This is a genomic window from Streptomyces sp. NPDC048606 (assembly GCF_040650855.1).
Taxonomy (GTDB): Bacteria; Actinomycetota; Actinomycetes; order Streptomycetales; family Streptomycetaceae; genus Streptomyces.
In genome coordinates this window covers 1-54,412 of the sequence record NZ_JBEZIB010000026.1, presented here as the reverse complement: position 1 = coordinate 54,412, position 54,412 = coordinate 1, and the positions used below count along the sequence as shown (strand labels likewise).

Annotated in this window: 58 protein-coding genes (1 of these 58 cut by a window edge); 30 read left to right on the top strand and 28 right to left on the bottom strand. The window is 72.5% G+C overall.

What is annotated here, in order from left to right; translation table 11 throughout:
* Positions 1-1,491, bottom strand: the 5' portion of a protein-coding gene (locus AB0D01_RS26040; protein ID WP_363059272.1) for a DUF4246 domain-containing protein. The gene continues 6 nt to the left of window position 1, outside the view; the window shows 1,491 of its 1,497 coding nt (coding positions 1-1,491); it begins with the start codon at positions 1,489-1,491; the stop codon falls past the left edge of the window.
* Between the two features lie 369 nt (positions 1,492-1,860).
* Between AB0D01_RS26040 and AB0D01_RS26035 the strand changes: the two genes are divergently transcribed.
* Complete coding sequence (locus AB0D01_RS26035; RefSeq protein ID WP_363059270.1) at positions 1,861-3,648, top strand: acyl-CoA dehydrogenase; 1,788 nt, start codon at positions 1,861-1,863, stop codon at positions 3,646-3,648.
* A 44-nt stretch (positions 3,649-3,692) separates the two neighbouring features.
* Here AB0D01_RS26035 and AB0D01_RS26030 read toward each other — a convergent pair whose 3' ends face one another.
* The 5 genes from AB0D01_RS26030 to AB0D01_RS26010 form a co-directional block, all read right to left on the bottom strand.
* Positions 3,693-4,589: a hypothetical protein gene (locus AB0D01_RS26030; RefSeq protein ID WP_363059268.1), complete on the bottom strand. Its 897-nt coding sequence runs from the start codon at positions 4,587-4,589 to the stop codon at positions 3,693-3,695.
* Entirely contained in the window at positions 4,586-5,599 is a 1,014-nt protein-coding gene (locus AB0D01_RS26025; protein WP_363059266.1) for an SPFH domain-containing protein, read from the bottom strand. Before AB0D01_RS26025 ends, AB0D01_RS26030 begins: the two co-directional genes overlap by 4 nt.
* A gap of 257 nt (positions 5,600-5,856) precedes the next feature.
* The gene (locus tag AB0D01_RS26020) at positions 5,857-6,036 is read right to left on the bottom strand and encodes a DUF6480 family protein (protein WP_363059264.1); all 180 of its coding nucleotides are present in this window, start codon (positions 6,034-6,036) and stop codon (positions 5,857-5,859) included.
* Positions 6,037-6,170: 134 nt separating this feature from the next.
* Complete coding sequence (locus AB0D01_RS26015; RefSeq protein ID WP_363059262.1) at positions 6,171-6,752, bottom strand: fasciclin domain-containing protein; 582 nt, start codon at positions 6,750-6,752, stop codon at positions 6,171-6,173.
* A gap of 174 nt (positions 6,753-6,926) precedes the next feature.
* A complete protein-coding gene (locus AB0D01_RS26010) occupies positions 6,927-7,838 on the bottom strand; it encodes an NAD(P)-dependent oxidoreductase (RefSeq protein WP_363059260.1) in 912 nt (303 codons plus the stop codon).
* Positions 7,839-7,989: 151 nt separating this feature from the next.
* Here AB0D01_RS26010 and AB0D01_RS26005 point away from each other — a divergent pair, with 151 nt between their 5' ends.
* A complete protein-coding gene (locus AB0D01_RS26005) occupies positions 7,990-8,193 on the top strand; it encodes a hypothetical protein (RefSeq protein ID WP_363059258.1) in 204 nt (67 codons plus the stop codon).
* A 45-nt stretch (positions 8,194-8,238) separates the two neighbouring features.
* Here the strand turns inward: AB0D01_RS26005 and AB0D01_RS26000 are convergent, their stop codons facing one another.
* Positions 8,239-8,919: a hypothetical protein gene (locus tag AB0D01_RS26000; RefSeq protein ID WP_363059256.1), complete on the bottom strand. Its 681-nt coding sequence runs from the start codon at positions 8,917-8,919 to the stop codon at positions 8,239-8,241.
* A gap of 146 nt (positions 8,920-9,065) precedes the next feature.
* Between AB0D01_RS26000 and AB0D01_RS25995 the strand changes: the two genes are divergently transcribed.
* The 11 genes from AB0D01_RS25995 (at position 9,066) to AB0D01_RS25945 (ending at position 18,695) form a co-directional block, all read left to right on the top strand.
* Positions 9,066-9,641 (top strand): GNAT family N-acetyltransferase, encoded by a 576-nt coding sequence (locus tag AB0D01_RS25995; RefSeq protein ID WP_363059254.1) that lies wholly within the window; start codon positions 9,066-9,068, stop codon positions 9,639-9,641.
* A gap of 46 nt (positions 9,642-9,687) precedes the next feature.
* On the top strand, positions 9,688-10,344 hold the full coding sequence (locus AB0D01_RS25990) for a hypothetical protein (protein ID WP_363059252.1): 657 nt from the start codon (positions 9,688-9,690) through the stop codon (positions 10,342-10,344).
* 105 nt (positions 10,345-10,449) lie between these two features.
* On the top strand, positions 10,450-10,974 hold the full coding sequence (locus AB0D01_RS25985; protein WP_363059250.1) for a hypothetical protein: 525 nt from the start codon (positions 10,450-10,452) through the stop codon (positions 10,972-10,974).
* A 104-nt stretch (positions 10,975-11,078) separates the two neighbouring features.
* Positions 11,079-11,306: a hypothetical protein gene (locus AB0D01_RS25980; RefSeq protein WP_363059248.1), complete on the top strand. Its 228-nt coding sequence runs from the start codon at positions 11,079-11,081 to the stop codon at positions 11,304-11,306.
* A gap of 103 nt (positions 11,307-11,409) precedes the next feature.
* Positions 11,410-11,916, top strand: coding sequence for an NUDIX domain-containing protein (locus AB0D01_RS25975; protein ID WP_363059246.1), 507 nt, complete (start codon positions 11,410-11,412; stop codon positions 11,914-11,916).
* Between the two features lie 120 nt (positions 11,917-12,036).
* The gene (locus AB0D01_RS25970; RefSeq protein ID WP_363059244.1) at positions 12,037-13,020 is read left to right on the top strand and encodes a BtrH N-terminal domain-containing protein; all 984 of its coding nucleotides are present in this window, start codon (positions 12,037-12,039) and stop codon (positions 13,018-13,020) included.
* 220 nt (positions 13,021-13,240) lie between these two features.
* Positions 13,241-13,747, top strand: coding sequence for a hypothetical protein (locus tag AB0D01_RS25965; RefSeq protein ID WP_363059242.1), 507 nt, complete (start codon positions 13,241-13,243; stop codon positions 13,745-13,747).
* Positions 13,744-14,667, top strand: coding sequence for a hypothetical protein (locus AB0D01_RS25960; RefSeq protein ID WP_363059240.1), 924 nt, complete (start codon positions 13,744-13,746; stop codon positions 14,665-14,667). The genes AB0D01_RS25965 and AB0D01_RS25960 overlap by 4 nt, the downstream gene beginning before the upstream one ends.
* A gap of 43 nt (positions 14,668-14,710) precedes the next feature.
* Positions 14,711-15,685 (top strand): hypothetical protein, encoded by a 975-nt coding sequence (locus AB0D01_RS25955; RefSeq protein ID WP_363059238.1) that lies wholly within the window; start codon positions 14,711-14,713, stop codon positions 15,683-15,685.
* Positions 15,682-18,384, top strand: a complete 2,703-nt coding sequence (locus AB0D01_RS25950) for a CHAT domain-containing protein (RefSeq protein ID WP_363059236.1) — start codon at positions 15,682-15,684, stop codon at positions 18,382-18,384. The genes AB0D01_RS25955 and AB0D01_RS25950 overlap by 4 nt, the downstream gene beginning before the upstream one ends.
* Positions 18,385-18,440: 56 nt before the next feature.
* Positions 18,441-18,695: a hypothetical protein gene (locus AB0D01_RS25945; RefSeq protein WP_363059234.1), complete on the top strand. Its 255-nt coding sequence runs from the start codon at positions 18,441-18,443 to the stop codon at positions 18,693-18,695.
* Between the two features lie 13 nt (positions 18,696-18,708).
* On the opposite strand, the gene AB0D01_RS25940 is transcribed toward AB0D01_RS25945, so the two are convergent.
* The 3 genes from AB0D01_RS25940 to AB0D01_RS25930 are packed head-to-tail and all read right to left on the bottom strand — an operon-like array spanning position 18,709 to position 21,303.
* The gene (locus tag AB0D01_RS25940) at positions 18,709-19,782 is read right to left on the bottom strand and encodes a hypothetical protein (protein WP_363059232.1); all 1,074 of its coding nucleotides are present in this window, start codon (positions 19,780-19,782) and stop codon (positions 18,709-18,711) included.
* A gap of 37 nt (positions 19,783-19,819) precedes the next feature.
* Entirely contained in the window at positions 19,820-20,677 is an 858-nt protein-coding gene (locus tag AB0D01_RS25935; RefSeq protein ID WP_363059231.1) for a chromosome condensation regulator, read from the bottom strand.
* A gap of 47 nt (positions 20,678-20,724) precedes the next feature.
* Positions 20,725-21,303 (bottom strand): TetR family transcriptional regulator, encoded by a 579-nt coding sequence (locus tag AB0D01_RS25930; protein ID WP_363059229.1) that lies wholly within the window; start codon positions 21,301-21,303, stop codon positions 20,725-20,727.
* A 72-nt stretch (positions 21,304-21,375) separates the two neighbouring features.
* Between AB0D01_RS25930 and AB0D01_RS25925 the strand changes: the two genes are divergently transcribed.
* The gene (locus AB0D01_RS25925) at positions 21,376-22,545 is read left to right on the top strand and encodes an FAD-dependent monooxygenase (protein ID WP_363059227.1); all 1,170 of its coding nucleotides are present in this window, start codon (positions 21,376-21,378) and stop codon (positions 22,543-22,545) included.
* Between the two features lie 194 nt (positions 22,546-22,739).
* Positions 22,740-23,609 (top strand): AraC family transcriptional regulator, encoded by an 870-nt coding sequence (locus AB0D01_RS25920; protein ID WP_363059225.1) that lies wholly within the window; start codon positions 22,740-22,742, stop codon positions 23,607-23,609.
* A 36-nt stretch (positions 23,610-23,645) separates the two neighbouring features.
* Here the strand turns inward: AB0D01_RS25920 and AB0D01_RS25915 are convergent, their stop codons facing one another.
* Positions 23,646-24,866, bottom strand: a complete 1,221-nt coding sequence (locus tag AB0D01_RS25915; protein WP_363059223.1) for an alpha/beta hydrolase — start codon at positions 24,864-24,866, stop codon at positions 23,646-23,648.
* An 844-nt stretch (positions 24,867-25,710) separates the two neighbouring features.
* Here AB0D01_RS25915 and AB0D01_RS25910 point away from each other — a divergent pair.
* On the top strand, positions 25,711-26,343 hold the full coding sequence (locus tag AB0D01_RS25910) for a hypothetical protein (RefSeq protein WP_363059221.1): 633 nt from the start codon (positions 25,711-25,713) through the stop codon (positions 26,341-26,343).
* Between the two features lie 45 nt (positions 26,344-26,388).
* On the opposite strand, the gene AB0D01_RS25905 is transcribed toward AB0D01_RS25910, so the two are convergent.
* The 5 genes from AB0D01_RS25905 to AB0D01_RS25885 form a co-directional block, all read right to left on the bottom strand.
* Entirely contained in the window at positions 26,389-26,901 is a 513-nt protein-coding gene (locus tag AB0D01_RS25905; protein ID WP_363059219.1) for a DUF4232 domain-containing protein, read from the bottom strand.
* Between the two features lie 147 nt (positions 26,902-27,048).
* Positions 27,049-27,714, bottom strand: a complete 666-nt coding sequence (locus AB0D01_RS25900; RefSeq protein ID WP_363059217.1) for a response regulator transcription factor — start codon at positions 27,712-27,714, stop codon at positions 27,049-27,051.
* Entirely contained in the window at positions 27,711-28,829 is a 1,119-nt protein-coding gene (locus tag AB0D01_RS25895; RefSeq protein ID WP_363059402.1) for a histidine kinase, read from the bottom strand. The genes AB0D01_RS25900 and AB0D01_RS25895 overlap by 4 nt, the downstream gene beginning before the upstream one ends.
* 107 nt (positions 28,830-28,936) lie before the next feature.
* Complete coding sequence (locus AB0D01_RS25890) at positions 28,937-29,461, bottom strand: hypothetical protein (protein WP_363059215.1); 525 nt, start codon at positions 29,459-29,461, stop codon at positions 28,937-28,939.
* Between the two features lie 143 nt (positions 29,462-29,604).
* Entirely contained in the window at positions 29,605-30,198 is a 594-nt protein-coding gene (locus AB0D01_RS25885; RefSeq protein WP_363059213.1) for a TetR/AcrR family transcriptional regulator C-terminal ligand-binding domain-containing protein, read from the bottom strand.
* A gap of 104 nt (positions 30,199-30,302) precedes the next feature.
* Here AB0D01_RS25885 and AB0D01_RS25880 point away from each other — a divergent pair, with 104 nt between their 5' ends.
* From AB0D01_RS25880 to AB0D01_RS25870, 3 genes are all read left to right on the top strand, one after another.
* The gene (locus AB0D01_RS25880) at positions 30,303-31,535 is read left to right on the top strand and encodes an alpha/beta fold hydrolase (protein ID WP_363059211.1); all 1,233 of its coding nucleotides are present in this window, start codon (positions 30,303-30,305) and stop codon (positions 31,533-31,535) included.
* Positions 31,536-31,587: 52 nt separating this feature from the next.
* Positions 31,588-31,980, top strand: coding sequence for a nuclear transport factor 2 family protein (locus tag AB0D01_RS25875; RefSeq protein ID WP_363059209.1), 393 nt, complete (start codon positions 31,588-31,590; stop codon positions 31,978-31,980).
* 136 nt (positions 31,981-32,116) lie between these two features.
* Complete coding sequence (locus AB0D01_RS25870; protein WP_363059207.1) at positions 32,117-33,670, top strand: serine/threonine-protein kinase; 1,554 nt, start codon at positions 32,117-32,119, stop codon at positions 33,668-33,670.
* Positions 33,671-33,702: 32 nt separating this feature from the next.
* On the opposite strand, the gene AB0D01_RS25865 is transcribed toward AB0D01_RS25870, so the two are convergent.
* Positions 33,703-34,446 carry a PhnD/SsuA/transferrin family substrate-binding protein gene (locus tag AB0D01_RS25865; RefSeq protein ID WP_363059205.1) on the bottom strand — a complete coding sequence of 248 codons (744 nt, stop codon included), beginning with the start codon at positions 34,444-34,446 and terminating at the stop codon, positions 33,703-33,705.
* 177 nt (positions 34,447-34,623) lie between these two features.
* Between AB0D01_RS25865 and AB0D01_RS25860 the strand changes: the two genes are divergently transcribed.
* A complete protein-coding gene (locus AB0D01_RS25860) occupies positions 34,624-34,812 on the top strand; it encodes a hypothetical protein (RefSeq protein ID WP_363059203.1) in 189 nt (62 codons plus the stop codon).
* A 102-nt stretch (positions 34,813-34,914) separates the two neighbouring features.
* On the opposite strand, the gene AB0D01_RS25855 is transcribed toward AB0D01_RS25860, so the two are convergent.
* The 3 genes from AB0D01_RS25855 to AB0D01_RS25845 all read right to left on the bottom strand — a co-directional run bounded on the left by AB0D01_RS25855 (position 34,915) and on the right by AB0D01_RS25845 (position 36,893).
* On the bottom strand, positions 34,915-35,613 hold the full coding sequence (locus AB0D01_RS25855; protein ID WP_363059201.1) for a hypothetical protein: 699 nt from the start codon (positions 35,611-35,613) through the stop codon (positions 34,915-34,917).
* Positions 35,614-35,783: 170 nt separating this feature from the next.
* Positions 35,784-36,191 carry a hypothetical protein gene (locus AB0D01_RS25850; RefSeq protein ID WP_363059199.1) on the bottom strand — a complete coding sequence of 136 codons (408 nt, stop codon included), beginning with the start codon at positions 36,189-36,191 and terminating at the stop codon, positions 35,784-35,786.
* A gap of 252 nt (positions 36,192-36,443) precedes the next feature.
* Positions 36,444-36,893 carry a spore-associated protein gene (locus AB0D01_RS25845; protein WP_363059197.1) on the bottom strand — a complete coding sequence of 150 codons (450 nt, stop codon included), beginning with the start codon at positions 36,891-36,893 and terminating at the stop codon, positions 36,444-36,446.
* Positions 36,894-37,099: 206 nt separating this feature from the next.
* Between AB0D01_RS25845 and AB0D01_RS25840 the strand changes: the two genes are divergently transcribed.
* A complete protein-coding gene (locus AB0D01_RS25840) occupies positions 37,100-37,246 on the top strand; it encodes a hypothetical protein (RefSeq protein ID WP_363059195.1) in 147 nt (48 codons plus the stop codon).
* 68 nt (positions 37,247-37,314) lie between these two features.
* Here the strand turns inward: AB0D01_RS25840 and AB0D01_RS25835 are convergent, their stop codons facing one another.
* Both AB0D01_RS25835 and AB0D01_RS25830 read right to left on the bottom strand, forming a co-directional pair.
* The gene (locus AB0D01_RS25835; RefSeq protein ID WP_363059193.1) at positions 37,315-37,716 is read right to left on the bottom strand and encodes a TIGR03618 family F420-dependent PPOX class oxidoreductase; all 402 of its coding nucleotides are present in this window, start codon (positions 37,714-37,716) and stop codon (positions 37,315-37,317) included.
* Positions 37,717-37,925: 209 nt separating this feature from the next.
* Entirely contained in the window at positions 37,926-38,570 is a 645-nt protein-coding gene (locus AB0D01_RS25830; protein ID WP_363059191.1) for a LysE family translocator, read from the bottom strand.
* Positions 38,571-38,920: 350 nt separating this feature from the next.
* Here AB0D01_RS25830 and AB0D01_RS25825 point away from each other — a divergent pair, with 350 nt between their 5' ends.
* The gene (locus AB0D01_RS25825) at positions 38,921-40,480 is read left to right on the top strand and encodes a multicopper oxidase family protein (protein WP_363059189.1); all 1,560 of its coding nucleotides are present in this window, start codon (positions 38,921-38,923) and stop codon (positions 40,478-40,480) included.
* A gap of 131 nt (positions 40,481-40,611) precedes the next feature.
* Here the strand turns inward: AB0D01_RS25825 and AB0D01_RS25820 are convergent, their stop codons facing one another.
* Together AB0D01_RS25820 and AB0D01_RS25815 are read right to left on the bottom strand one after the other, a co-directional pair.
* A complete protein-coding gene (locus tag AB0D01_RS25820; protein ID WP_363059187.1) occupies positions 40,612-41,034 on the bottom strand; it encodes a cupin domain-containing protein in 423 nt (140 codons plus the stop codon).
* 104 nt (positions 41,035-41,138) lie between these two features.
* Complete coding sequence (locus tag AB0D01_RS25815; RefSeq protein WP_363059185.1) at positions 41,139-42,398, bottom strand: NAD(P)/FAD-dependent oxidoreductase; 1,260 nt, start codon at positions 42,396-42,398, stop codon at positions 41,139-41,141.
* Positions 42,399-42,662: 264 nt separating this feature from the next.
* Between AB0D01_RS25815 and AB0D01_RS25810 the strand changes: the two genes are divergently transcribed.
* Positions 42,663-42,839, top strand: a complete 177-nt coding sequence (locus AB0D01_RS25810) for a VOC family protein (protein ID WP_363059183.1) — start codon at positions 42,663-42,665, stop codon at positions 42,837-42,839.
* 56 nt (positions 42,840-42,895) lie between these two features.
* Here AB0D01_RS25810 and AB0D01_RS25805 read toward each other — a convergent pair whose 3' ends face one another.
* A complete protein-coding gene (locus AB0D01_RS25805) occupies positions 42,896-43,276 on the bottom strand; it encodes a helix-turn-helix domain-containing protein (RefSeq protein WP_363059181.1) in 381 nt (126 codons plus the stop codon).
* A gap of 133 nt (positions 43,277-43,409) precedes the next feature.
* On the opposite strand from AB0D01_RS25805, the gene AB0D01_RS25800 reads away from it, so the two are divergent.
* The 3 genes from AB0D01_RS25800 (at position 43,410) to AB0D01_RS25790 (ending at position 46,222) form a co-directional block, all read left to right on the top strand.
* Entirely contained in the window at positions 43,410-43,820 is a 411-nt protein-coding gene (locus AB0D01_RS25800) for a RidA family protein (protein ID WP_363059179.1), read from the top strand.
* A gap of 209 nt (positions 43,821-44,029) precedes the next feature.
* The gene (locus AB0D01_RS25795) at positions 44,030-45,460 is read left to right on the top strand and encodes a lamin tail domain-containing protein (protein WP_363059177.1); all 1,431 of its coding nucleotides are present in this window, start codon (positions 44,030-44,032) and stop codon (positions 45,458-45,460) included.
* A 468-nt stretch (positions 45,461-45,928) separates the two neighbouring features.
* On the top strand, positions 45,929-46,222 hold the full coding sequence (locus AB0D01_RS25790) for a hypothetical protein (protein WP_363059175.1): 294 nt from the start codon (positions 45,929-45,931) through the stop codon (positions 46,220-46,222).
* Positions 46,223-46,282: 60 nt separating this feature from the next.
* Here AB0D01_RS25790 and AB0D01_RS25785 read toward each other — a convergent pair whose 3' ends face one another.
* Positions 46,283-47,344, bottom strand: coding sequence for a hypothetical protein (locus AB0D01_RS25785; RefSeq protein ID WP_363059173.1), 1,062 nt, complete (start codon positions 47,342-47,344; stop codon positions 46,283-46,285).
* A gap of 467 nt (positions 47,345-47,811) precedes the next feature.
* Between AB0D01_RS25785 and AB0D01_RS25780 the strand changes: the two genes are divergently transcribed.
* The 3 genes from AB0D01_RS25780 to AB0D01_RS25770 are packed head-to-tail and all read left to right on the top strand — an operon-like array spanning position 47,812 to position 50,658.
* Positions 47,812-48,345: a hypothetical protein gene (locus AB0D01_RS25780; protein ID WP_363059171.1), complete on the top strand. Its 534-nt coding sequence runs from the start codon at positions 47,812-47,814 to the stop codon at positions 48,343-48,345.
* Positions 48,342-49,280 carry a hypothetical protein gene (locus AB0D01_RS25775; protein ID WP_363059169.1) on the top strand — a complete coding sequence of 313 codons (939 nt, stop codon included), beginning with the start codon at positions 48,342-48,344 and terminating at the stop codon, positions 49,278-49,280. The genes AB0D01_RS25780 and AB0D01_RS25775 overlap by 4 nt, the downstream gene beginning before the upstream one ends.
* A 28-nt stretch (positions 49,281-49,308) precedes the next feature.
* Positions 49,309-50,658 (top strand): hypothetical protein, encoded by a 1,350-nt coding sequence (locus AB0D01_RS25770; RefSeq protein ID WP_363059167.1) that lies wholly within the window; start codon positions 49,309-49,311, stop codon positions 50,656-50,658.
* A 118-nt stretch (positions 50,659-50,776) separates the two neighbouring features.
* Here the strand turns inward: AB0D01_RS25770 and AB0D01_RS25765 are convergent, their stop codons facing one another.
* Positions 50,777-52,051, bottom strand: coding sequence for a chloride channel protein (locus AB0D01_RS25765; RefSeq protein WP_363059165.1), 1,275 nt, complete (start codon positions 52,049-52,051; stop codon positions 50,777-50,779).
* A gap of 213 nt (positions 52,052-52,264) precedes the next feature.
* Between AB0D01_RS25765 and AB0D01_RS25760 the strand changes: the two genes are divergently transcribed.
* On the top strand, positions 52,265-52,726 hold the full coding sequence (locus AB0D01_RS25760; RefSeq protein WP_363059163.1) for a hypothetical protein: 462 nt from the start codon (positions 52,265-52,267) through the stop codon (positions 52,724-52,726).
* An 80-nt stretch (positions 52,727-52,806) separates the two neighbouring features.
* Here AB0D01_RS25760 and AB0D01_RS25755 read toward each other — a convergent pair whose 3' ends face one another.
* Positions 52,807-54,306, bottom strand: coding sequence for an HEXXH motif-containing putative peptide modification protein (locus AB0D01_RS25755; RefSeq protein ID WP_363059161.1), 1,500 nt, complete (start codon positions 54,304-54,306; stop codon positions 52,807-52,809).
* Positions 54,307-54,412 lie beyond the last annotated feature (106 nt).

The window sequence follows — 54,412 nt, the reverse complement described above, 5'->3', positions numbered from 1 at the left end:
CTCGCAGAGGGAGAACTCCCGCTCGTAGAGCTGCTCGTTGTGTTCGTCGACGAAGAACTTCCGCTCCCGCATGAGCTCTTCGCGGAACTCCTTCGCCTGCGCGAGCGTCATCGTCGAGGTGTCGGACCACGGCTGCTGCGGCGGCACGTCGGAGGTCGAGACGATCCGCTCGGACGGGTCGACGAGGAAGAAGGCGAGGATCTTGCGGTGCCCCGGGCGGGTGGCGTCCGCGAGGCGGAACGGGCTGACGCGGTGTTGCAGGACGTTCGGGAACGCCAGGCAGCGGCCGGCCGGGGTCGACGCCGACCCCAGTTCCTGGTTCAGCGTGTCCTCGTCCTCCAGGCCGTACACCTCGCGCAGACCGTCGTCGTCGTTCTGCTCGTAGTCCGGATCATCGAGCGCGGTGCGGAACCCGAGCCTGCTCTCGGTGATGTTGTCGCTGTCCCAGTAGTAGATGCCGGTCGAGACGATCCGCTCGTTCAGCATCCCCTCCACGTGCCAGGAACCGCCCTGGTACTCGGGCTTGTCCGGGGTGAGGTGCAGGGTGGCGAGCTTGACGATGACCTGGAGCCGACGGCCGCGCAGGTCGACGCGGGCTGAGGCGTCCGGCGATGCGGGCGGGGTGAAGTCGGGGGCGTCGGGGACGACCGGGCTGCGGTTCTCCCACCAGTCGTCCCACGCGCGCCGGGCCTCCTCGTAGGCCTCGTCGTCACCGGAGGGGGACTTCCGCGGATACGGCGGCTCGCCCGGGTACCAGCCGTACGGATCGACCTCGACCCGGGGCGGTCGGGGGTGGCGCAGATCGGTGAGGACGTTCTCCAGCAGCGGGCGCATGCGGGCGAACAGGTCCGCCAGCACGGGCACCAGCTCGCGGTGCGTCTCGGGGTGGACGTTGTTGACGTAGGAGCGGAAGGCGACGGCGCCGTTCTCGCTGACGTCGACGTCCGTGGGCAGCCACTGGAACCGCTCCGAGAACTCGTACTTCGAGTAGCGGTCCGTCGGGTTGCGCCAAGCCTCCTCGTGCGCCCCGCTCACCTCTTTGACCAGGCAGAACAGCGAGGGGTGGACGAGGTCCAGCACCTGGCCGTCCGAGCCGGGGTGCCAGTCCCGTTCGGCCTCGGGGACCTCCTCCAGCACCTGGACCGCTTCGCGCAGCCGGGACCTGAGGTCGTCGTCGACCAGGCTGTCGGACTGCCACACCCCGTCCACGGCGGACACCTCGATGCCGGTCCTCGCGTCCCGCAGGGCGGCGTAGTGCGCGAGCTCGGCGAGTACGTAGCGCACCTGTGCCTCGGTCATGCCCTGGGCGACCGCCTCGCGCGTCCACCGGGCGACGATCTCGGGATCGTTCATCTTGTCGAACCAGCCCGGCTTCGCCCGAAGGTGCGCGCTGCACCGCATCATCTCGAGTTCGCGCAGGGTGCGGGGTTTCGCGAACGGTATGGAACGGGACGCGTGGAAGGGCAGGGGGAAGGCGGACAGGCCGGTCATGTTCCTCGGTTCTCCCGGTCGGTGTGCGATGGCCGGAAGGATACGACAGCCCACCGACACCGCCGACGCGGCCGCGACCCCGGTTCGGGGTCGCGGCTCGCCCCCTCGCCCCTCGCCCTTCGCCCCTCGGACCCCGGCGAATCGGTCGATCCGGGGTCGAGGCACGAGGCAGCCGACGGCCGGGCGCCCCGTCGGAGCTCCGGCGCCAGGGGCCGATCACGGGCGGGGCCGAGCCCTGTCACGAAGCCGTCCGGTGGCTCGAACCGCAGGTCGGAGACCCGGCGGCGAGGGGCGCAAGTCGGCCACGGCGGGTGCGCGGTCCGGATGCGCGAAGCCACTGTCCGCTCAGCGGACGCATACACTCGCGCCATGTCTTCCATGATCATCAACTCTGCCGAGCCGGAACCCGCCTTAGCCGGTGTGCTCACCCGCCACCTGTTCGCCGACGACCCGCACAAGGCCCACCGGCGCTGGCGGGAGCTCTTCGCGCGGCCCGCGTTCGCCCCGGACGCCACCGCGGGCCACACCGCGCCCGCCGAGCGGGCCTACACGCGACTGCGCCGGGTCAACGAGGCGGTGCCCGACCCCCTCGGCCTCGCCCGTGACATCCGTGAACTCGCCGCGCTGCACGAGTGGGCGGCCGTCGTCGACGGCGCCCTGACCACCGTCGCCGGCATCCACTACAACCTCTTCCTCGGAAGCCTCGCCGACCACGCCCCCGACCCGGGACGGGACCTCGACGACCTGTTGGCCATGCGGCGCGTCGGAACCTTCCTCTGCACCGAGGTCGACCACGGCAACGACGCCGCCGCCCTGGAGACGACCCTCGTCCACCGCCCCGCGAGCGACGACTTCGTCCTGCACACCCCGCACCCGGGCGCCCGCAAGTTCATGCCCAACACCTCCCTCACGGGCGGCCCCAAGAGCGCCGTCGTCGCGGCCCGCCTGCTCTCGGACGGCCGGGACCACGGGGTCTTCCTGACCCTGGTCCCGCTCTCCGACCGGGACGGACACCTTCCCGGCGTCACCGTCACCCCCCTGCCCGCCCGCACGGGATCACCCGTCGACCACTGCCTGACCTCCTTCGACCAGGTCGTGCTGCCCCGTACCGCCCTGCTCGAAGGCGCACAGGGAACCCTCCTGCGGGACGGGAGCCTGAAGTCGGACGTCGGCAACAAGAGGAAACGATTCCTCGCCGCGATCGGCCGGGTCACCGAAGGCAAGCTCTGCATGACCGGCGCGGCCGTCGGCGCCACCCGGGCCGCCCTCGCCATCGCCGTCGGGTACGCCGACCGGCGCCTGGTCGGCGGATTCAGGCCGGCGGGCGCCCAGGTGCCCCTCTCGGCGCTGCGCAGCCACCAGGACCGACTGACCCGCGCCGTCGCCACCGGCTACGGCCTGACCTTCCTGCACCGCTCCGCGGTCCGCGCCTGGGCCGGCCGGACCCCGCAGGACAGCGACGCGGCGGCACGACACGCCGCGGTCGCCAAGGCGTGGATCACCTGGCGCGCCCGGGAGGTCCTCGTCGAATGCCGCGAACGCTGCGGCGCCCAGGGCCTGCTGGCGGGCACCGCGCTCTCCGGCTACCCCCTCGACATCGAAGGCACCATCACCGCGGAGGGCGACAACCTCCCCATCTGGGTGAAGTCGGCCGCGGACCTCGTCTTCGACCGCGACCCCGAGCTGTACGACGCCCCGTGCGAGGACCCCCTCCACGACCTCCGCGCTCTGCGCGACGCCCTCGCCGCGGACGAGGTCCGACTGCGCCGGCGCGCCGCCCGGGCGCTGCGCTCGGGCCCCGCCCGCGACCCGCTGGCCCGCTGGAACGGCGCCACCCCGGCCGCCCTGGACCTCGTCGGCGCCCATGCCGAACGGCTGGCCGCCGACGCGTTCCTGGCCGCCGTGGAGGCCGCCGCCGAGGACCACGCCCCCACGGCCCGGCTGCTGCGCCGGCTCTGTCGGCTCTTCCTCCTCGAACTCCTCGCACCGCGCGCGGGCGCCCTCGTGGCCCTGGGGGTGTGGGACGCCGAGACCCTGTCGCGGCTGCCGGACGTCCGAGACCGGCTCACCGGTGAGCTGGGCCCCCATCTCGCGCTGCTCACCGAGGCGTTCGACGTACCGGAGTCCGTCCGCGCCGGAGTGCCGGTCACCCACTGACCGCGCACGCCTGTCCCGGCGCACCCGGAGCCGGTCCGGGGCGCTCACGTCAGCAGGCGCAGTGACGTCCCCGCGACGCCCAGCCGCACGCTCTGGCCCCAGGTCAGGTGCAGGGCGTCGGCCTCCATCCCGTCGCCGAAGACCACGATCCGGTCCGACTCGACGGTCAGCCGCAACCCCTGCCCCGCTTCCAGTCGGCCGGCGACCCGGGAGGTTCCGGTCGCCGGCGAGGGCCAGGCCTCGCGCACGAACCACAGGAGCCCCCGTTCGCACGGCGCGGGCAAGGAGGCGGTGGCGCCGCGCTCCAGCCACAGGGAGCGCAGCCAACCGGTGGCGCCGGTGCCGGTGCCGACGAGCACCCCGGAGGACGCCTGGGCCTCGCCCGCGCCCCGCTCCCCGTCGGGCCCCAGACGGTAGCGGGCCGTCTGGTGGCCGGGCGAGCCCAGGTAGATCTCGTTCAGGGCGAGCAGCCGCTGGGTGTCGTCGGCGACGGCCTCGACCATGGTCAGGTCGTCCGTACGGCCCCCCGCCGACGCGGCGCGCAGGAGGGCGGCCGTGTCGGCGGACCGGTGGCGGACCAGGACGCCCGGGTTGCGCCCCGGTTCGGTGTCGATGCCGACGACGGGCTGCCCGGACAGGTACTTCGCGGTGTTGGCGACCAGCCCGTCCTGTCCGACCACGACCACCACGTCCTCCGGGGCGAACAGGAAGCGGTCCAGGTCCGCCCTCTCCACCCGGGAGCTCCGCCAGGTCAGCGGTACCGCCGCGGCCACCTCCCGCAGCGCCTGTCGGGTCCGTTCGTGACGGGCGACGACCTCGTCGATCGAGCGGCCCCGACTGGAGAGGAAGAACGCGGCCTGCCCGTGCGTCCCGTGCCGGTCCATCAGTTCCTCGTACTCGGTCCTGCGGTGCACGAGCACCGCCCGGGGGGCCAGGCTCACGCGTCCGACCCGGGGTCCGGACGCCCGAGCCTGCCGAGGAGGCCGGTCAGGACGTCGGGGGAGAGCGTGATGCTGTCGACCCGCGGCAGGTTCTCCGCCAGCCGCGTGGCGGCCAGGGCGTACAGGGTGGCCGAGCCGGTCTCGCCGTGCACCCGCAGCCAGGCGGCCTGGGCCTCGGCCCGCGCCGAGCCGGTCTCGCGCGCCGCCTCGGCGTCGGCGCGGGCCAACCGGACCTTGCGCGCCGCCTCGGCCTCCGTGCGCACGCTGTCGGCCGCGGCCTTCTCCTCCGCCTCGCGCCGGGAGTTGATGCCGCGCTGCTCGACCAACTGCTCCTCGCGCCGGGCCAGTTCGATCTGACTCGCCAGCTCGTTCTCGGCGATCGCGCGCTCGCGCTCGACGGCCACGGCCCGCCGTTCGTACGTGGCCCGGTCCGCCTCCTGCTGGATCTGCTCGCGGGCCGGTGTCCGCAGGGCCCGTTCCACCTCCGCCTCGGGGCGGATGGCGACGACGCGTACGGTCACCACCTCGATGCCGGTGGCCGGGAGCCGGGGCTCGTCGGCGAGACCGCTCGCCACGCTCTGCCGTACGGAGGCGACGCCGTCCACCAGCGCGCCGGCCAGGGGGGTCCGGGCCAGCACGTCGAGGGTGTGCTGTTGCGCGGTCTCGGTGAGGAGCGTGGAGATCTGTTCCAGGGGCGCGCCGCGCCAGCTCCCGGTGTCCGGGTCGATGGAGAAGTCGAGCCGGCCCGCGGCCTCGGCCGGGTCGCTGATCCGGTAGGTGACGGTCGCCTGCACGGTGACGTCCTGGAAGTCGGCCGTACGGGCGTGGAAGGCCATGGCCAGTTCCCGGTCGTCGACGGGGACCTCGGACAGCGCCGCCGACAGCGATCGGTACCAGAAGCTGAGTCCGCGTCCGTCATGGGCGAGCCGTCCGCGCTTGTGGTGGCGGATGTGGGCGGTGGGCGCGGAGCGCAGGTGGCGCCAGCCGAAGCGCCGCGTGATGTCGGCCATGAGGAGGACCCCTTTCATTTCGTCAGCATGACGATAAGCGGAATCCCTCGATATCGTCAAGAGGACGAAAAGGGCGAGGTCCTCTCACCCGCCTCGCCTGACCGCGCCCACCGCCGGTGGTCGACCCCCGAGCCCTCGAAAACACCGGCCCGGCCGGGGCGGCTCCCGTGCCTGACGCACCTGCGACGTCCTGCGGGCCGCCGCGGAGAAGTAGCGGGCCGCCCCTTCCAGGAGGGGTCCCGCGGGGGCGGCGTTCCTCACCAGCCCCAGATCCGGGCGATGAAGAACGCCGCGATCATCAGTGATCCGAGCACGATGGGGACGAGGAACGCCCGGGGGTGTTCCCATATCCCTCCGTCCGCGCGTTCGCGGTGGGCCGATCCGATCGAGCCTTCCGCCGGCGGCGTCTCACCCGGAGGTACCTTCGGTGTCGACATGGCTTCTCCCGATGGGGACTTTTCCGATGTTCTCGGTGTTCTCGGTGTTCATGTTGTCCCCCGTGCACACCAGCTTGACCGGGGGAGGACCGATGCGGGAACGCGCGTCGTTCCCGCATCGATCGGGGCCGGGGTCACTTCGGCATCAGGACGGTGTCGATGAGGTGCACGGTGGCGTTGGACGTGGCCACGTCCCCGCAGACGATCGTGGCCGCGCCGTCGACCTTGTAGGAGTCGCCCGATCCGGCGGTGGTGAGCGTGCCGCCCTCCAGCGTCTTGAACGACCCGTCGGCGAGGTCTCCCTTGTCGACCGTCCGGTCCACCACGTGGTAGGTCAGGATCTTCGTGAGCTTGGCCTTGTCCGCCAGCACCTTGTCCAGGTCCGCCTTGGGGATCTTCGCGAACGCCTCGTTGGTCGGCGCGAAGAGCGTGATGTCCTTCGCGTTGTTGAGGGTGTCCACGAGTCCCGCCTGCCGGGCGGCGGACACCAGCGTGGACAGCGCGGGGTTGTGCGAGGCCGCGGTGGCGACCGGTTCCCCCGCCATGGCGGTGAAGCTGCCCGCGCCCTGCTTCGGGACGGCCGCACAACCGGAACCGAACGGCTCGTCGCCCTGCCCCGCCCAGGCCTGCGGGGCGAAGACCCCGAGGGACAGGGGAAGGGCCACGGCCGCGAACGCCGCCGCCGTGCGACGGCCGCACGTACGTGAGATGTTCATGATGCGCTCCTTCCGCGGAGCCGATCTCCACCGGCGTGGGGAGCGCGACTCGACGGTGCTCTCACCGAACCTTCGGCCCGGCCCGGGCCCGCGGATGAGGCGACCCCCACTCGCATCGTTCGCGCGTCGGTGTCCGGCACGGGCACAGGCGCAGGCATGGGCACGGGCACCGGCTCAGGCGACGCCCATGCCCGCCCGGTGGTCGCGGTGGCGCGGGGTCCAACCGAGTTCCCGGGCCGCCTTCGCCCCCGACACCCGCAGCCGGGTGTCCAGCATGAGCGCCCCCAGGTACGGGACCATCATCCGCAGCGCCCACCCGGGCAGCCGCACCGCGCGGCCACCGGTCGCCGCCGAACGCGCCGCGGCGAGCTCGCCCCACGTCGAGGGCCGGTCGTCGACGATGTTGTACGCCTCGCCCGCCCGCCCGTGTTCCAGTGCCGCGACGGTGGCCGAGGCGGCGTCCTCCACGTGGACCCACGGCACGACGCCGCCCCCACCCACCGGAACGGGGACGCCCCTGCTCCCCGGTGTCGGGTCGAACCAGGTCCCGGGGCCGTGGAACACCCCGTAGCGCAGGGCGCAGCCCGCCACGTGCCGGGCCTCGAAGAGTCGGCCCTCGGCCTCCGACAGGCCGGTGATCACATGGTCGGCGATGGTGCCGCCGCGCACCCCGAAGGGGTCCTCCTCGGTGAGGAAACGGTCGCCGTGGTCGCGGTATCCGTAGCCGAGCACGAGGGACTGCGTGAGGAAGCGGGCGGCGCCGACCGCGTCCGCCGCCTCCAGCAGGTTCGTGGTGCCGCGTTCGCGCAGCACGTTGCTCGGATCGTCCGCGGTCAGCTTGCGCTTGGGCGACTTGAGCGCGGTCAACTGGTGGATCACCGCGTCGGCCGAGACACCGTCAAGGGCGCGCAGCAGACCGTCCCGATCGAGCGCGTCCGCCCGGACGGGCTCGGCGCCGAGCCCGCGCACGATCGCCGCGGACCCGTCGCCGCGGGCGAGAGCCAGCACCTGGTGCCCGCCGTCGAGCAGCGCCCGGGTCAGCGGTCGGCCGATGGCACCGGTGGCGCCGGCGAGCAGGACTCTCATCGTCTTCCTCCTGGAATGGGGTACGAACAGGGGACAGCCGGGACGCCCCGAACGTGACAGGAGCGGGCCGGCCCCGCCCGTGATCCGCGTCACGTCGCCCCGTAGCCTGGTGTCCGTACTGCCGTTGCCGATGCCTTTCCCGGGGAGCCCGATGGACGAGTTCGAGAAGCGCGAGTGGCCCGAGTTGGACGGTGCGGTCGTGGACGAGGCGGTGCGTCGGATCACGGACGAGTGCCCGGGCGTCCGGGTGCAGGTCGTGCCCTCCGGCGCCATGGTGACGATGGAGTACGACGAGGGCCGCGTCAGGGTCCGCACGGCGGACGGGAGGGTCGAGGGCGTTCCGCGCCGGGGCTGAGCGCGGACCGCTGCGGGCCGCCGTACGGGGTCCGGCGGTGGGACGTCAGCACTGCCAGAGGAAGGCCGCCTCGCCACACGGGACGCACGCGAACGCGTAGGCGCGGCCCGTGCCGAAGTTCATGGCGGTGAGGGGGTCGGGCCCCTCCTGGAGTTGGACGACCGAGCGCATCGGCTCGGCGCAGTCCGGACACGCGGGGGTCCGGTCGCATTGGAGCCAGGCCGGCGGGCCGCCCAACCGCCCCAGGACGTCGTTGCGGGGCCGACCGGTCCGGGCCGCCCACGCGGCGCACGCGGCGTCGTAGTCCGCCTCGGCGGCCTCGTACGGCTCGACGGCGTGGGTCGCTCCGAGGAGCAGCTTCTCGACGTCGACCTCGCCGCCGACGGTCCCGCCCCGGGGCCGTGCGAGGCGGCGCAGCCCCCGCGCCGGCAGGAGCAGCGCGGTGTTGGCGCCGGAGTCGGCGCTCCAGTCCCGGCACACGCCGAGGCGGTTCTGGCAGGCGAACAACGCCAGCACGTACGCGTACGCCCGCCGTCGCCGCCGGCCGCCCCCGGCCAGGACCGAACCGGTCCCGTCCAGGCGGAACTGTGCGAGGAACCTCAGCGGGCCACCGCATTCGGCACACGTCGGCCACGCCGTCCCGGGCGGGGCCAGCGGCAGGCCGCCGATTCGGGTGACCGCGGCACCCGGTGCGCCCGGGCCGGCGTACGTGATCAGCGTCGTCATGCCGCCCGACCGTAGGGCACCGCTACGACAACGGACCCCCGGGTCACGGCTTCCGGCTCCCCGCTCACCGCTCCCGGCCCTCCGTCCGCTTCCGTCGGGCCCCTATTTCCGTTGCCGGCGCGGTGACCTCGTACGATCCTTCCGGCATGGACCTTCCCCACCCCGTCATCGACCTGGGCGACATGACGCTGCGCCGCTTCGACGTCGAGCGCGACCTCCCCGAACTCCTCCGGGTCATCGAGGAGTCGCTGGAGCACCTGCGCCCGTGGATGGCCTGGGTCGCCGAGCACACCCCGGCCAGAACCGCGGCGCTCCTCGCGCGGCGTGCGGAGGGCTGGGCGCGCGGTGAGGAGTTCACCTACGTGATCGTGCTGAACGGGGCGATCGTCGGACCCTGTTGGCTCCTGCGGCGCGAGGGCGCCCCGGACAACGGACGTGAGATCGGCTACTGGCTCCACCCCGCCGCCACCGGCCGCGGAGTCGCCACCCGCGCCGCGCGCGCCCTGGTGGATCAGGCCTTCCGCCTCGCGGGCGTCGACCACGTCGAGGTCGTCCACGACCGGGCCAACCACGCGAGCGGAGCCGTCCCGGCCCGCCTCGGGTTCACCGAGCACCTGCGCCGCCCCGCCGAGCGCCTCGCCCCGGCCGAGACCGGAGAGGACCAGGTCTGGCGACTGACGCGGCAGCAGGCGCAGCGATGCCCGCGCCTCTCGCCGCACTGATCGAAAAGACGACGGCGGATCGCTCCTCTCGGGGTACGGTCCTGCCATGCTCCGATCAACCGATAGCGCCGTCTCCCGACCGCCCGTCACCGCGGACGACCTCGACCTCGCCGTGGGACTCGCCGTGGCGGTCCTGCGCGAGGCGCCGCCGGCGGCATGGGAGGACAAGGCCGGCTCGCTGGAATGGGACTGCTGGGAAACCGTCGAGCACCTCAGCGACGACCTCTTCGCCTACGCCGCCCAACTGGGCCCCAAGTCACCGCCCCTGGACGGCGACGTGCCGTTCGTGTGGGAGCCCCGGCGGCCCGGCGGCCCGGCGAACGCCATCCACGCGAACCGAGCGGCCGGTCCCGCCGGCCTCCTCCAGGTCCTGGAGGCGAGCGGCGCGCTGCTCGTCGCCATGGTGCGCACGACGCCCGCCCGTACCCGCGCGCACCACGTCTTCGGCAACTCCGACCCCGAGGGATTCGCCGCGATGGGGATCGTGGAGACCCTGGTGCACACGTACGACCTGGCGCAGGGGCTCGGTCTCGCGTGGAACCCGCCGGCCGATCTGTGCGCGCGGACGCTCGCCCGGCTTTTCCCGCACGCGCCGACGTCGACGGATCCCTGGCCGACCCTCCTGTGGGCGACCGGACGCGGCGAACTTCCGGGCCACGCGCGTCTCACGACCTGGCGCTGGGACGGCACCCCGCCGCAGTAGCGGGCCCGGGCACCGGCGACACGTTTCAACGCGTTTCGACACGTTTTCGACGCGGCGACGAACGGCGGTCCGACCGCCGGCCGCGCACGGGCAGGGGAGGACGGAATGACCGGCGAGTCGTTGCACACCGACTGGGTGGAGACGGAGTCCGAGGACGGCGGACACCGGGCGCTGACGCCCGGCTCCACCGTCGTGGGATCAGCCCGGTCGGCGGCGAGCGCGCCGCCCGCCGTCCCGTCGGCCGAGCGCCCCACCACGGAGCTCCCCGACGTCGACTGGCGCGACCAAGACGCGGCCGAGGTGGCGTGGGACGCCTACCTGCGCGGGAACGCCATCCTCCGGGACCACTTCGGGATCCGCTCCCCGAGGCACCTGATGAGGCACCAGCGCGAGATCGCCCTGAGGATCCTCAGGATCGAGGGTCACGTCATCCCCCCGATGCCGCCGAGCGCCGACGGGCCGCGGTCCGAGCTCGGGGACTGGGGCGGAGCGTGGATGCCGGCCGACCTCCACGCCGCGCTGGACGCCGTGCCGGCGGACTCCGCGCGACGCGCCTGGCGCGAGGGGGCGCAGGAAGCCCTCGACACGGCGGAGGAGATGTACCACCTCTGGACCACGGACGTCTTCTGACCGCCCCCGCCCCGCCTGCCGGCACACGACTGCATCCTTTGGACTACCGCGAGTTCGGTCTTGCGGAGGACGATCACGCGGCGCCGGCGCGAGAGGCTTGGTCCGTGCGAAAGACCATCGGATACACCGTCGAGAGCATCGGCTACGTCATAGGGGCCCAGGGGCTCGTCAGCTTCGTTTCGCGGACCTTCTTCGGCACGGAGTGGGGCTGGATCCACAAGATCGTCGACCTCCCGCCCGCCGCCTACCTCGGCATCATCGCCGTAGGACTCACGCTCGTCGTCACCGGCGTGAGGACCCGCAACGCCCCCGAACACCGGGAGGCCCTCTGACGGCCCCACAGTGGCCGTACGCACCGGGAGCCGGCCCGCACGGCGAGTCCGAGCACGCCGGGCGTCCTCGGGCCGGGCCGGCACGCCCCGTTATCCTGCCCAGGTGTCCGATCAAGGAAGTCACCGCCGTGAATCCGCACGTGTCCTGCTGTTCGACGAACGGGACCGGCTGCTGTTGCTGAAGTTCCACGTCGACCCTGACGCTCCCGCGTCCGGTCACGGGTGGTCCACGCCCGGAGGCGGTGTCGAACCCGGGGAGAGCCTGGCCCGGGCGGCGGCGCGCGAGTTGCGCGAGGAGACGGGCCTGGTCGTGGCACCGGAGGCACTCGGCCCGGTGGTGGCGGAGACCTCCGGATACGCGGACCTCGGATGGGCCGCCGGCGTCTTCCGCGACGTCTTCTTCCACCTGCGCGCCACGGGCCACCGGGTCGACGTGACCGGCCAGGAGGCGCACGAGAGCAAGTACCACGCCGGTCACCGCTGGTGGCCCCTCGCCGATCTCTCGGCCACCGAGGAGACGGTCCACCCGCTCGGCCTGGCCGCACTGACCGCCGATCTCGTGGCGGGCCGCGTGCCGGCCGAGCCGGTTCGACTGCCCTGGCACCACTGAGCACCGCCCGCACCACATCACCCCCGACGGTCGGCCGCGAGACGACGGCTCGCGCACCGCGATCCCGTGTCCCGAAGGGACTCGGCCCCGGCGGGCGCGCGAGGGAGCACAATGAGCGGCATGACCATGGTGGAGGGCGTCGACGCCCGCGGAGCACTGCACTGCGAGACGACCGCGCTCGGCGTGCTGCTCCGCCACGAGGGCATCGACCTCTCCGAGCCCATGATCTTCGGCCTCGGCTCCGGACTGTCCTTCGTCTACTGGGACGCCAAGGGGATGGACTTCCCCTTCCTCGGAGGCCGGGTCAAGCCCTTCGAGCTCACCAGGAACCTGGCCGCAGCGCTCGGGCTCGAACTGCTCGTCGCGGAGACCTCCTCCCCGAGCAAGGCATGGCGCAACGTGACCGCGCCCATCGACGCCGGCCGACCGGTCGGCCTCCAGCTCGACAGTTACCACCTGGACTACTTCGACACCCGGACGCACTTCGGCGGGCACGTCGTGGCGATGTACGGCTACGACGCGCGGGACGCCTACCTGGTCGACACCGAGCAGCAGGGCGGAGCCGTCACGACGGGCCTCGCGTCCCTGGCCCGGGCCAGGGCCGAGCGCGGTCCGATGACGGCCAGGCACCGCTCCTTCACCCTCACGGCTCCCGGCACCGTGGCGTCGCCGCACGAGCGGATCCTGCCCGCCATCGCGCACTGCGCCGAGGCCTTCCTGAACCCGCCCATCGCGAACCTGGGCCACCGTGGCATCGAGAAGACCGCCGAGCAGGTGCCGAAGTGGCTGCGGCGCAGCGACGATCCGGGGCGGGACCTGTCACGGACCGCCCTGCTCATGGAGCGGGCGGGTACGGGCGGCGCCCTGTTCCGCAACCTCTACCGGGACTTCCTCGCCGAGTGCGCCCAGCTGGTCGACAGCGACCGCCTGCGCACCGGCCACCGCCTGTACGCCGAGGCCGCGAACCTGTGGACCGAGGTGGCCGCGCTCGTCGAGGCGGCGGGCGCGTCCGGGGACGTCGGCCCCCTCGTCGAGGCCGGCTCCCGTCTCCGTGAACTCGCGCGCGTCGAACGCGAGGCGATGGGGGCCCTCAGGGGGCTCTAGCGTCGTTCCGGCAGGCGGGGCGGCCATATTTTCGCATGGGTGTATTTCCGGCCCTCCGGCATCGATTGCCGGCCTTGTCGGCCGGGTAGAGGGTCACCTGCGCGGCGGCGTTCCGAGGGGGGAGGCCGCCCGTCGGTCGGGGTTCGGGGGACGTGCGGGCGATATGCCGGTACCGGATCCGTCGAGGCCGCCCGGCCGAGGTCTCCGAGACGGGGGAACCATGAGCGAACCGAGCGAACCGAGCGAGTCGACCGAAGAGACCACAGCGAGCGAGTCGAGTGAGCCCGGCGAGTCCGGTGAGTCGGGTGAACTGGTCGAGATCGCAAGCCTGTTGAGGGGATCGCTGACGCGCCTCGTCGAGGCCGGGACGGTGACCGAGGACGAGGCGGCCGCCCTGGACGCGGACCTGGCCCGGCTGATCGCCGACGGACAGGAGCCGGAGCTCGTCGACGAGGAACTCACCGACCTGCTCGCGGCCAAGCCGGCCCTGCTCGACTGGGCGGCGGCCGTGCTGGCACACCCCGACCGGCTGCCGCCCGAGGTCGCGCCGGACGAGCCGGAGCGGGCGGGGGAATACGAGCGACCGGCCGGGGACGGCACCGGTGTCGAGGCACAGCGCTACGCCTGCCCGGTCGCGGGTGACAAGGTCTGGTTCCGCATGCGCCTCTCCGATTCCGTACCCGAGTGCCGCACCCACGGCGTTCCGCTGGAACTGGTGACCACGTGATCGACACCATCGGCGAGACCGTCGTCGGCCATCTGGTCGACCGTGGCATGACCGCCCTCGGACCGGGCCTGGTGTTCTGGACCGGCGGAGGGCTCGCCTGGCTGTCCGCGCACGGCGGCCCCGGCGAACTGAAACGGCTCGCCGCCCTGGTGCAGGAGCTGCCCGTCCTCGCCGTGATCGTCCTCGTCGCGATGGTGTTCATCGGCGTGTACGCGAGCACCCTCCTGGTACGCCTGCTGACCCGGCCCGTCCTGCGCCTGTTGCAGGGATACGGGCCCAAGCGCCTGCGCGCGGCCCGCACCGCCAAGCGGACCGCGCAGGTGGAGAAGTGGGAAGAGGAACGCCAGGAACTCGCCCGTCCCGTCCACGACGGCAGGGCCAGCGCGCCGCAACGGGCCCGCTACGCCGCGTTGGACGCCCGACTCAACCGCGACCCGGGCCGGGAGGAACTGCGCATGCCGACCCGCGTCGGCAACGTCCTGCGGACCGCCGAGACCCGCCCCCGGGACAAGTACGGCCTGGACGTCGTGGCGCTCTGGCCCCACCTGTGGCTGAGCCTGCCGGAAGAGGACCGCCTGGCGCTGGCCGAGGCCCGGGCGGCGCTCGACCGATCGGTCGCCACCGTGATCTGGGGGCTGGGCTTCGTCGCGTTCGGCTACTGGAACCCGTGGGCGATCCCCATCGGTCTCCTGCTCGCCCTGGCGACGCACCGGTGGTGGCTCCCCGGCCGCGCCGTCGTCTACGCCGACCTCCTCGAAGCCGGCGTGGACCTGCACCGGCACCTGCTCTACCGGCGGCTGCGGTGGCCCGTCCCGACCGACCCCGACGACGAGCGACGCGCCGGCGCCAGACTCACGACCTACCTGGTGCGCGGCCTGGCGGGGACCGACCCGACCTTCACCACCGAAGCCGCTTCCTGACCGCGTCGGACCACCCGTCGGACCACCCGCACAGGAGGAGCCGTTGAGCGCCGCCGACCACGTGATCAGCTGGGGGGAACGATGGAAGCGCGCCTCCTTCGCGGCCCTCTTCGTCAACACCCGCGACCCCGAGTGGCTCGACCGGGCGATCGAAGCGGGACTCAGCGCCCATCAGCGGTCCGTGCGGGCGGGGCACGGCATGACCGCCGCCCGGTCGGCGCTGGACGTCGCCCGCCTGCTGCGTGACCGCAGCTACCTGCGGGCGGGGGCCGAGGCCGTGGAGGACCTCGACCTGGCCGAAACCCTGCTGACCTCCTCGCTCGACGCACTCGCCGAAGCCCCGCCCTACCGCAACGTGGCGTTGGTGGACCTCGGCGCCGTACGGGCCCGCCGCTACGAGCTGACCCTGGACCCCGGAGACCTGGACGCCGCCGAGGAGGCATACGTCGTGGCGCTGGTCGACCCGGTCCTGATGCCGGTGAACCGGAGCATCTGCCTGGTCTCGATGGCCGACCTGAAGCACGAACTGTTCGAACGCCGGGGCCGGACCGAGGACCTCGACGGGGCCGTCCGGGCGGCCACGGAAGCGCTCGCCCTCGAAGAGACCACCCCCGAGCACCGCTTCGAGACCAGAGCCGTCCTCGCCGACGCCCTCGTGGACCGGGCAGAGGCCGTGGCCGCCGACGCGCACCTCGACCCGCAGGGCACCGAACACGCGGAGCGCGCGGTGAAGGACCACCTGGACAAGGCGGTCACCCTCTTCGAGGAGCTGTTGACCCTCCCGCCCGAGCGGGACATCAACCGCGAACTGCCCAGGCTGCGCGGCAACCTCGCCTACGCCCTGCGCACACGCCATCTGCTGACGGGCGACCCCGAGGACCTGGATCGCCAGATCGAGCTCCTGGAGACCACCCTCGCCGAGGTGACCGCGCCGGGTGCCGCCGACCCGCCCGACGCCGCCACGGCGCTGAAGTGGATGATCGAACGCGACCGGCCCGCCGAAGGGGGCACCGCATGAGGATCCGTCGCCGCCGCCGACCGCCGGAACCCGCGATGATCCGGCTCCAACTCGCCGACGCCCTGCTGGAACGACGCGCCGGAGGCGACCGGGGCGCGGAGCCGGACGCGCCGCGCGGCGCGCGCCTGCTGGACGAGGTGGTCCACGATCCCGCCACCCCCTTCTTCCGGCTGCCCGAGGTGGCCTCCGTCGTGCTGTCCCGGTACGACTCGGTGTCGCCCCGCGACCGGCGCGGCCGGCTCGCCGACGGCACCCTCACCGCACTGCGAGGCGCACTCCTGGCCGGCGTCGGCCTCCGGGGCGTCGAAGGAGTGGACCCGGCCGAGCTGGACGGGTTCGAGGAGGCGCTGAGGCGCCGCATGAGCGACCTGGCGTCCGTACGGGCCATGGACTCCGGAGCCGACGTCGACCTGGAACGCGCGATCGTCCTGGGCGAAGGCGACCTCGCGCGGGCGGATGCCCCCGCCATCGCCCGCGAGAGGCTCGCGCAACTGCTGCTCCTGCGCTCCGACCAGAACCGCAGCGCCGAGGACGCCACCGCCGCCGTCGAACTGCTGGAGGCGTGCCTGCCCGTCGGACTGCGTACGGCTCTCGAACCCGGACACACCCTCACCGAGGACGAGGAACCCGCGACCACCGCGTCGGAGCACGACCCCCTGACCTCCGAGACCGCGCACACCGCGTTCGCCCTGGCCCATGCGCTGACCCAGCGCCACCGACTGCTGCGCGCCGACGCCGATCTGGCACGCTCCCGCTCGATGGTCACGGCCGTCCTGCGCCTGGCGGACGAGGCCGGCCTTCCCACCCAGGACCTGCGCGAGTCCGCGGCCCTGGTGCACGCCTCCGTGCCCGACGCGACGGGGATCCGCCTCGCCGGCGAACTCCTCGACGGGCTCGACACCCCGATGGCACGGCTGGCCCGCGCCATGATCGACGCACACCGAGACCGCACCACCCCCGACCCCTCCGCCCGATGGGACGCCCGTTCGACCCTCGCCGACCAGCGGGCGCTGCCCGACCTGCCCCCGCTGCTCTCCGCCATGCTCGAAGCCGAACTGGGCAGGCTGGCCGTCCAGGACGAGGACTGGCCGACCGCGCTGACGATCTTCGAGTCCGCCCGGGAGCGGTTCCTCGACCTGTACGAGGCCCAGGCCCTGCCGGGCAGCCGGGAGTTCCTCCTCGGCCTGCGCGGTGGCTTCCCCGTGCTGCACGCCTACGCCCTGGCCCGCACCGGGCGGCCGGAGCGGGCCGTGGAGATCCTGGAGGAGGGCCGTGCGGTCCTCCTCCAGGAGGCCCTGCGCCTCGACCGCGCCGATCTCGGCGCCGTGCCCGACGAACCCGCCGAACGCTACCGCCGCGCCGCCGCACGGGTGCGCACCCTCCTGGCCCGGCCGACCGCCGGGCCGACTGCCGGCCCGACCGCCGGGCCGACGGTCCTGCCCGACGGAGGTCCGGACCCGGACCGGGCCTCGACGCCCGCGCGGGAGATGGACACGGCCCGCGCCGAACTCCGCACCGCCGTCGACCTGGTACGCGCCCAACCGGGCGCCTCGGACTTCCTGCGGCCGACCGGCGCCGGCGAGGCCTTCCGCGCGGCGCGCTCCGCCGGCGGACCCCTCGTCCACCTGGCCGCCACCCCCGGCGGGGGCTACGCCCTGATCACCACCGACGCACCGAAGCCCGCCGTCCGCTTCGTCGAACTGCCGGACCTGACCACCAAGGCCCTGCACGACCGCACGGCGGCCTTCCTGGTGGCCCACCACGAACGGCGCGGCGAACCCGCGGCCTGGAAGCGTGCGTTGACCACCACCCTGGACTGGCTCGGCACCGCGGTCGTCGCCCCGCTCCTGGAAGCCGTCGGGCCCGTCGAACACTGCGTGCTGGTCCCGCTCGGCGCACTCGGCCTGCTCCCCGTCCATGCCGCCCGCCTGCCCCGCGGCGACCACGCCCTGGACCGGACGACGTTCTCCTACACACCGGGCGCCGCCGCCTACAACGCGGCGCACCACCTGGCGTCGACGACCGGGCAGGACCGGCTGCTCGCCGTCGAAGACCAGGAACCGGACCCCGACCGCCGACTGAGGTTCACCGGCGCCGAGATCGACGAGATCATCGGCCACTTCACACCCGCGGCCCTGCGTCTTCCGCCCCCGACGGGGAACCGCGAAGCGGTCCTCGCCGCCCTGGCCGACCACCAGGTGATCCACCTGGCCTGCCACGGGGCGGTCGACTTCGAGGCGCCCCGCCGCAGCGGCATCCTCCTCGCCGACGACCGGCTCACCGTCGGGGACCTGCTCGACGCCCCCCTCCGCGCCCGCCTCGTCGTGCTCTCGGCCTGCGAGACGGCCTTGGTCGGGCTGGACGCCCCCGACGAGGTCATCGGCCTGCCGGCGGGATTCCTCCAGGCGGGGGCGGCAGGCGTGATCTCCGCCCTGTGGGCCGTCGGCGACCAGGCGACCGCCCTGTTCGTCGCCCGCTTCTACCGGGAATGGCGCACGGAGGGCCTGCCGCCCGCCGCCGCGTTGCGCCGCGCCCAGCGATGGCTGCGGGACGCCACCAACGCCGAGCTGGCGGCCGCGTTCCCCGCGCTCCTGGCCGCTCCACCGGGGCTCTCGCGCCGTGCGCTGAGCCTGTGGGGGAGGGGACGGCCCTTCGCGTCGCCGGAGTGCTGGTCCGCCTTCGTGTACGTGGGAGCGTGAACCGCGTGGGCACGACCCCTGGGCGCGGCCGCGGGCCGGGGCGCTAGCGTGGGCCCATGACGCGATGGGAACCGGCGAGCCCGCCCGGCGGCGAGGAACCTCCTCTGTCCGCGCTGGAGATCACCGAGACGGAATGCAGGCAGTGCGGAACGCTGATCGCCGGGTTGAACGGCAGATACGCCTGCCCGCTGTGCGGATGGGTGAACGACCACTCGGAGGGGCACGCCGCCCTGCCGACGGCCGAGGAGGATCCGGACCACCCGGCCCGCAGACCCCGTAGGGCGGCCCGACGCGGCACCCCCTCGCGGTAGCGGCGGGTCGGGCTCAGGCCAGGGCCCAGCGGTCGACCCGTCTGCCGCGCCGGGTGAGCCAGGTGCCGTCGTCGAGGGGGGTCACCGTGTGGCCGGCGCCCGCGTGCTCCGGGTAGTCGAGACGGCCGTGCGGACGGAGGGTGTCCGCGTCGCACAGCCAGTGCGTGCCGCGCCCGCCCGCGTCGCCGGCGCGCGGGCCGATGCTCAGGATGAACCGCTCGGCGTCCAGCGGGTACGGATGCGTCAGGCTCGGGTTCCCCCGGTCGGCGAGCAGGTCCCCGAGGTCGTACGCCGCCACGCGCGCGGACGTCTCGGTGTCGTACGCCGCCAGCTCGTCGGCCTCCGGCACCCCGCCGAAGCCCTCGGCCCGCCGCACGGTGAGCAGTCGGCCCGACCCCGGGAGGAAACCGGTGGCCTCCTCCATCGTCGTCCGGCCGAGCATCCGCGGGCCGTCGCCGTCGAGTGCCATCCAGTAGGTGATCCAGCTGTCCCAGAAGTCCCAGCAGGACACGGCGATCCGGGACCCGTCCGGATGCCACACGTGACCGGCGGTGAGCAGTGCCGGGACGTCCAACGCCTGCCGGCCGACCACCTCGCCGGTCGCGGTGTCGAGCAACAGCAGGACGTCCGGCCCGTACCGGGGCCCCTCGGGACCGTCGCCGACCCGCGCGGCGGGCAGGGAGGGATCGGTGACGAGCGTCGACTTCACCACGGCCGCCAGCGACCCGTCCGGACTCACCGTCACGCCGCCCCGAACCCGGTCGCCGCGGACGCCGTCGGGCCAGATCCCCTCGGACAGTTCCCACCGGGCGGCGCCGTCCGGGGCCAGGCACCACACGCGGAACTCCCCGCACAGCACGAAACCACCGTCGGGCGTGACCGTGCCCCGCGTCACCGACGGCAGTTCCACCCGCGACAGGGGACGCACGGCGCCCAGGGAGAAGAAGGTGTCGCGCCGGTGGACCTCCAGGCTCCGTACCCGGTCCAGGAGGAGCCGGTCGTCGTCCATGGCGTGGATCATGCCCCTGGCGGCCCGCACCGTGGCGACGTGCTTCACGGCGACGCGCCGCGCCCTCGCATCCGTCATGTCCATGATCCTGCCACACGCCCCGGCGGCGGCCTCCTCACCGCTCGGGCGCGTGGACCGCGGACCAGCCGCCGACCTCGCACTGCCCCTGGGCGTCGTTCCCGGTGGCCACGACCGTGCCGTCGGCGCGCAGGCCGAGGGTGTGCGTCGAACCGGCCGCCACGGCGACGATGTCGCGCCAGTGGCCGACCTCGCACTGTCGGTGCCCGTTGTCCCCCGCAGCGAGGACGCGCCCGGTCGCGGTGACCCCGACGGAGTGGTGGCTGCCCGCGTCGAGCGCCACCACGTCCTCCCACTCCTCGACCGCGCACGCTCCGGTGCTCCGGTCCCCGGTCGCGACGGCCCGCCCGTCGGCCCCGAGGCCGACGGTGTGGAGGTACCCGGCCGAGACGGAGACCAGGCCGCGCCACCCCTCGACCGCGCACTGGCCGCGACGGTCGTTCCCCACGGCCAGGGCGCGACCGTCCGCCCGGACACCGACCGAGTGCCAGTCACCGCACGAGAGGGCGACCATCTCGCGCCAGGACCGCAGGTCACACGCCCCCTCAGCGCTCCGGCCGACCGCCGCCACGCGGCCGTTCGCGAGCAGCCCGAGCGTGCGCCGCCAGCCCGCCGCCACGGCCGTGACGTCCCGCCATCCGGCCACGTCGCACTGCCCGTCGCCGTTCCACCCCGTCGCCAGGACCGTGCCGTCGGACCGCAGCCCCACGGTATGGGAGCTGCCCGTGTTCCTCGCGGTGTGGACGTTGCCGGCCGCCACCGCGACCACGTCCTCCCAGTCCTCGACACGGCATTCACCGGCGGCCCCGTGACCCACGGCGAGAACGGTTCCGTCCTCGCGCCGCCCGACCGAATGCCGTCTTCCGGCCGCCAGCGCCGACGAGTGGGCGAGCACCGTGCCTCCTTGGTCCCGGCGCGGGTTCGCGACACGGAGATGTCACCTTACGTCGGGTCGCCGACTCCCCGGCGCAGAGCGGCGGCGACCAGTCCTTCGACGGCCTCGCGCCGTACCGCGCCGCCGTTCACCAGCCCGTCGAAGATCAGCCCGTCGATGCAGGTCAGCAGGGTGTGAGTGCGGTTCTCCACGTCAGCGACGCGGCGCTCGGTGAGGAACCGCCGGACGGCCTCGCGGCCGGCGTTCTCGCGGGGTACGAGGATCTCCCGCAGTTCCTCGTCACGGACGCTCTCGATGGCACAGGCGTGGCGAGCCAGCGAGCGGCGGCGTCCCGCGCCGGTGAGGCGCCGCCGGGTGAGCGCCAACACGCCGTCCACCAGGTCTGCGGGGGTGCGCAGGGGAGCGAGCCCTTCGGCCGCCGCCTGGAGTTCCGCCTGGTCGAGTTGGACCAGGCGGCTCGCGAGCGCGGTCAGCAGCGCGGCGCGGGTGCGGAAGTAGGCCGAGGTGGTGCCGGCCGGCATCGCCGCCCTGCGGTCGACGGCGCGGTGAGTCAGGCCGCGCATTCCGTCGTCGGCGAGGACGTCGAGAGCCGCGTCCGCGAGAAGGGTGCGTCGATCCGAAGCCATGACCCCTTTCTACACCCGTAGAGACTCGGGCTAGAGTCATCTTCTACAGGTGTAGAAAGAGGGGGCTTCGGCATGGGGAACACGGCCGTGGTGGTCGGAGGAGGCATCGGCGGTCTGGCCGCCGCGATCGGCCTGCACCGCATCGGATGGGAGGTGAAGGTGCTGGAGCGCGCGGCCACGCTCGAAGACTCGGGCGCGGGAATCTCCCTGGCCGCCAACGGCCTGAGGGCACTGGACGAACTCGGCGTCGGCCGGGCCGTCCGGGAGGCCGCACGAGGCCAGTACAGCGGCGGCACCCGCACACCCCGCGGCGGCCGGCTGGCCCGCATGGACGGGAGGGCACTGGAGAAGGCCGTGGGCACCCCCATCGTGGGCATCCCGCGTTCCACCCTGCACCGATTGCTGCGCGAGGCCTTGCCCGCCGGCGCCTTGACGGTCGGCGCCCGGGCCCGCGCGGTCGAACGAGCGGGCCCGCGGACCGTGCGCGTCGGCCACGGCGCCACGACCCTGGAAGCCGATCTGGTCGTGGCGGCCGACGGCATCGGCAGCGAGATACGCGGCCGACTCTTCCCCGACCACCCCGGACCGACCTACAGCGGCTCGACGGTGCTGCGCGCCATCACCGAGCACGCGGCCGATCTGCGCACGGACTTCGAGCTGACCTGGGGCAGGGGCACGGAGTTCGGTCACATCGCGTTCCTCGACGGACGGGCCGAATGGCACGCGGTCCTCAGCCTCCCCGCCGGGACGCGGTTCGACGATCCGCTGACCGAACTGCGGCGACGCTTCCGTACCTGGCACGAGCCGATCCCCGCACTGCTCGATGCGACTCGGGCCGAGAGCGTGCTGCACCACGACGTGAACGAACTCCGCACGCCGCTGCCCTCCTACGCGGTCGGCCGGATCGTCCTGCTCGGCGACGCGGCGCACGCGATGACCCCCAACCTCGGACAGGGGGCCTGCCAAGCACTGGAGGACGCGGTCACCCTGGCCGCCGCCCTCGGTGCGGAGTCCACCGTCGAGGCCGCACTGGCCCGCTACGACGCCGTGCGTCGGCCGCGCGGCCAGGCCGTGGCGCGGGCCGCCCGGCAGGCCGGGACCATGGGCCACCGACTGTCCCACCCGTTGGCCGTCGCCCTGCGCAACGCGGCGATGCGGATGACGCCACCGGGCGCCACCATGCGCATGATCCTGCGCCACCACGCCTGGACCCCACCGTCGCTGCCCCGATCCGGATCATGACCCACCCCGAGCCCGTCGGCGCGGGGTGAGCGGTCGCCCGTATCCCTCACACGGAGGCCGCGGAGGCCGCGGGCGAGCGTCGTCGTGTGCCGACGAGCCGTCCTCGACGCACGGGGGCACGATCGGATCGGTTCGCATCGATCGGGCGCGGGCCGGGGAGCCGCTGCCAAGGTTGGGTTCGAAAGGGAGGCCTTGTGATCTCGGCACTGAACCAGCTCGTCGAACTCGTCGAGGAATATCTCGCGGAGGATCTCGACGTCCGCGCCCTGGCGGGGACGCTCGGCACGACCGAGTACCACCTGCGCCGGATGTTCTCCTCGCTGGCCGGCATGCCGTTGTCGGAGTACGTGAGGCGCCGCCGCATGACCGTCGCGGCCGCCGACGTCATTCGGGGCGAGGCTGATCTGCTGAGCATCGCGGTGCGGCACGGATACGGCTCGAACGAGGCCTTCGCCCGCGCGTTCCGGGCCGTCCACGGCGCCGGCCCCGGCGACGTGCGCCGCGACGGAGGCCCCCTGCGCACACAACCCCAACTCAGGTTCCGCCTGACCGTCGAAGGAAGCATCCCCATGGAAACCCGCCTCGTCGTCCGACCCGCGTTCCGCCTGGTCGGGCATGCCACCCGGGTCCCCCTCATCCACCAGGGCGTCAACCCGCACATCCAGGCGCACATCGCCGCACTGCCCCCGGAGGAGCACCTCAGGCTCAAGGCCCTCGGCGACACCGACCCCGCGGGCCTGCTCCAGGTGAGCGACGGGCTCGACCCGGACGCGACGGAGGGCAGCGAACTGACCTACCTCCACGGAGTCGCAATGGACCGGGCCACACCGCTCCCGGCAGACCTCGACGCGATCGAGGTACCGGACGGCACCTGGGCCGTCTTCCGCACCAGCGGGCCGCATCCGCAGGCCCTGCAGACGACCTGGGCGGCGACCGCAACCGACTGGTTCCCCTCCAACCCGTGGAGGTTGCGTCAGGGTCCCTCCATCGTCGCCACCCTCGACCGCGCGCCCGACTTCACCACCGCGACCTGCGAACTGTGGCTCCCCGTCGAACCGGTGTGAGCTCCCGCACCGCATCCCCACCCGGGTTGAGTGCGATCAGCGCGACGCGCTCGTACGGAGGAAGTCGAGGAGGATCTGACGACTCGTCTGGGAGGTGAGGCTGCCGTAGACGTCATCGAAGGCGTGCTCGGCGAAGGGGAGCTCCTTGACCGTGACGTCCACACCCTTGTCGCGCAGCGAGGCGCCGAAGCCCTTGACGGTCCCCGGACGGGCACTTCGGTCGCGGTCTCCCACGACGAGCAGCGTGCGCTGGAGCCCCTCGCGGAGGTCGGTGGTGGGGGAGACCTCTCGGTAGCGCTCGGGGTGGTCGTCGGGAGTGCCGCCGGTGAAGAGTTCCGCGGCCTCACGGGTACCGGCGACGTCCTGCTCCCACATGCCCCTGACATCGGTTCCGGGATAGAAGCCGACAACCGAGTGCGGGGGCCTGGGAGTGGGGCCGTCGGTGGCCCGCAAGGTGCCGTTCTGGAGGCGGTAGGCCGTGTTCATGGCGAGCGTGCCGCCGGCCGACATACCGCCCAGTGATATGCGGGAGGGATCGATGCCGTAGCGATCGGCGTGCTCCTGCGCCCAGCCCAGGGCTGCCATCAGGTCGTGCGGGGCTTGGTCCCAGGTGGGGCGTGCGGGTGTCGCCAGGGTGTAGTCGACGGCCAGGACCGTCACACCGTGGTCCGCCAGCCACCGGCCGGTGCCGCGCAGGTCGCTCTTGTCGAAGGTGTGGAAGCCTCCGGCATGGGCGAGCACGACGGCGGGCGCCTTGCCACCGGGGCTCACCTTCGCCCGGTACACGTCCGCCTCGAGCCGCTCGCCGTCCCGGGTGGCATAGACCTGGGTCGTGTCCGGGGCGGCGTCCTCGCGGGGGCCGAGGCCGCTGAAGACCTGGCCGAACGAGACCCTCGTGCCGGCGTCGCGCGCGGCGGCGAACTGAACGGCGCCGATGACCAGAGCGGCGATGGCCGACAGAGCGGTCACCGCTGTCAGGGCCCGCCCCCAGCGCGCCGGGCCACGCCGCCATACGAGGCAACCCAGGGCCGCGCCTATGCCGGCCAGGAGCGCCACGTGGAAGGGATACTGGCCGCCGATGACCGGGCCGATGACGCCCGCCTTGGGAACGGCCGGAAAGTACGCGCCCAGCATGATCGTGGCTGTCAGGAAGGCGATGATCGAGGCGCTCAGGGCGACAACGACCAGCAGCGACTTCCCGATGATGCGGACGGGCGTGGCCTGCGGAGCAGGTGTCGGGGGCGTGGCGAGGGACATGGTCGGTTCCTTGGGCGTATGGAGAGCGGGCCGTCCGTGATGACGGTGTGTCCGGAGCGTGCGTCACAAGATTCGCTTCGAGTCCCTGTCATCCGCGTCCCCCGCAGGAGCCAACCTGCGGCGTAGCTCTTTAGGGGTACGCGGGCCTTCGAGCCCCCGCGACGGCCCCCGTCGCACCGCCTGCGGGTCAATCGGCCGGTCCGTCCCCCCGGGCCGCCGACGGACCCGACGCGTCACCCCGTGTCGGCGTACATCCGTATCCGCTCAGGACGGCATCACCGAACGGCCTCTGTGGCGCGGTGCCACTCGCTCAGATCTCCGCCCAGTGCGGTACCTCGGATGCCGATTCGACCCAAGCCGGCATCTGCCCGAGAGCAGCATCGACATCCCCTCGGCCACTCGGGCGAAGGTCCGCTTGCCAGACCGGGCCACTCTCCTTTCCCATGGCCAGAACTCTGGCCCAGCCCTGCTCATGGACGGCACAGTCGGCCCAGCGATCCCCTGCCTCGGCGGTCACCCTCGCGTCGGCCATCCTCTTGCGTCCAGGCCTGTCGGGAAGCGCATCAATCGGTTTGAGCCACAGCACGAGCCGGATGCCTCTGCCCCGGTATCCAGGTTCGTTCTCCACGAACCACGCCTGAAGCCATTGAGGCAAGTCGGTCATGTTGCTCCCCCTCGGTCTGCCGACGGCACGGTGTCATGCTTGCAAACCGGAGGAGCCGCACCCGTCACAAGATCAGAGACAGAGCCGCCGACGTAGTCAGCGTCTTGGGGGAGACAAGGGGGCGGCGTAATCAGGAGGCGCTCCGGGCGGGGATGCGGCACACTCCGCCGAGTGATCGTGATGCATCCCGTCCTGGAGATCTACGCCTCTGACGGTTTCGACCTCTGGCCCGTCGCCGAGATCCAGCCGTTCGGCTTCCTGCCCCTCAGCGGTGAGCTCTCACCCGCTGAGGTCGGGACGGCGGTGATGCGCATCGCGGGTTGCAACGACATCGACCCCGACGGCGACCGCCCGCCTCGTCCGGCCGACGCACTCGGCTCGTTCCTCCACGGACTGATGACCTTCGACTGCCTCTTCGCGGCCGGCGGTCTTTGGGTCACCGACCATTCCACAGGCGTCTCTTTTCTGCCGGGCTGCTGCGACGGACTGGAGGACTGGCGTGACTGGCACCGGCTCGTCAACGACGGCAGCCCGCTCGGCTTCGGTCACGACCCCGTGTCACCGCTGGCGGAGCGCTTCGGCGACACGGTCCGGCTCACTGTCAACGCCGAGCAACGCCGCAGTCCGGTGATCGAACTGTCCGTCGCCGAGCTTCGCCACCTGCTCGCCGGGGTCGAGCGCGACCTGGTCGACTTCCTCGCACTGGCAGCCGAATGGGCCTCCGGACACCTGTCCAGCCACTTCCGGCCCGTCGCAGCCGCCCTTGCCCGTGTTCTCGACCTTCCAGCTTCGGCCGCACCGTCGGATTCGTAGGACGGCGGCTCCGCCGGCGGAGAACCGCCTCCAAGGGATCCGTGCTCAGGCAGTGACCGGGCCGACCGTGAAGCGGTTCGAGCAGATCCGGAAGGCGGCGTCGACGACGGTCGCCTCCGTCGAAGCGGGCGCGTAGACCGACAGGTGCGTGCCCTCGGGCAGGCAGGGGCCGCCGATGGGGCCGTTCGTGGTGTGCAGGACGGCCGTCGCGCGGGCCCCGGGGGCGAGGCGTACGGGCTCCGCCGTCCGGCCGTCCCGCTCGGCCGGGTTGCCGATCCGTCGCAGGTCGGCGTCCAGGACACTGACGCCCGGATACCCGAGGAGGGTGCACGGGCCGCCGCCGACGTTGGTGAAGACGAGCGGTACGTAGAGCTGGCCCGCGCCGACGTCCGGTGTCCCGACGGACACGCCCAGGTCCTCGGCGGCGCAGGTGGGCGCCCCTGCCGCCCCCGGAACCACCGCCCCCGGAGCCGCCGCCGCCGGGACGGCGGACACCAGCGCGGCACCCACCGCCACCGACAGCAGCGCGGGAACCGCCGTACGTGCGAACCTCACCATGACTCACCCCGATCGTCGGAGCCGGCGCGGAAGCCGGACCGCGTGATGGACAGGACCCCCGCCTACCCGCGATGCCCGCCGCCAAGCGGGGCGACCGCACCCGCACCGGTCCGACCCGGCGCCACCCCGGGCCGGATGGGCCCCGGTTCAGGCGAGGCCCGAGGCGATGGCGCGGCGGACGGCGTCCGGACGGTCGCGGATCCCGGCCTTGGCGAACAGGTTGTTGATGTGCGTCTTGACGGTGGCCTCGCTGATGAACAGCCGCTCGGCGATGCCCCGGTTGGGCAGGCCCTGGCCGATCAGGGCCAGCACCTCGCGCTCGCGCGGGGTGAGGTCCTCGGGCAGCGCGCGGTCCGGGGCGGGCGCCTTGACCCTGACGGTGGCGAGCAGACGGTCCTGTACCTCGCGGTCGAGTACGGACTGGCCGGCGGCCGCCGCCCGGATCGCCCGGGTGATGTCCTGGCGTCCGGCGTTCTTGGTCAGGTATCCGCGGGCCCCCGCGCCCAGGGCGCCCAGGATCGAGTCGTCGTCGGCGAAGGTGGTCAGGACGACCACCGCGACCTCCGGATGCTCCTCGGTCAGGCGGCGGGTGGCCTCGATGCCGTCCATGACGGGCATCCTCAGGTCCATCAGCACGACGTCCACCGGGCCGGCGGCGACGGCCGTCAGTACCTCGGCGCCGTTCGCGGCGGCCGCGACGACCTCGATGCCCTCGGACAGGGCGAGGACCGCGGCGAGGGGCTCGCGGACGGCGGCCTGGTCGTCGGCGACGACCACCCTCAACTCCTGCTGATGCGCTGCTTGTCCGGTCATCGCGGGATCACTGCCTCCACTTGCCAGTCGCCCTGGTGCGGGCCTTCGGTGACCGGGCCCGCGGTCAGGGTTCCGCCCAGCAGGGCGACGCGTTCGCGCATGCCGATCAGTCCCATCCCGCTGCCCGCGCCCGCGCCCGGGGCCGCCCGCCGGGTGGCGGGTCGGTTGCGGATCCTCAGCGCGGTCGACTCCGGGGTGAACGCCAGCTCCATGTCGACGGTTCCCCCCGGGGCGTGCCGTGCCGCGTTGGTCAGCGCCTCCTGGGCGATCCTCAGCAGGTCCTGGACGGTCCGGGCGGGCACCTCGTGCTCGTCGCCGGTGACGGTGAGGGCGAGGGCGTCGTGGTGCCCGGAGGACGCCAGCATCGCGGTCAGCGTCTCGCGCAGCGGCAGCGCGTCCTCGCGCAGGGCGTGCACCGTCCACTGCGCCTGCTTCAGGCTCTCCTTGACCAGGCGGTGCGCCTTGGCGTGGGCCTCGCGGACCTTGTCGAGATCGCCCGTCTCGATCAGCGCGTCCGCCAGTTCCAACTGCATGTTGATCCCGGCGAGGGAGTGGGCCAGGACGTCGTGCACGTCCCGGGCGATCCGGCCGCGTTCGGTCAGGACGGCGGTGCGCGCCTCGGCCCGGGCGGCGCGTTCGGCCGACTCGGCCGCGTCGATCGCCGCCCGTACCGCCTGGCGGCGGCTGCGGTTGACGATGCCGATCACGACCGGGGCGCCGGTGGCGAGGCCGAACATCCACGGCAGCAGCTCGTGCCCCGGACCGAGGCGCAGGAACAGCACCGCGCCGCAGAGCAGGCTGCAGAACCCGGCGAGGGCGAGGGCGGGCCGGGTCGCCAGCCGGTATCCGATGTGACCGGAGAGGAAGAAGGCGAAGAGGTAGCCCGTTCCGCTGCTGCTCAGGCCGATCAGTGCGGCCGCCGCGATCACCCCGAGCGTGAGCCAGACGAGGGCGAGGCGCGGGGAGACCCTGTGCTCGGGAAGGCGGCGGGCCAGCAGCGCCAGGGAGTTGACCACGAAGAGGAGGGCCACCACCAGACCCCGGCCCTCGGTGCCCATGGGCCGGATCGTCAGGGCTCCCACGACGACGACCGCGAGGGAGGCCACCCACTGCACGCGCGGGTCGTGCCCGGGAACGGGGCGTGCGCCCGCACCCCGGCCGGTGTCGTCGCCGGGGAGCGGAGCGCTGTGTTCTGCGGGCACACGCCGAAGATACGGCACGGTCAGGCCGCCCCACCGAGCACGGGCACGGCGGTGGCCGCCCGTACCGTCCGGCTGCGGACGAAGATGGTGGCCACTCGGGTGACGACCTCGGTGAGGGCCATCAGGACGAAGGCCGTCACCCATGCCTGCTCGCCGGTGATGTGGTGGGCGAGGCTGAACCGGGCGACGTCGTCGGCGCCGCCGCCGTGCTGCACCCACGTCTGGAACCCCATCCGCGCTCCCATGCCCACGATCCACAGGATCGCCGACACGGCACCCGCCTTGATGAGGAGGTCCCCGTCGAGGGCGCGGATGCGGGTGTACAGGCCTCCCGCGACGCCCAGGGCGGCGCCCACGGCCGTCAGGGTCGCGATCAGCACGAGGTCGTTGCCGGCGGTGGGGACGGAGTCCAGGTACGAGTACGCCACGAAGGCCACGATCCCCAGCGGCAGCAGGAACGTCCTGCGGTCGAGGCGTCCTTCCCGCAGCTGCCGGAAGACGACCAGGAGGAGGGCGATGTCGGTGATCCACTCGGTTGTTGTCATGCCCTCCAGACTGCTGCGACGCCGCCCGCCGCACCTGGACCCGGGGGTGGAGAAGCGGGTGGAGATCCGGCCGCCGGCCGCCGGGTGCCGGAGTCGGCGTCGTGACGGGACGGGAGGGCCGGCGCGCCCCGGCCGCACGGCCCTCAGGCCGGATCCGGCCCCCGCACGCCGCCGAGGAGTCGGTCGACGAGGAGCTCCGGGTAGCCGGTCGTCGGCACGTCGATGCCGAAGATCGCCCGGATGTAGAACGGCGCGATCAACTGGTCGAGGATCTGCTCCACCGGCGGCGCCTCCTCGCCCCGGGCCTCGGCCCGCTCCCGGATCTGCTCGATGGACCGCATGCGGCGCCGGAAATGCAGGCCGCGCTCGTCCTGGGCCTGCGCGCTGTTCGGCATGGACAGGACGACGGCGCGCACCAGTGCGCGGCCCTCGGGCGTGCCCATGCTCGCGACGCTGCCCTCGGCCCAGGAGATGAGGTCACCGCGCAGGCTGCCGGTGTCGTCCAGCGGCGAATCGCGTTCGAGGCGGGTGGTGACCGTGTCGGCCAGCAGTGCCTCCAGGCTGCCCCAGCGCCGGTAGACGCTGGTGTGGTTGACGCCGGCGCGCCCCGCGATCGCGGGGATGGTGAGGCCTTCGCCCTCGGGGTCCGAGAGGAGGTCGATGACCGCCTGGTGGACGGCCGTGCGGACCTGCTCGGGGCTCCTGCGGATGCGTGAGGCGGGTTGTTTCTCAGTCACACCCCCATCGTAAGCACAAATATTTGCTTCCGAGTCGGCGAGGGTCTATGGTCCATCTCGTAAGCACAAATCTGTGCTTGTGGACCCGGTCGGAGGAGACTGCCGTGAAGCCGCTGCTGTTCCCGAACAACGCCCAGTTCTGGTACGAGACCCTGCGCTCGCTGAGCCACATCGCCTACGGCGGCGCCGACTTCGGCGAGGTCGTCTCCACCGGCGAGCGGATCACCGAGGGCGACTACGACAGCTGGTACACCGAATGGTTCGCCACCGCCGAGCGGGTCTCGTCGGAGGCGGAAAAGGCGCTGGCGGCCGGCCACCGCGTCAGCGCCCGCGACGGCTTCCTGCGGGCCTCGAACTACTACCGGTCGTCGGAGTTCTTCCTGCACGGCAAGGACTGCGACCCGCGCCACGACCACGCCTACGACCGTTCCGTGGAGTGCTTCCAGGCCGCCGCCGCCCTCTACACCAGCCCCCTCATCGAGCCGGTCCGGATCCCCTACGAGGACACCACGCTGCCCGGCTACCTCTACCGGGTCGACGACTCGGGCACCCCCCGACCGACGCTGATCATGCACAACGGATTCGACGGCACCGCGGAGGAGATGCACTTCTTCGGCGCGTTGGCCGGCGTCGAGCGCGGCTACACCGTGCTGGTCTTCGACGGCCCCGGAATGCCCGGGCCGCGCCACCACCAGGGCCTGGTCTTCCGCCCCGACTGGGAGAACGTCATCACCCCGGTGATCGACTTCGCCGAGACCCTCCCGGAGGTCGACAACGGCCGCATCGGACTGCTGGGCCTCAGCATGGGCGGAGTGCTCGCCCCCCGGGCCGTCGCCTTCGACCACCGGCCGGCCGCGCTGATAGCCGTCGACGGGCTGTACGACCTCGGCCAGATATCCGTACGCAACATCCCCGGCGGTCGGCAGGAGGCCGAACGCCTCCTGCGCGCGGACGCCGCCCCGGAACTCGACGCCGCCCTGGACCGGATCATGACCGAGGACCCCGTCGCCCGCTGGGCCCTCCACCACGGCATGTACGTCATGGGCGTCGACACCCCCCGCGCCTTCAACGCCTCCTACCTCGACTACACCCTCGCCGACGGCATCGCCGAACGGATCCAGTGCCCCACCCTCGTCTGCGACGCCGAGGAGGACATGTTCTTCCAGGGCCAGCCCGAGCAGCTCTACGACCACCTCACCTGCCCCAAGACGCTCATGCTCTTCACCGCCGAGGAAGGCGCCGGCGCCCACTGCCACCCCGGCGCCATGCGCCTGTCCATCGCCCGCGTCTACGACTGGCTCGACGACACCCTCACCCTCACCGACACCCGCGCCTGACCACCGCCCCACCGGACCGCATCCGCAGCCGCATCCACCCGAAGGACCTCACATGACCCGCACCGGCATCAAGGCCGCCCTCACCGACCTGCTCCTCAACGACGAGATCACCCTCACCGAAGCCGCCGACCGGCACTTCACCCCCGACTACCGCCAGCGCACCGACGGCGAGTGGGCCGACCGTTCCCGGTTCCTCGACCACATCGCCCATCTGCGGACCCTCGTCGCAGCCGGCGAGATCGAGGTCCACGAGGAGCTCCACGACGGCGACCGGTACGCCGACCGGCACACCTGCCACCTCACCAAGAAGGACGGCACGACCGTGAGCATGGAGGTCTACGTGTTCGCCGACATCGCCCCCGACGGCCGCTTCCGACGCATCGAGGAGACCACCCTGATGCTCAAGGGCTCCGAGGCCGACCGTAACCTCGGCAGCGCCCGCTGACCACCCCGACCCCCGCCAAGCGGCGCGCTCCGGGTCACGAGCACGGACAGCCGGGCGGCGACGAGGTCCCGGCGGTTGTTCATACTGATCCGCGAAGGACTGACGGTGTCGAGAGACCCGAGGGGGCGCGGGGATCGTGGTGTTGCCGGTGCGCGTGGGCGCGTACGTCGTGGAGGGCGAACTCGGGGCCGGGGGGATGGGGACGGTGTATCTGGCCCGTTCCCGGGGCGGTCGGCCGGTGGCGGTGAAGGTGGCCCGGCCCGAGTTGGCCGCCGATCCGCACTTCCGCGCCCGGTTCCGGGCCGAGGTCGACGCGGCGCGCAAGGTCGGCGGATTCCACACGGCCCAGGTGGTCGACGCCGATCCCGAAGCCCCGGCGCCCTGGCTCGCGACGGCCTACGTACCCGGACCGACCCTGTCCCGCCTGCTCGCCGAGCGCGGGCCGATGGGCGAGACGGGCCTGCGGCGGTTGGGCGCGGCGTTGGCGGAGGCGCTCCAGGCCGTGCACGCGTGCGGGCTGGTCCACCGGGACCTGAAGCCGGGCAACATCATCATGGCCGAGGACGGTCCACGCGTGCTGGACTTCGGGATCGCCCGGGCCCTGGAGTCGACGCGGCTGACCTCCACCGGTGCCGCGTTCGGAACACCGGGGTTCCTCGCGCCCGAACAGGCGCAGGGGCGGGAGGTCGGACCCGCCGCCGACGTCTTCGCCCTCGGGGCGGTCCTCGTCACGGCCGCGGGAGGCGACCCGTTCGGGGACGGGACGTCGATGATGCTCATGTACCGGGCCGTGCACGAACCGGCCGACCTCAGCGCCCTTCCCCCGGCACTGCGCCCCGTGGTGGCCGACTGCCTGGCGAAGGACCCGGGTGCGCGGCCCTCACCCGAGCGGATCCTCGACCTGCTCACCTCGCCCGAGGCCGGTCCCCGGCGGGCCGGTCCTCGTGGCGAGCCGGTGCCCGCCGCCTCCCGGACCGCCGTGGACGTGCCGCCGACGGTCCCGCCCCCGAACCGGGCGCTGACCGTGACGGCAACCGCGGCAACCGCGGCAACCGCGGCAACCGACGGAGCCGACGGAGCCGCTGAACCGAGCCGCAGGAACCTCCGTACGAAGATCCTCACGGGCTCGGGCCTGGCGCTCGTCGGCATCGGCGCGCTGACCCTCTGGCTGGTCGCGTACGCCCCGTTCACCTTCCCGAAGGCCACGTACGAGGTGGTGCTCCCCGAGGCCCTGCTCGACGGTGCCTACGTCAAGGACCCGGAGGGCAGGTCGCTCCGGGTACCGCAGAAGTCAAGGTTCGGCGAGCTGGAGGGGGTGTACCTCACCGCGGAATACCTCCTCGTCGGCGCGGCGCCGGGCTCCGAAGTGAAGGTGGAGGTCACCGCGGTGTCCGGGCGCTTCAAATTCACCGGGATGAAGCGTGACTCGTTGATCGAGGCATCGACCCTGACGGGCGTCATGCGCGTCCTCGATCCGGCGCGCACGATCCGCGTCCCGGGATCCGACGTCGACATCCGCTGCCAGAGCGTGGTCTCCGCCCCCAACCCCGCCAGGACCGTGTGCGGCTGGGGCGACTCCAACACCGTCGCCGTCGTCGCCTTTCCCGAGAATCCCAGCCTGGACGAAGCCGCATCCCGAACCCATCACATCCGTCAGGCGATCCGCAAGCCGCTCGCTCCCCGATCCTGAGCCGTTGTGCGGCCGGCGCCGCGGTGTGGAGTTCAGCGGGCGACGGCTTCCTCGATGATGCGGAAGATCTCCTCGACGGCCAAGGAATCGTAGGGGGCGAATCCGGAGAAGAGAGTGGAATCGTTTCTCTGTGGCCGGTAGGTCAGCAGGAATTGAAGGACGGCCGAGCTCAGCTGGGGCGAAGCCTCCGTACCGGCGATGAAAAGGGGCGTCGGAAGGTGGTCCCTCCGGGCGATCACGCGGGTGCTTTTCGCGTTGTCCGGGTCTTTCAGCCACACGTCCTCCTGGATGAAGGTCGCGTCCGCCGCGCCGCTCACGACCGCCTCCACCTGGCCCTCGTAGGGCGGTGTGATCACGAGTTCACCGAAGAAGTCGTCGATCCGGAATCCCAGGTCGTGAACCGCCAGCATCGGTGCGAGGAAGCTCGTCGTGCAGAAGCGGTGCGCTATCGCGAGCCGCTTGCCGCGAAGGTCGCCGACAGTGCCGGCGTCACCGGCCGCGGGGACGATGAGCAGGCTCGGGATTCCGGTGGTGCCGTCCGCCGCGTAGAGGGCGCTGGCGATCGGCGTGTAGGCGGGATCGTCGCACAGATGGAAATAATTGAGGACAGGAAGGTACGAGAAGGTCGCCGCGTGTTTTTCGAGCTGCTCGGTCAGCGGACTCATGTCTCCGTGATATCCGGTGACGTGAATCCCGTGTGAAGCGGTGAACGCGGACCATTCCGGTGAATCGACTTCGAGCCTCAGATTCGCGTCGTGCAAGAACGTCGCATTCATCGATCCTCCCGGGCGTACGACAGTCACCCTCCAGTCTTGCCCCTCACGAAGGGGCGGGCGACCGAGGCCGCCGGCTCGCGTTGGCCCTGCGGGGTCGTCCGTTCGTAGGACATCCGGACATCCCGTGCGCGGTGAGGCTGGGTGGACCCATTCGGCCCATCGTCGGGAGGACACCTCATGAAGACCAGCGTCTCGGCGTCGGAGGCCACGCTGCCCCGACAGTCGTCCATGTTCTGGGAGTTGCTCGACACGCGGGAGAGCGTGCCGGGCTCGTCGAAGCGCGGTTGCGCCTTCTGCACCCTGTGTATCGCCGTGGCCCATCGCTCCCGGTCGCCGCACAGGAAGGCCGGATCACCGATCCGGTGACTTCCGGGAGGCCGAGGGCCCGCGAGCGGAGGGCTCCGGTCCAGGTCGGAACCTCCCCGTCCCGAGGGGCGGGGAGCCCTGGCCGGTCGGCCCGCAGAGGGGCTACCGGGTATCGGCCGCGCGGTCCGACGGGGTCGCGGTCACGGAATCGGGGGCCGTCAGGGCCGCGAGCTCCAGGGACCTCAGCAGCGCCTCCCGGTCCGCCGGTACGTACCCCTCCGCCGTGGCGGCGGCGTCCAGCACCTCCCGGACCTCGGCCGCCGTGAGGCCGCGCGCCTCGGCCGCGGCCAACAGGTGGTCCGCCCGCGGCCGGGGGAGGCCGCGCTCGGAGGCGATCAGGTCGCGCAGCGCTTCCTCGCGGACCGCGAAACGGCTCATTCCGCAGTCGAGGCCGTCGTCGTCCAGGTCGTCCGGGTAGGGCGCGCGGGCCCAGGCGCCGTCCTCGTACCAGTACACGCAGCCCAGCTCCCAGCCCTCCAACAGCGCCCGCAGTCGCTCGTACGGGAGCCAGTCCGGCGCCTGCGCCAGCATGTCGATCGCCGGCTCGTGCCATTTGACGGCACTGGACTCGTCCTCGCCGTAGAGCACATAGCGGCCCTCCTGCACCTGCTGGAGCGTCCACCAGGTGCAGCCCCGGTCGTCGAGGTGCAGGCCCTGGCCGTCGATCCACGTGCCGCCGCGGCGCGCACCCCGGGCCTCCGCCTTCGCCGTGGACTCCAGTACGGCGGCCAGTGCCCACCGCGCCCACAACACGTCGGCCGCCGGCAGGTCCTCCGGCCGGCCAGGCCTGTCGATCGCCATTCCCGTCCCCAGTCCGTTCAGTCCTCATGCGGCGTTCCGCACGAGCGCCGAACCGTGATCGTAGAGCAGCGTTCGGGGCGGCGATCCGGAGCGGGCGGCGGACGGCGGCCCACGCCCCGGCGGAAAACCAGGACACCATCGCCCGCCGTCGACGTTGTGGTGAAGCCACCCTAGGGGCGGGCGTCCATGCGGTGGATGATCCTGCCGTCGGGGCCGAAGACGTCGATGAAGTAGCCCTTCTTGAAGGAAGCCCCCTCCTTCGCCATCAGGTGGGCGGTGACCGAAGTGTTCTGCCGGCGGAAGATCGCGCCCTCGGGGTCCGCGTTCCGCGTCCGGATGATCACCCGGGGCACGCCTTCCGGACCCTCCTCGACCTGTATCCCGTACACGTCCGGATCCCCGCCGCCCGCCCGGTAGCGCTCGGCCACGGCGGCGGCCTCCGGGGGAGCGGCCGTGGCCGTGGAAGTCGGACCGGGCATGACCTGCTCCGGGGGTTCGTCCGTACAGCCCACCAGCAGCGCGGCTCCCGCCACCGCCGTCAGCGCCGCCCGGGCACCCCGTCGTGATCCGCGTCCCATCGCCAACTCCCTCGATCGGTAAGGATCAAGCGACCCTACGCGAGGCGGACGGCCGCGCACCCGAGGGAAGAGCGGCGAACGCGCCCTCGCCCCGGCAGGCTCGCCGAGTTCCGCAGGGCGAGTCTGCCGGGGCGAGCCCGACCACGACGGCTTCCGTGCCGTCGTCGGGGTGTGGAGGTCCCGTAGGTCCTGCCCCCGACGACCACACGACCGCACGACCGCACGGAACGTCGCGGTCAGGAGGAGCTCGGGTCAGCGCACTTCGGTGACCCGGTGCTCCTTGCGCGCGCCACAGTTGGAGTTGTACACCTGCACGTGCACGTTGCTGATGCCCCCGCCCCAGTCGACGCAGTGACCCTTGCCGTACACGTAGGCCGGTCCCGCGTACGACGTGTACCGGCCGAAGTCCTCGCCCCGCTCCCAGGTCGCGGGAACTTCGATCCAGAGGGCCATGTCCACGGCCGCACCCGGGTTGTTGCGGATGGTCGCGACGCAGTTCTTGCCGTTCGAGGCGTTGTACGTCAGGTAGACGGTGCCCAGCGAGCCGATGGCGGCCGAGTTCACGGTCTTGTAGGCACTTCCGCAGACCTTCTGCGGCGTGGTGTTGGGCGCGGCGGTGGCGGGCGCCGCCAGTGCGGTCGTGGCCCCCAGGGCCAGGGCGGCGAACGCGGTGGTGGTGACGACGGAACGGGTCAGTTTCATGCTTCCCCCTGGGTGGTCGTTGGAGTCGGTCGCTCCTGCATGCTGGGACATGCGGCACGGCGAAACGGTTGCACCTCCTCGAAAAATAATCTGACGCCATTTCAGCAGCCTCTCGGCCGGCCGACGGACGACCGGTTCGATGCGCATGGAGCAGGGGTTCCGGGGCACACGACGTAGTGTCAGAGCGGTCCATGCCGGGAGGGCACATGTCCGGACTCTTCACGAAGATCAAGCAGTTCAGCCGCAGTCCGCAAGGACAGCGGACGATCGCCTCGGTACGGCGCGCGGCTTCCGACCCGCGCAAGCGGGAACAGGCCGGCGGAATCCTCAGGCGCCTTCGAGGCAAGCGCTGACCCCGGCCCCCCGGGCGCACCTGCTGGGCTGACGCGCCGGCAGGCAGCCGATGACGGGCCGCTCCCGTTCAGCCGACGGGACGGCTGATGCGTTCGGGCAGGATCACGTAGATCACCCGGACCTGGTCGGTGCCCCCGTACCAGGGATAGGGACGGCCGAGGTATTTTCGCGCGAGCGCCTCGATGTGGGCGACCGCGCCCTCGCGCGTCACCCGTACCACCCGGCCGCGGATCTGGACGTAGGACGCCGGATCCGCGGGATCGGACACCGCGACGGCCACCCGCGGGTCGCGTGCGATGTTCCGCGTCTTCTGGTGGGACTCGACGCTGTTGATCAGTACGTGCACACCGTCGGTGTCGACCCAGGTCTGGGTGAGTTGAGGCGAGCCGTCGGGCATCGTCGTCGCGATGTAACAGGTGCTGGGGCGACGCAGCAGCGCCTCGACGTCCTCAGCGAGAGGTACGGGCACGAGGATCTCCAAGCGATTGCCGAACGGTCGCCGTCGCGACCGAGGCCACGGTAGCCATCTCGGCCCCGCCGGCCGGGTTGCCGCCTCCCCGCAGCGCGCCGCGTCAGCCGGTTGGCCGAGCGGCCGCAGGGCCCGGTGCTCAGCCCGGAGGAGGTCGGCAGGCCCGACGAGGCGTTCGCCCTGATCGCGGAGACCTCGCGCCGGGTGAATCAGGCCGAGGCGGGTGTACGGGACAGGGCCGTGCGGATCGCGAAGAAGCCGAGGAGGCCGCCCGCGGCGAACCGCTGAGCGGTCATCACACGGGGGCGGGCCACCAGATAGCCCGACACCCGCGCCGCGCCCAACATGATCAGGGCGTTCACGGCGAGCCCCACGACGATCTGCACGCCACCGAGCTGGAGCAGCTGTGCCCACGCCGGGCCCGCCTGCGGCTCCATGAACTGGGGCAGCAGGGCGGCGTACATGAGTGCGATCTTGGGGTTGAGCAGGTTGGTCAGCAGCCCCATCGAGAACAGGCGCGCGTCGGAGACGCGAGGAAGGTCCTGCGCCGGAGCGAAGGGTGAGCGCCCACCGGGCCTGAGCATGCCCCAGGCGAGATAGGCCAGGTAGGCCGCCCCGGCGAGCTTGACCGCCGTGAAGGCCGCCGGCACGGCGGCGAACAGCGCGGACATCCCCGCGGCCGCGGCCAGCAGGTAGCACACGAATCCCACGGCGGTCCCGCTCAGGCTCACCAGGCCCGCCCTGCGCCCCTGGGTGATCGCGCGGGACGTGAGGTGGATCATGTTCGGTCCCGGAGTCAGCGCCATGCCCAACTCGATGAGGGCCACCCCTCCCACTGCGGCCAGACTGATCACTGTTGAACTCCCCCTTGTTCGATCCGGTACAGCGCGGCGCGGGCGACGCCCGAAGCCGCGGACGGCAGCGACGCATCGGTCACACCCGCGTCGCCCGCCCCAGGATACGAACCTACCGTTCGCCCCTTTCTCCAGTTCGAGGTGCACCGCCTCGTAGAGGGTGGCGCTCCCGAACGGGCTCGGGTCGCCACACGGGACACGGCCTCCGGCGCGCTGTCGTCCGCAGGCCGGTGCGGCGCGTCCGGGCGGGCGAAATCACGACTCATGGGCGTATCTGATGGGATTTCGTCATGAGTGAAGTGATATCAGAGGCCTGGAACACGGATCCGATCTGCTGAGGAGTCACCGTCATGCGGCCTCGACTGAAAGTGCTCTGGGGTACGGTCGCCCTCGCCGCCGCCTTCACGGCGGCCCAGGCCCACCCCGCCGGCGCGTCGTTCGTCGACGCCGGAGTGCGGGCGGACCTCGATCCGTCCTCCCCCCTCGGCCCGCGCCTGGAGGATCCCCCCGAGTACAAGAGCCACAACGGCGTCCTGCGGGCGTCGATCACGGTGGAGCGCAAGAAGGTCCTCGTCGGCAACCAGATGCTGTACGCGCTCACCTACAACGGCCGGTACATGCCACCCACGCTCCGCGTGCGTCCGGGCGACGTCGTCCGGCTCAAGATGACCAACAAAGTGGACCAGGACACCAACCTCCACCTGCACGGCATCCACGTGTCGCCCCGCCCGCCGGCCGACGACATCTTCATCGCCATCAAGTACGGGGAGACGTACGACTACACGTACACGCTGCCCAAGAGCCTGGCGCCGGGCACGTACTGGTACCACTCCCACGCCCACGGCTTCTCGGCCGCGCAGGTCGCGGGAGGCGAGTCGGGCGTCCTCATCGTCGACGACCTCAAGCGGTACCTGCCGCCGGACCTGAGGCACATCACCGAGCACACCATCGCCCTGAAGGACGATCAGGTCGACGGCGACGCCATCAAGACCTCCCCGCTGAGCATGGGGGCACCCACCAACCGGACCGTCAACGGGCAGCAGAACCCCGTCATCCCGATCCGCCCGGGCGAGACGCAGCTGTGGCGGCTGGCCAACATCGGCGCCAACATCTACTACAAGCTCCACCTCGCCGGCTTCAGGTTCCACGTGATCGCCCAAGACGGCCATCCCGTGCACCGCGTCTACGCGGCGGACAGCCTCGTCCTGGCCGCCGGAGCCCGCTACGACGTCCTCGTGCAGGCCCCCGAACGCCCCGGCACCGCGCAGTTGGAGACGCTGCCGTACAACACGGGGTCGGCGGGCAACCAGTTCCCGCAGGCCAACCTCGCCACCGTGGTGACCGGGGGGAAGCCGGTGGAGCGCGCCGCGATCCCGTCCACGTTCGGACCGTACGAGGACCTGGCGCACGCAAAGGTCGCCGGACGCAAGACGATCACCTACACCGAGAACGCGGACGGGACCGAGTTCTTCATCAACGGCAAGACGTACGACCCGGACCGGATCGACTTCACCTCGCACCTGAACACGGTCGAGGAATGGACGGTGCGGAACGACACCGACGAGCAGCACTCCTTCCACGTCCACACCAACCAGTTCCAGTTGATGAGCACCAACGGAGTGCCGACGGACCCCGCGCACGGCTGGTACGACACGGTGACCGTGCCCGTCCGGGGGGCGATCGTGGTCCGCACCCGGTTCCTCGACTACACGGGCAGGACGGTGTTGCACTGCCACATCCTGAACCACGAGAACGCGGGGATGATGTCCGTGCTGGACATCCTCCCCAAGGGCGTTCCGGCGGGCACCCCGAACGGATCCGGCGGCCACGGCGGCCACGGAGGTCACGGAGGTCACGGAGGCCATGGGGGCCACAAGGGCCAGGGCGGGCATTCCGGCCACGGCGCGTGAGATGACGCGGCGCGCACGGCGCCGCCGACGGGTTCTCCCGCACCGCCCTCGGGAGCGGGAGAACCCGTCACCAATCGCCTCCAGCCGCGTCCCCACCCCGTGGGCGGGCGGAGTCCTTCCGGTTCCCTCCTCTAGAGGGTGTCCGCCTCGTCGTCCAGTCGGTACAGCTCGGGCACGGAGACCTTGATGGGTTCCTGCGTGGTCCGCGCGATGACGACGACCACGGGCTCGTTCGGGTCCGGGTTCTCCTCCCGGTGGGGGACGTTCGGGGGGACGAGGAGGAAGTCCCCGGGTCCGGCCGTCAGCCGTACCTCACCGGTGCCGTCGTGGAAGACGAACACGGGGTGGCCGCTGACGACGTAGATCCCCGCCTCCGAATCGCCGTGGTGGTGGTTGTCCGTCGCGCTCGACGGTGCGTTCTCCACCAGCCCCATCCAGAGCCTCTTCGAACCGACCGTGCCGCCGCTGATCGCGGCGTGTCCGTCCAACTCGCCCGATCGAACGTGGTGCACACGGTTGTTCGGCAGGGTGCGGTCACCTTCGCGGATGGTCATCGTGCAACCCCTCTCGTGTTCGGCGGTCATGCCGAAGTCAGGGTGCGGCGACCTTGCGCGAGGTGGCAAAGGTTGTTGCCGATACGGCAACACCGGGGCGCCGATCAGCGACCGAGGTCGCGCAGGACTTCGCGGGCGGCCCGCGCGCCCGAGGCGAGCGCACCCTGTACGGAACCGGTCGCACGGTGGTCGCCGCACACGTACCGGCCCGGCGTCACCCGCGAGGTGCGGCTCAGCGGGTGCGGGGGCGGCATGGCGGGCAGCGCGCCCTCGATGGTGCGGACGGTCAGGAGGTCCCAGCCGCCCGTGTCGGTGCCGTACGCCTCCGCCAGCGCGGCCCGGAGTGCGCGCTCGCGGTCCCGCCCGTCCCGGCCGAGGACGTCCCGGCCGAGGACCGATGTGGCGACGAGGGAGTGCCCGGGCGGGCCGTAGGAGGGCACGACGTCGGTGAGGACGCAGGTGTTGAGGAAGCGACGGTTGGTGTCCACGAGCAGGGTGGGCTCGCCCATGGGGGAGCGCGGGGCGACGTGGTAGTAGGTCGTCACGGTCCGGTAGTCCGGCAGGGCGACCTCGGGCAGCAGGGCCGCCGCGGTCTGCGGGTCGGTGGCGACCACGACGGCGCGGGCGGGGAGCTCCTCTCCCGCGGCGGTCAGCACCCCGTCGTCCGTGAGGCTCCCCGCCGGGGTCTCCAGCCGTACGGTGCCTTCCGGCAGACCGGCCGCGAGGGAGCGCGGGACCGCCCCGATGCCCTCGGTGGGCAGGCAGATGGTTCCGCGCAGCATGCTCCGCCACACCAGGTGGAACACCCGGGCGGACGTTTCCAGTTGGTCCTCCAGGAAGACCCCCGCGACGAAGGGTCGGAAGAACCTCTCGACGAACTCCTCGGAGACCCCGGCCCCTGCGAGCGCGGCGCGGACGGTGGTGTCCGGGCGTCGCTTGCGCCGGCCGGGCGGCAACAGCATGTCGCGGGCAGACAGCAGGGCGAGCGCCGCCAGGTCCCGTGGTCCGGCCAGGCGACCCGACAGCAGCTCGGGCAGTGCGCCCGGGCGCCGGGTGGGGTCGGTGAAGCCGAGCCTGCCGGCCGGTGTGTGGACGGAGAAGCCCGGAGTGAAGGGGCGCAGCCGCAGTCCCTTCAGGTCGAGCCTGCGCCGGACCTGGGGGTAGGCGGTGTTGAACACCTGGAAACCGCGGTCCACGACGAACCCCTCGACGCGGTCCGAACGGATGCGGCCCCCGACGGCGTCGCTCGCCTCCACCACCCGTACCCCGACCCCGGCCGCGGCCAGGTCCCGGGCGCACGCCAGCCCGGCGACTCCGGCCCCGACGACCAGCACGTCCGTGATGTCCAGACCGGGGGACGCCATACGACCACACCTCTCCTCGCGTGCCGCTTCGTTGCGGCCGGGCCGCTCGTCCACTGTCTTCCGCGAACGGCCCGGACCCGGATGCGACACCCCGCGCGGCCCGACCACCGCCCGTCCGGCGGAGACTTCCGGGCGAGCTACCGAGATCGCGGACGTACCCACACCAGGCGGCCGTGGCCGCTTGACCTCAATCAAACTTGAGCTTCTAGGTTCGTCGCAGAGCCGCGGGAACCGACCCGCGGTGCCGTTCCCAGGAGGTTCGCCATGGCCGAGCGCGCGGAGGGGGCCGGCGCGGAGATCCTCCAGCCGCCGAAAGACATGTTCCACGGTGACCGCACCGTCATCCTCAGGGACCCGTCGGGTCACATCTGGGTGTTTCTGACCCACGTGGAAGACGTTCCGGAAGACGAGCTCCGCCGCCGCCTGGCCACGGCCGGGTGACCAGTCGCGTCCCGCGCACCGGACTCCGGCTCTTCCACCACTGAACGCTCCCTCCCTCAGGCGTCGAAGCGCCGGCGGGAGGCCTCGATGTGTCCGATGTGACGGTGGGTCCAGTCGCACAACCCGTCGATCGTCACCCGCAGGGCCCGGCCCGGGTCGGTGAGGGTGTACTCGACGCGCGGCGGCACGACCGGGTGCACCGTCCGCTGGACCAGGCCGTAGCGCTCCAGCATGCGCAGGTTCTGGGTGAGCATCTTGTGGCTGATGCCCTCGACCTGGTCCCGCAGTTCGCCGAAGCGCAGGGTGCGGTCCGCCAGGGCTTCGATGATCAGCAGCGCCCACTTGTTGGCGATGTCCGAGAAGATCTCCCGCCCGAGGGAGTCCGCGCGTCGCACGTCCGCTTCGTCGGGCGAGCCCGTGTACTGCTTGGTCACCATCAGGTTCCCCCGTTACCGAAAAGTGCGTTCTTCCATGTCGGCGATCACTCTCCTACGGTTCCCGAGTAACCACAAGAGACCGCGTGCGGCCCGTGCTCGACGCACGGGATCGCACGGCGAAGGGAGACGCGTCATGGCCATCACCCTGCTGGACCCCAACGGACTGCCGCGGATCGACGCCTACCGGCAGGTGTCGATCGCGAGCGGGTCGAAGCTGGTGTTCGTCGCCGGGCAGGTCGCGTGGGACGTCGACGGTGTCACCGTCGGCGAGGGCGACCTCGCCGCTCAGGTCGAGCAGTGCTACCTGAACGTCGCCACCGCCCTCGCCGCCGCAGGCGCCGCCTTCGAGGACGTGGCGAAACTGAACGTCCACGTCGTCGACTGGACCCCTGACAAGATGCCGCTGCTGATGGAGGGAATCGCCCGGGCGGCCGCGAGGCTGGGCACCGTACCGGTCCCGCCGGCCACGCTGCTGGGTGTCGCGGCCCTGGACGTCCCCGAGCACCTCGTCGAGGTGGAAGCCACCGCCGTCATCGACGGCTGAAGGGAAGCTCGCGCGTCCGGCAGGCGAGGTGAGCATCCGGGCGGGGCGGGGCGAGGCGGTGCTCGGGAGAGCGGAGAGCCTCCCGACCCTTCCCGCCGGGGCCGTGCGTCTGCCGTTTACGGGCTGTCCTCCTGATGGAGGCGGACTGTTGGGTCCGGGTCGGGAACATCGGGCCGTCCCTCCCGTGACCATGTCAGGACGGAATTTCCGTGAACCGATCGATCGCCCGTCGTGGGCGTCGCGCTCTTGCCCGTTTCCTCGTCGCCGGCCCGCTGTTCGCCGTGGGCGCGCTGAGCGGCGCGCCCGCGGCACACGCCGCCGTCGCCGACGACATCCGCGTCAACGAGGTGGTGACCACCGGCGGCGTCAACGACTCCATCGAGCTGTTCAACAAGGGCACCGCCGCGATCGACGTCTCGGGCTGGATCCTCAGGGACAACGACAAGAACCACACCTTCAAGATCGCCGCCGGAACCACTCTGGCAGCGGGCGGCTACCGGTCGTTCGACGTCAGCGGCAAGTTCGGCCTGGGCTCCGACGACCAGGCCCGTCTCTACCTCGCCGACGGCAAGACGCTGGTCGACGGTTTCTCCTGGACCGAGCACTCCGAGCCGTCCTGGTCGCGCTGCCCGGACGGCACCGGAACCTTCAGGCAGGCGACGACCGTGACCCTGGGTGCCCCGAACAGCTGCGGCACCCCCGGCGGTGGGGGGTCCACCGACCCGGTGGCGTGGCCGGGCGCGAGCGGCGTGGCGACCGCGGACGCCTCCAACGTGTTCGGCCAGGACCTGAGCGGCCTCTACCAGGAGGGCGACGTACTGTGGGGCGCGCAGAACAACGGCAAGCTGTGGCGCCTGGTGCGTGACGGCTCCGCCGGTTGGAAGCCGGACACGGGCAACGGATGGTCCTCCGGCAAGACCCTGCGCTTCACCGGCGGCTCCGGCAGCCCCGACAGCGAGGGCGTCACCCTGGCCGGATCCGGCTCGGCCGGCGGGGCGTTCGTCGCCAGTGAACGCGACGGCAGCGCCTCCGGCACCAGCCGCCTGTCGGTGCTCAAGTACGACATCACCGCGTCCGGATCGTCGCTGACCGCCTCCAAGGAATGGAACCTCACCTCCGACCTGCCCGCGACAGGCTCCAACCTGGGCCTGGAGGGGATCACCTGGGTTCCCGACAGCTACCTCACCGGCGCGGGCCTGGGGGACGCCTCCACCGGGGCGGCCTATGACCCGGCCCGCTACGGCGCCCACAGCGGCGGCGTGTTCTTCGTCGGCGTCGAGGGCACCGGCATGGTCCACGGCTACGTCCTCGCCGACTCCGGCGGCCACACCCGCGTCGCCTCCTTCAGCAGCGGCATGACCGGCGTGATGGAACTGCAGTGGGAGCCGCAGGCCGCGCGCCTGTGGGCGGTCTGCGACGACACCTGCGACGGCCGACACCGCACCCTGAAGATCGACGCCACCGGTTCGTTCACCACGACCGCCGTCTACGACCGCCCCACCGGCATGCCCAACCACAACAACGAGGGCTTCTCCCTCGCCGGCTCCGACGAGTGCGTGGCCGGCTCCAAGCCCGTCTACTGGTCCGACGACAGCAACGACGGCGGCCACGCCCTGCGCAGGGGCACCATCACCTGCTGACCCTCGTCGACGTCGGTGCCGAGGAACGAGGGGAGCCCCGGACCACACGGTCCGGGGCTCCCGGGTTGCCCTCGACGTCTTCCCGTAGGCCGAGGGGACCTGGAGGGGTGACGATCGGCCATGCCCAGGTGTCGCCTCCGTCCCCGATGCACCGGCGGAGCAGCCGACGTGGCCGTCGTCCGGGCCGTCGTCCGGAGCGCGGGCCGTGGCGAAGGGTGTTCACCGGCGCCCAGGACACGCGCACCTGCGCCCCGATCGACGCCCCGTGGTGCCCCGTGCGGTGGGTCGCGGCTTCCTCCGCCGTTCACCGTGACCGTGCCCCGCCGACCACGGGCGTTCGACATCGACGAGAGACGGGCTTGTCCTGAACCGGCCTGGTCGTGATGGGGGCGGTTGCGGATGAATGGGCTCGCACGCGACCGCGTGCACGGCACAGACGTACGTCCGACCGTTTCCCCAGGGGGGATCATGCGCCTGAAGTCCGCCGCGACGGCGATCGCCGTCGCCTGTCTGTCCAGCGTTCCGGTCGTGGTGGCCGCCCCGGCCTCCGCGGCACCGTCGGGTCCCACGGCCTGCTCCACCTACAGCAACTACGTGAGCTACGGGGCTTCCTGTGACGGCACCCGCGGCTACTACGCCTGGGCCGTCTGCCAGAACAACAAGATCGTCAACGGACCCGTGCGCTCGGGCGGGACCTGGTCCTACGCCTACTGCAGCAACGTGGGGTCCACGCTGCGCAGCGGCGGCTACACCCTGGTCTGACGCCGTTGCCGAGGGGGTCCCGCCGCGCGGGGCCCCCTCACACGGTGGTGGTGCCGTGGGTCAGGAGCCGGCGCGGAGTGCGGCGTCCGCCCTCAGCATGGCGTCCAGCAGGCTCTGCGTCGGGGCGCGGAAGGCGTGGTCACCGTCGGCGGCCTCGATGGCGGCCCCGGCGACGTCGATCGCTTCGGCGAGATCCGCCGTCGACCGCGTGCGGTCGAAGCGGCGCGACAGGGCGTAGGCGAGGTCGTACTTCACCGCGACCGGGTCGAGGAGGCGCGTACGGCCCGCGTCGACGGTCCGCATGAGGTCGATCGCGCGGTCCAGGTCGGCCCCGGCCCCGGTGCGTTCGAATCGGTTCAGGAGGCTGTCTCCCAGACCGCTCAGCCACTTGACCGCGGCCTCGTCATCGGCCGACGCCACAGCGATCCCGGCCTCGCAGCATGCGATCACCCGGTCCAGATCCGCCGGGTCGGCCGTGGCCGCCAGCCGGTGTCGCAGTGCCTGCACGAGGGTGGACAGCACGGCTTCCCGCTGGTCGACGGCGTGGGTCAGCGCCGCTTCGAGCACCTCGACGGCCTGGTCGAGATCCTCCGGCGAGCCGCCGTTCTCGAACCGGAGCAGCAGCATGAGGCCCAGATTGGCGGTCATCGCGGGCCGGTGCGGGTGGTCGGGACCGAGGTGGGTCACGATCCGCCGGGACAGGGCGAGCGCGCTCTCGATCTCGGCGGGGGACTTGGTCGCGGACGCTCCCTGTTGGAACGACGCGGCCACGGGCACCACCCGTTCCGCCAAGGCGGGGAGCACGGGGGGCGGGATGTCGTCCAGCCCCAGGATGAAGGGCAGTTCGAACCATGCGAGCGCGGCGTCGTGGTCGGCGCGTCCCTGATCCGCCGGCGCCAGCAGGGAGCGGTGCCAGCGCAGCCTTCCCAGCAGGTGCTGCGCGACGGCCGTCATGCTGATGTCGACGTCCGGGTCGCCCTCGACGAGTATCGCGTCGAGCCGCCGGACTTCAGGAAGATCATCCGACGTCAGGACGGTGTGCAAGTCGCCGGAAGCCGCGGCGGTTTCCATCTTCCGGTTGATGAGGTGGATCAGTTCCCATACGTCGTCTCGTCTGCTCATGCTCCGACCCTGGCAGATCCGGAAGCGATCGGCCAAAACCCGCTTCCGCGGGGTCGGATCCCGCCTTCTCGTGGCGTGTTGGTCGGAACGGAGCCGCGCCGTGGTGTTCACGGCGGCTGCTCCTTCCGGGGGAGGGGGCCGGGGGGCGGGCGTCGGCGGGTTCCGGGGGTGTCCGCCGGTACTCGGGGGCATGCCACGGTTGAACATCCTTAGGAAGAAGAAACGTTCGGGAGTGCGACGAGACAGGCCGATTCACCCGCACGGCGGATCGCGGCCGGCTGCCGCAGGCGGGTGACGCGTACCCAACTCGTGTGATCAGTGGCCTGGTTGTCGGGTTACGGGCAATTCGGGTGAACCATGATCACGAAGCTGGTCGCGGTCTGTAGCGCACTGTTACGTTGCGTTTGCACCTCAGCGTGGGTGCGAACTCCCGTTCGTCGCATCACCCCGGAAGGGGCGTCTTCGGCATGCGCCAAATCCCTCGTACCATCCGCGTACCCCTCGCCTTGTCCCTCGCGACGCTCGCCCTGATCTGCGGGCCCTCGTCCGCCGCGGCGGCGACCTCACCGCCCGGATCGTCCGCCCCCACCCACCGGTTCACCCACCTCGCGGCGCCGCTCGACGACGAGGAGCCGTGCCCCGGCGGTGAGGCCAAACCCTGCTCGGCCTCGCCCGAAGAGCGCGGCGCCGTGGACAAGGACCGCGACGCCGCCAAGCAGGACACCGCCGCCGCCAAGCAGGACATCGGCGCCGCGAAGCAGGCGGCCCAGAAGTGCACGGCCGAGTCCAAGTCCTGCATGACCGACCTGATCGGCGGCGGCGCCGCCCAGGAGACCGACATGGCCCAGGCCCGCGGCGAACTCTCCACGATGAAGCCCGAACCGTCCGGCAACGCCGCGTCCGCCCTGTCAGGCACCTGCGCCTCCTTCGGCGCCGACCTGCCGGCCGGACTGTCGCGATCCTCCGAAATGACGTCGCTGTGCGGGGAGATGAACCGGTGAAGACCATCGCGCACCTCCCGGGTCGGCGCGCGGCCCTCGCCGCCACAGCGGCCCTGCTCGTACTGACCTGCACCACCGGGTCCTCCCACGCCGCCGCGCCGCCCGAGGTCCCGACCCCGGTCGCCTACGAGGGCCAGACCGAGCTCGCCTCGACGCGGAAGGTCACCGAGTACTGCGCCTCCCACCCCGGCGCCTGCCGGTTCGAGATCAACCGCGCCACGTCCGGCGAGTACTACAGCGCCGTCAAGTCCCTGGGCAACGCCGTCGTGAACTGCACCAAGGACGCCATCACGGTCGCCCGGGAGATCACCCTGCGCACGTCGAGCACCGACAACCTCGGCGGTGAGATCACCGGCAAGATCGCCATCGAGGGCACCATCAGCACCTCCGGCGAGGTCACCGCCGGCGTCGACGCGAAGGCCAAGGGGGAGTTCTCCACCCCGGACAAGTCGAAGGGACCGACCGCCACCGTCGGCGCCGAGGCCGGAGCCTCGGGCAGCGGCAAGATCGCCGGATCCCTGGGCGTCAAGGGGGCCTTCGAGGGCGCCTTCAAACTCGCCTACCAGCGCAGCTGGACCACCGAACAGATCGAGAAGACCACCTACAACACCACCGTCCGCCCCGGCGACGCCCTCGTCTTCGGCGCCAGCTCCGCCATGCAGCGCATCGCCGGGGAGATCACCACGGGCAGCGGCCTCGGCATCCGCAAGGTCGTCGTCGACGGCCCCTCCACCGTCAACACCAGCACCTTCGTCGCGGACACCTTCACCGTCCCCGGCAACACCTGCGACCGCCTGCGCCCGGAGGGCAAGACCGGAACCGAGGACACCGGCACGCCCACCACTCCGCCCCCGCCCCGTGGCCTGACTCCCGCGAACCTGCCCGAGGGCTCCCGGTTCAAGGACCGCGACGTGCTCACCCCCGGCACGTCCTGACCACCCGCCGAACGTTGTGGAGAACCCCATGGCACCCCGCCCCCGCCCCGGCGGCCCCGCCCGCCCGCTGACCCGTACCGCACCGGTCGTCGGCCTGAGCCTGTGTCTCGGCCTGCTCGCCGGCACGACCGCCGAGGCCTCCGTATCCGTATCGCCCACCCGGGCAGCCGCCCCCGTACCGGTCACCGTCCTCAACGGCGACTTCGCCCAACCGGCCTTCACCGGCGTCAACACCGGCACCAACCCCCACGCGTGGTCCGTCGGCTCCACCTCGGGGACCGGCACGGCGGGCGGCGTCTGGCGCTGGGACGCGGCCACCGGCGGCCACCCCGACGGCCTGGTCGCCGCGATGCTCCGCCTCCCCAACGAGGCCTCCTGGGGCCTCAAGCAACGGTTGCGCGGAGTGCGCGCCGGAGCGAAGGTCACCGTCACCTACGACGAGAGCCCGAGCGTCTCCAACTCGTGCACCGCCGCCGCACTCGAGAACGGCCAGACCTACACCGTCCAGGGCGAGGGCGGGCCCCTGACCGACCGGACGACCCAGCCCACCACCGAGAAGAACGGCACCTACTGGAAGCCGGCCTGGCGCACCGGCGTCACCCTCGCCTTCACCGCCGGAGCCAACGAGCCGCTGCTCACCTTCGTCTCCACCGTCCCCGCCGCCCAGAACGCCTCCGGAGCCTGCGGACCCCTCGTCACCAACGTCCGCGTCACCCAGGAACCCCCGCCGGTCGACAAGACCATCCCCGCCGGAGCCCTGCCCGCCTCCGAGGCGTTCTACGGCAACGACCGCCGCGCCGTGTCGGACGCCGTCGCCTACTGCAACGGCGCCGTGAACCGCTGCACCTTCACCGCCGAGGACGACTATTCGTTCAGCTACTACGCCCCCGCCCGCGTCGCCGCGGAGACCTACCTCAACTGCACCCGCAACACCCTGAACCGCACCCGCCCGGTCTCCACCGCCAACCGCTCCTACGGTGACCTCCCCGCAGCCGCCGGCCTGCCCGGCAGCGGCACCGCAACCCCGACCAACATGGCCCAGCAGTACACCCAGGGCACGGGCCTGAGCCCCGCCTGGAACACGACGCAGACCCACAACGTCAACGAGATCGTCCAGCCGGCCGAAGCCTCCTGGATCGAGACGCAAGGCTCGCGCCGACGCACCGAGGGATGGTTCCACGCGACCACCAAGGCCACCGACCCCAACTACGACTGGCGTCTGCACACCGTCGTCGACCACCCCTCCACGACCCTCTCCGACCGCATCTACCAGCGCACCGGCCCCCTGACCGAGTCGGAGAAGCAGCGCTGCCAGTCCAACCGCCCCAACGCACCCACCCCCGTCGGGGCCACCACCCCCGCCGGCGCCGAACGCTGACGCCCCACCGGCGACAGCCCCGCAACCGCGGCGCTGTCGCCGGCGGCATATCCGGTGCCACCACCGGCGGCCTCCCCACGGGCCTTGCCCGCCCGTGCGCCACCCGCCGGACCGGCGGCTACCGATCGCCTCCGCGCCCGGTCCCGGCAGCGCGCTCGACGAGGTCGCGCAGGAGTGCGGCCGTCGCCGTCGCGCCGGCGACCGCGATCAGGAGCGGGATGACCACCTCCTGCTGGAGGCCGGTGAACTCCAGGGCGAGCACGGAGGCCGTCACGGGCATCCGCTGGGCGACGGCCAGGAACGCTCCGGCGGCCACGACCGCGTACGACCCCGGCACCGCACCCGGCCACACCGACTCCCAGAGCGTGCCGGCGACGATGCCGAGCAGGGCTCCGTTGGCGAACGAGGGGGTCAGCAGCCCTCCGTACGCACCGGCCCGCAGGCACAGCGCGACCACCGCCGTCCGGAGCAGCAGGAGGACGGCGGCCAGTGCGAGCGAGGGGTGCGCGGTGAAGGCGATGTCCGCGGGCCCCTTGCCGTTGCCCAGCAGTTGCGGGAAGGGCACGGCGAGCAGGCCGACGCACACGAACGCGAGGGGGGCGGTCACCAGCAGGGCGTTGCCGCGCGGGGCCCGGCTGCTCGCCGCCGCCGTGAGCCGGGCGAAGCCGTACGCGCAGGTGCCCACCACGGGGCCCACGACCATCGACCACACGATCAGCGAGCCGCTGAAGGGCAGTTCCGGGAGGATGTAGGCGGGTTCGTCCGGCACCACCAGCCGGGCCACCAGGGTGGCCACCGCGGCGATCAGCACCGCCGGCACCACGGAGCGCAGGGCCCAGGTGCCGAGCAGCACCTCCAGCGTGAACAGCGCACCGCCCAGCGGTACGTCGTAGACCGCCGCGAGGCCTCCTCCGGCGGCGCAGGCCACGAGGGTGCGGCTCTGGTCGGGAGTGAGCCCGACCCTCCGGGTGATCCCGGTGGCGAAGAGGGCGGAGAGCTCCCGCGGCGCGACCTCGCGGCCCAGCGGTGAGCCCAGTCCGATGGTGACCACCTGGAGCGCGGCGTGCGCGGAGGTGGTCGCCCAGGGCATCCGTGGGCGCTTCATCCGCAGCGCGCGGGCGATGGGGACCAGGGGCGATCCGTAGCGGTGCAGCAGCCACCACCCCAGCCCGGCGACCACTCCGGCGAGGGCCATCGCCACCACACGGCGCGACGGCGGGGCCGCCTCGACCCCGTCGAGGAACGAGCCCTGGCTGTAGCCGTACGCGGCGTGCTGGACGGTGTGCAGGAGCAGTGCCAGTGCGGCGCCCGCCGCCCCTGCGGCCAGGCCGACGGCGAGGGCCGCGGCGGCGAACCGGAGCCGCCGCGCGACGGGGGTGTGATCGACCGGCATGGTGGCACCCTAGGCGCGGTGCGAGGGCGGAACGCGACGACGCTCGGGGGCGGACACGGCGGCTCTCGTTCGTTTCCGCAGCGCAGCCGTCCACCCCGACGACGCACCGGGCCCACCGCCCCGGTCCTCCCGATGTCCGGGGCCCGGACTATCGTTCGCCGTGCACGAGCGGGCCGGCCGTCCGGTACGGGCGCCTCGGCGGAGGGAGGGGACATGGCGACGGTCGCCGTCACCGGGCACACGCGCATCGATCCGGCGAGGTCGGCCGCGATCGCCGACGAGCTCCGCGCCGTCCTCGCACGCTCGTCCCCGGGCGGGCTGACCGGGATCTCCTGCCTGGCCCAGGGGGCCGACGCCCTGTTCGCCGACCTCGTCCTGGAGGCCGGGGGACGGCTGGAGGTCGTCCTCCCGTCGCACGACTACCGCGCGCGGATGGTGGCCCCGCACTACGCCGCCGACTTCGACCGCCTGCGCGACGCGGCGGCCCGCGTGACGGTCATGCCGTTCCGGCAGGCCTCCGTACGCGCCTACAGCGCGGCCAACCGCGTACTCCTGGGCCGCGCCGACCTGCTGGTCGCGGTGTGGAACGGCCTGCCGGGCGGCCCGGGCGGGACGGCGGCCACCGTCACCGCCGCACGCGCCGCGGGACTCCCCGTCGAGGTCGTCCGGGCGTGAGGCGCGGCGCGGGAACCGCCCGGGCGCGACTTCGACGGATCCGGCCGCACGGGCGCGGCGGCCGGCTCCGTCGCGACGGCTCAGGCGGGTTGCGCCAAGGCCCCTTCCGAGACCGCTGCCCCACGCTCGGGCCCGGGGACGGCGTCGATGAGGCCGACCCTCCGTAGGGCGGCCAGGGCCGCGGCGAGGCCGGCCGCATCGCCGGGCACGACCTCGCGGTACGCCCGCTCCAGCCCGGCCGGGTCCCGACCGTCGCACAGCGAGAAGACCAGCCAGGCGCGGGAGTTGAGCCAGTGCATCCGGTGGGTGCCCGGCGCGGCGGCCAGCAGCATGCCCTGCTCGGGGAGCGGGAGCGCCGTGACGGGGGCGCACTGGCGGTATCCGGCGACGGGGGAGTCGGGCTCCGGCACGAGCGCCTCCGCGAGGGGAGCCGAGGGGGAGGGGGCCGCCTGCCGGGCCGTGCCGGGCAGCAGGGGCTCCAGGGCGTCCAGCATCCAGGTCACCAGGGCCCGTCCGTCGGGCGTCAGCGCGTCGGCGTGGGCCTCCAGCGCCTGGCGGGCCAGATAGCGGGTGCGCTCCTCGCTGGAGGAGTACGTCCCGTCGACGGACGCCGCGCTGCCGGGGGTGACCATGCCGACGGAATCCGCCGCGGGCGGTTCGCCGTAGCGGCGGCGCAGGTCGGCCGGGGCCGCGGCGGCCGCCGCGAAGAACAGCACCATGTGGCCGTAGACGTGCAGGGAGCTGTAGACCCGGCGCAGGTTCCAGTCGACCACCCGCCAGGGCGGCACACCGGTCATCCGGCCGATGTCGGACACCAGCGCACCGGTGCGCATGATGTCGAACATCTTGAGGTGCAGCGACTCGTGGAACAGCAGCTCGGCCACCTTCCACGGGTCGCTCAGCGCCTGGGGGGAGAGGAACAGCGCCGACGGCAGCCGGTCGCCGCACGCGAACGAGTGCACGCTGCCGTCCTCGTCCTCGCCTTCCGCGAAGCCGACGAGGGATACGTGGCGCAGGGCGCCGGCGCCGCTGTGCGGGAGCAGCTCGGCCAGCAGGCGGGCGCCCCGGGCCAGGGCCTCCAGGGTCTCGGCGTCGGGTACCACCCTGCGGTCGGCGCCCATCTCGTTGAAGACGTCGTCGCGCCGTCGACCGAGCGCGGTCAGGAGCGGGTGGACGTCCTCGGGCATGGTGGAGGTCCACGTCCAGGCGGGCCCGAGGTCGGCCCAGGGCTGGTGGTGGACGTCCATGAGGGCTTCGCAGGGGCCCAACCCGTCCTTCTTCGTCCTGCTCTGGCGCAGCATCAGGGCGAGCGTGCTGGGGTCCTCCGGGCGGACGGAGAGCAGGTTCAGGTCCCGTTCGAAGGCGTTGCGGAGCACCGGGTCGTACAGCACGCGGCGCAGGGCGTCGTCCGGGAGGCGTTCGAGGCGGCGGAACACGGCCGCTTGGGACGCGTGGTGGCGGCCGAGGAGCCGTAGACCGACGCGGAACCGGGCCGTGTTGCGCTCCGCGATGGCGTCGGCGGAGCCGAACCGGGGGTCGGTGCCGAGGAGCCGGTCGATCTCGGCGCAGGTGCGCTGCATGCGATTCACCTCGCAGGGGTGGGGGAGGGGGAGGAGCGTCGGGGGGGGGGGGGGGGGGGGCGCGCCCCCCCCCCCCCCCCCCGGGGGGGGGGGGGCGCCGCCCGCG

Bases quoted from the DNA above. Each gene is read 5' to 3' on its own strand.
- AB0D01_RS26025 (WP_363059266.1), bottom strand. From the start codon at position 5,599: ATGGCCGACATCACGCGGCGCTTCGGCTGGCGCCACCTGCGCTCCGCG.
- AB0D01_RS25855 (WP_363059201.1), bottom strand. From the start codon at position 35,613: ATGGCGATCGACAGGCCTGGCCGGCCGGAGGACCTGCCGGCGGCCGAC.
- AB0D01_RS26010 (WP_363059260.1), bottom strand. From the start codon at position 7,838: ATGAGAGTCCTGCTCGCCGGCGCCACCGGTGCCATCGGCCGACCGCTG.
- AB0D01_RS25945 (WP_363059234.1), top strand. From the start codon at position 18,441: ATGACGCGATGGGAACCGGCGAGCCCGCCCGGCGGCGAGGAACCTCCT.
- AB0D01_RS25755 (WP_363059161.1), bottom strand. From the start codon at position 54,306: ATGCAGCGCACCTGCGCCGAGATCGACCGGCTCCTCGGCACCGACCCC.
- AB0D01_RS25995 (WP_363059254.1), top strand. From the start codon at position 9,066: ATGGACCTTCCCCACCCCGTCATCGACCTGGGCGACATGACGCTGCGC.
- AB0D01_RS25865 (WP_363059205.1), bottom strand. From the start codon at position 34,446: ATGAATGCGACGTTCTTGCACGACGCGAATCTGAGGCTCGAAGTCGAT.
- AB0D01_RS25900 (WP_363059217.1), bottom strand. From the start codon at position 27,714: ATGACCGGACAAGCAGCGCATCAGCAGGAGTTGAGGGTGGTCGTCGCC.
- AB0D01_RS26035 (WP_363059270.1), top strand. From the start codon at position 1,861: ATGTCTTCCATGATCATCAACTCTGCCGAGCCGGAACCCGCCTTAGCC.
- AB0D01_RS25915 (WP_363059223.1), bottom strand. From the start codon at position 24,866: ATGTCCCTCGCCACGCCCCCGACACCTGCTCCGCAGGCCACGCCCGTC.
- AB0D01_RS26020 (WP_363059264.1), bottom strand. From the start codon at position 6,036: ATGTCGACACCGAAGGTACCTCCGGGTGAGACGCCGCCGGCGGAAGGC.
- AB0D01_RS25790 (WP_363059175.1), top strand. From the start codon at position 45,929: ATGCGCCTGAAGTCCGCCGCGACGGCGATCGCCGTCGCCTGTCTGTCC.
- AB0D01_RS25990 (WP_363059252.1), top strand. From the start codon at position 9,688: ATGCTCCGATCAACCGATAGCGCCGTCTCCCGACCGCCCGTCACCGCG.
- AB0D01_RS25800 (WP_363059179.1), top strand. From the start codon at position 43,410: ATGGCCATCACCCTGCTGGACCCCAACGGACTGCCGCGGATCGACGCC.
- AB0D01_RS25760 (WP_363059163.1), top strand. From the start codon at position 52,265: ATGGCGACGGTCGCCGTCACCGGGCACACGCGCATCGATCCGGCGAGG.
- AB0D01_RS25845 (WP_363059197.1), bottom strand. From the start codon at position 36,893: ATGAAACTGACCCGTTCCGTCGTCACCACCACCGCGTTCGCCGCCCTG.
- AB0D01_RS25805 (WP_363059181.1), bottom strand. From the start codon at position 43,276: ATGGTGACCAAGCAGTACACGGGCTCGCCCGACGAAGCGGACGTGCGA.
- AB0D01_RS25815 (WP_363059185.1), bottom strand. From the start codon at position 42,398: ATGGCGTCCCCCGGTCTGGACATCACGGACGTGCTGGTCGTCGGGGCC.
- AB0D01_RS25905 (WP_363059219.1), bottom strand. From the start codon at position 26,901: ATGGTGAGGTTCGCACGTACGGCGGTTCCCGCGCTGCTGTCGGTGGCG.
- AB0D01_RS25820 (WP_363059187.1), bottom strand. From the start codon at position 41,034: ATGACCATCCGCGAAGGTGACCGCACCCTGCCGAACAACCGTGTGCAC.
- AB0D01_RS25840 (WP_363059195.1), top strand. From the start codon at position 37,100: ATGTCCGGACTCTTCACGAAGATCAAGCAGTTCAGCCGCAGTCCGCAA.
- AB0D01_RS25965 (WP_363059242.1), top strand. From the start codon at position 13,241: ATGAGCGAACCGAGCGAACCGAGCGAGTCGACCGAAGAGACCACAGCG.
- AB0D01_RS26005 (WP_363059258.1), top strand. From the start codon at position 7,990: ATGGACGAGTTCGAGAAGCGCGAGTGGCCCGAGTTGGACGGTGCGGTC.
- AB0D01_RS25810 (WP_363059183.1), top strand. From the start codon at position 42,663: ATGGCCGAGCGCGCGGAGGGGGCCGGCGCGGAGATCCTCCAGCCGCCG.
- AB0D01_RS25925 (WP_363059227.1), top strand. From the start codon at position 21,376: ATGGGGAACACGGCCGTGGTGGTCGGAGGAGGCATCGGCGGTCTGGCC.
- AB0D01_RS25970 (WP_363059244.1), top strand. From the start codon at position 12,037: ATGACCATGGTGGAGGGCGTCGACGCCCGCGGAGCACTGCACTGCGAG.
- AB0D01_RS25940 (WP_363059232.1), bottom strand. From the start codon at position 19,782: ATGACGGATGCGAGGGCGCGGCGCGTCGCCGTGAAGCACGTCGCCACG.
- AB0D01_RS25985 (WP_363059250.1), top strand. From the start codon at position 10,450: ATGACCGGCGAGTCGTTGCACACCGACTGGGTGGAGACGGAGTCCGAG.
- AB0D01_RS25785 (WP_363059173.1), bottom strand. From the start codon at position 47,344: ATGAGCAGACGAGACGACGTATGGGAACTGATCCACCTCATCAACCGG.
- AB0D01_RS25825 (WP_363059189.1), top strand. From the start codon at position 38,921: ATGCGGCCTCGACTGAAAGTGCTCTGGGGTACGGTCGCCCTCGCCGCC.
- AB0D01_RS25950 (WP_363059236.1), top strand. From the start codon at position 15,682: ATGAGGATCCGTCGCCGCCGCCGACCGCCGGAACCCGCGATGATCCGG.
- AB0D01_RS26015 (WP_363059262.1), bottom strand. From the start codon at position 6,752: ATGAACATCTCACGTACGTGCGGCCGTCGCACGGCGGCGGCGTTCGCG.
- AB0D01_RS25850 (WP_363059199.1), bottom strand. From the start codon at position 36,191: ATGGGACGCGGATCACGACGGGGTGCCCGGGCGGCGCTGACGGCGGTG.
- AB0D01_RS25890 (WP_363059215.1), bottom strand. From the start codon at position 29,461: ATGACAACAACCGAGTGGATCACCGACATCGCCCTCCTCCTGGTCGTC.
- AB0D01_RS25930 (WP_363059229.1), bottom strand. From the start codon at position 21,303: ATGGCTTCGGATCGACGCACCCTTCTCGCGGACGCGGCTCTCGACGTC.
- AB0D01_RS26000 (WP_363059256.1), bottom strand. From the start codon at position 8,919: ATGACGACGCTGATCACGTACGCCGGCCCGGGCGCACCGGGTGCCGCG.
- AB0D01_RS25910 (WP_363059221.1), top strand. From the start codon at position 25,711: ATGCATCCCGTCCTGGAGATCTACGCCTCTGACGGTTTCGACCTCTGG.
- AB0D01_RS25780 (WP_363059171.1), top strand. From the start codon at position 47,812: ATGCGCCAAATCCCTCGTACCATCCGCGTACCCCTCGCCTTGTCCCTC.
- AB0D01_RS25770 (WP_363059167.1), top strand. From the start codon at position 49,309: ATGGCACCCCGCCCCCGCCCCGGCGGCCCCGCCCGCCCGCTGACCCGT.
- AB0D01_RS25860 (WP_363059203.1), top strand. From the start codon at position 34,624: ATGAAGACCAGCGTCTCGGCGTCGGAGGCCACGCTGCCCCGACAGTCG.
- AB0D01_RS25765 (WP_363059165.1), bottom strand. From the start codon at position 52,051: ATGCCGGTCGATCACACCCCCGTCGCGCGGCGGCTCCGGTTCGCCGCC.
- AB0D01_RS25875 (WP_363059209.1), top strand. From the start codon at position 31,588: ATGACCCGCACCGGCATCAAGGCCGCCCTCACCGACCTGCTCCTCAAC.